This is a genomic window from Paenibacillus sp. P36, assembly GCF_045866505.1.
GTDB lineage: Bacteria > Bacillota > Bacilli > Paenibacillales > NBRC-103111 > Paenibacillus_E > Paenibacillus_E chondroitinus.
In genome coordinates, this window is record NZ_AP038372.1 from 3,543,242 (window position 1) to 3,600,912 (window position 57,671).

56 protein-coding genes and 1 pseudogene (2 of these 57 running past the window's edge) are annotated in these 57,671 nt (G+C 44.9%); 49 read left to right on the top strand and 8 right to left on the bottom strand.

All coding sequences use genetic code 11. From position 1 onward, the window contains the following. Positions 1-4,711, bottom strand: partial view of a DUF5057 domain-containing protein gene (locus ACKTT9_RS15755; RefSeq protein WP_407872293.1) — the 5' portion only. Its footprint begins 866 nt before the window's first position; only the first 4,711 of its 5,577 coding nucleotides appear in the window; the start codon lies at positions 4,709-4,711; its stop codon lies off the left edge, out of view. A gap of 364 nt (positions 4,712-5,075) precedes the next feature. Between ACKTT9_RS15755 and ACKTT9_RS15760 the strand changes: the two genes are divergently transcribed. From ACKTT9_RS15760 to pilO, 8 genes and pseudogenes are all read left to right on the top strand, one after another. After that, the gene (locus ACKTT9_RS15760; RefSeq protein WP_127451699.1) at positions 5,076-6,740 is read left to right on the top strand and encodes a GspE/PulE family protein; all 1,665 of its coding nucleotides are present in this window, start codon (positions 5,076-5,078) and stop codon (positions 6,738-6,740) included. A 20-nt stretch (positions 6,741-6,760) separates the two neighbouring features. Then, positions 6,761-7,813: a type IV pilus twitching motility protein PilT gene (locus ACKTT9_RS15765; protein WP_407872294.1), complete on the top strand. Its 1,053-nt coding sequence runs from the start codon at positions 6,761-6,763 to the stop codon at positions 7,811-7,813. Then, on the top strand, positions 7,813-9,021 hold the full coding sequence (locus ACKTT9_RS15770) for a type II secretion system F family protein (RefSeq protein ID WP_407872295.1): 1,209 nt from the start codon (positions 7,813-7,815) through the stop codon (positions 9,019-9,021). The genes ACKTT9_RS15765 and ACKTT9_RS15770 overlap by 1 nt, the downstream gene beginning before the upstream one ends. Positions 9,022-9,044: 23 nt before the next feature. Next, positions 9,045-9,518 carry a type II secretion system protein gene (locus ACKTT9_RS15775; RefSeq protein ID WP_407872296.1) on the top strand — a complete coding sequence of 158 codons (474 nt, stop codon included), beginning with the start codon at positions 9,045-9,047 and terminating at the stop codon, positions 9,516-9,518. 70 nt (positions 9,519-9,588) lie between these two features. Beyond that, positions 9,589-9,807 (top strand): annotated as a pseudogene (locus tag ACKTT9_RS15780) (prepilin peptidase); the annotation flags it as partial. Positions 9,808-9,840: 33 nt separating this feature from the next. Further along, entirely contained in the window at positions 9,841-10,347 is a 507-nt protein-coding gene (locus tag ACKTT9_RS15785) for a prepilin peptidase (RefSeq protein ID WP_407873049.1), read from the top strand. Between the two features lie 15 nt (positions 10,348-10,362). Beyond that, positions 10,363-11,976 carry a pilus assembly protein PilM gene (gene pilM, locus ACKTT9_RS15790; protein ID WP_407872297.1) on the top strand — a complete coding sequence of 538 codons (1,614 nt, stop codon included), beginning with the start codon at positions 10,363-10,365 and terminating at the stop codon, positions 11,974-11,976. Continuing rightward, positions 11,960-12,565, top strand: a complete 606-nt coding sequence (pilO, locus tag ACKTT9_RS15795) for a type 4a pilus biogenesis protein PilO (protein WP_407872298.1) — start codon at positions 11,960-11,962, stop codon at positions 12,563-12,565. The genes pilM and pilO overlap by 17 nt, the downstream gene beginning before the upstream one ends. 85 nt (positions 12,566-12,650) lie before the next feature. Here pilO and ACKTT9_RS15800 read toward each other — a convergent pair whose 3' ends face one another. After that, entirely contained in the window at positions 12,651-13,253 is a 603-nt protein-coding gene (locus ACKTT9_RS15800; protein ID WP_407872299.1) for a nitroreductase family protein, read from the bottom strand. Between the two features lie 156 nt (positions 13,254-13,409). Here ACKTT9_RS15800 and ACKTT9_RS15805 point away from each other — a divergent pair, with 156 nt between their 5' ends. The 25 genes from ACKTT9_RS15805 (at position 13,410) to ACKTT9_RS15925 (ending at position 41,163) form a co-directional block, all read left to right on the top strand. After that, positions 13,410-13,625: a hypothetical protein gene (locus ACKTT9_RS15805; RefSeq protein ID WP_246068986.1), complete on the top strand. Its 216-nt coding sequence runs from the start codon at positions 13,410-13,412 to the stop codon at positions 13,623-13,625. A 135-nt stretch (positions 13,626-13,760) separates the two neighbouring features. After that, entirely contained in the window at positions 13,761-16,010 is a 2,250-nt protein-coding gene (locus tag ACKTT9_RS15810; RefSeq protein WP_127451715.1) for a DEAD/DEAH box helicase, read from the top strand. Between the two features lie 62 nt (positions 16,011-16,072). Then, complete coding sequence (locus ACKTT9_RS15815; RefSeq protein ID WP_407872300.1) at positions 16,073-17,473, top strand: ribonuclease H-like domain-containing protein; 1,401 nt, start codon at positions 16,073-16,075, stop codon at positions 17,471-17,473. Between the two features lie 72 nt (positions 17,474-17,545). Next, positions 17,546-18,355, top strand: coding sequence for an Fpg/Nei family DNA glycosylase (locus ACKTT9_RS15820; protein ID WP_407872301.1), 810 nt, complete (start codon positions 17,546-17,548; stop codon positions 18,353-18,355). A gap of 15 nt (positions 18,356-18,370) precedes the next feature. Next, the gene (locus ACKTT9_RS15825) at positions 18,371-19,207 is read left to right on the top strand and encodes a deoxyribonuclease IV (protein ID WP_407872302.1); all 837 of its coding nucleotides are present in this window, start codon (positions 18,371-18,373) and stop codon (positions 19,205-19,207) included. Between the two features lie 36 nt (positions 19,208-19,243). Then, the gene (locus tag ACKTT9_RS15830) at positions 19,244-19,597 is read left to right on the top strand and encodes a cyclic-phosphate processing receiver domain-containing protein (protein ID WP_407872303.1); all 354 of its coding nucleotides are present in this window, start codon (positions 19,244-19,246) and stop codon (positions 19,595-19,597) included. A 22-nt stretch (positions 19,598-19,619) separates the two neighbouring features. Next, positions 19,620-20,387, top strand: coding sequence for an ABC transporter ATP-binding protein (locus tag ACKTT9_RS15835; protein ID WP_407872304.1), 768 nt, complete (start codon positions 19,620-19,622; stop codon positions 20,385-20,387). 38 nt (positions 20,388-20,425) lie between these two features. Further along, positions 20,426-21,463, top strand: a complete 1,038-nt coding sequence (locus ACKTT9_RS15840; protein ID WP_407872305.1) for an SAM-dependent methyltransferase — start codon at positions 20,426-20,428, stop codon at positions 21,461-21,463. 136 nt (positions 21,464-21,599) lie between these two features. Beyond that, complete coding sequence (locus ACKTT9_RS15845) at positions 21,600-23,195, top strand: protein kinase domain-containing protein (protein WP_407872306.1); 1,596 nt, start codon at positions 21,600-21,602, stop codon at positions 23,193-23,195. A gap of 87 nt (positions 23,196-23,282) precedes the next feature. Next, complete coding sequence (locus ACKTT9_RS15850; protein ID WP_315949596.1) at positions 23,283-23,795, top strand: acyl-CoA thioesterase; 513 nt, start codon at positions 23,283-23,285, stop codon at positions 23,793-23,795. Between the two features lie 261 nt (positions 23,796-24,056). Continuing rightward, positions 24,057-25,175 (top strand): hypothetical protein, encoded by a 1,119-nt coding sequence (locus tag ACKTT9_RS15855; protein ID WP_407872307.1) that lies wholly within the window; start codon positions 24,057-24,059, stop codon positions 25,173-25,175. Beyond that, positions 25,172-26,434 carry a CpaF family protein gene (locus ACKTT9_RS15860; protein ID WP_407872308.1) on the top strand — a complete coding sequence of 421 codons (1,263 nt, stop codon included), beginning with the start codon at positions 25,172-25,174 and terminating at the stop codon, positions 26,432-26,434. The genes ACKTT9_RS15855 and ACKTT9_RS15860 overlap by 4 nt, the downstream gene beginning before the upstream one ends. Beyond that, positions 26,431-27,321 (top strand): type II secretion system F family protein, encoded by an 891-nt coding sequence (locus ACKTT9_RS15865; protein WP_407872309.1) that lies wholly within the window; start codon positions 26,431-26,433, stop codon positions 27,319-27,321. Before ACKTT9_RS15860 ends, ACKTT9_RS15865 begins: the two co-directional genes overlap by 4 nt. A 49-nt stretch (positions 27,322-27,370) precedes the next feature. Continuing rightward, positions 27,371-28,189: a type II secretion system F family protein gene (locus ACKTT9_RS15870; protein WP_407872310.1), complete on the top strand. Its 819-nt coding sequence runs from the start codon at positions 27,371-27,373 to the stop codon at positions 28,187-28,189. A 15-nt stretch (positions 28,190-28,204) separates the two neighbouring features. Then, complete coding sequence (locus tag ACKTT9_RS15875; RefSeq protein ID WP_157324758.1) at positions 28,205-28,432, top strand: Flp1 family type IVb pilin; 228 nt, start codon at positions 28,205-28,207, stop codon at positions 28,430-28,432. Beyond that, complete coding sequence (locus ACKTT9_RS15880) at positions 28,398-29,435, top strand: TadE/TadG family type IV pilus assembly protein (RefSeq protein ID WP_407872311.1); 1,038 nt, start codon at positions 28,398-28,400, stop codon at positions 29,433-29,435. The genes ACKTT9_RS15875 and ACKTT9_RS15880 overlap by 35 nt, the downstream gene beginning before the upstream one ends. Before the next feature lie 14 nt (positions 29,436-29,449). Beyond that, positions 29,450-31,732: a TadE/TadG family type IV pilus assembly protein gene (locus ACKTT9_RS15885; RefSeq protein ID WP_407872312.1), complete on the top strand. Its 2,283-nt coding sequence runs from the start codon at positions 29,450-29,452 to the stop codon at positions 31,730-31,732. A gap of 17 nt (positions 31,733-31,749) precedes the next feature. Continuing rightward, the gene (locus ACKTT9_RS15890; RefSeq protein WP_407872313.1) at positions 31,750-32,415 is read left to right on the top strand and encodes a TadE/TadG family type IV pilus assembly protein; all 666 of its coding nucleotides are present in this window, start codon (positions 31,750-31,752) and stop codon (positions 32,413-32,415) included. After that, entirely contained in the window at positions 32,400-32,948 is a 549-nt protein-coding gene (locus ACKTT9_RS15895) for a prepilin peptidase (protein ID WP_407872314.1), read from the top strand. The genes ACKTT9_RS15890 and ACKTT9_RS15895 overlap by 16 nt, the downstream gene beginning before the upstream one ends. A 14-nt stretch (positions 32,949-32,962) precedes the next feature. Beyond that, on the top strand, positions 32,963-34,384 hold the full coding sequence (locus tag ACKTT9_RS15900) for a DUF6382 domain-containing protein (RefSeq protein ID WP_407872315.1): 1,422 nt from the start codon (positions 32,963-32,965) through the stop codon (positions 34,382-34,384). Positions 34,385-34,479: 95 nt separating this feature from the next. After that, entirely contained in the window at positions 34,480-36,042 is a 1,563-nt protein-coding gene (gene abc-f, locus ACKTT9_RS15905; RefSeq protein WP_407872316.1) for a ribosomal protection-like ABC-F family protein, read from the top strand. Positions 36,043-36,062: 20 nt separating this feature from the next. Next, a complete protein-coding gene (locus tag ACKTT9_RS15910; RefSeq protein ID WP_127451752.1) occupies positions 36,063-36,353 on the top strand; it encodes a Dabb family protein in 291 nt (96 codons plus the stop codon). A gap of 181 nt (positions 36,354-36,534) precedes the next feature. Beyond that, a complete protein-coding gene (locus tag ACKTT9_RS15915) occupies positions 36,535-37,557 on the top strand; it encodes a M42 family metallopeptidase (RefSeq protein WP_157324879.1) in 1,023 nt (340 codons plus the stop codon). Then, entirely contained in the window at positions 37,554-39,512 is a 1,959-nt protein-coding gene (locus ACKTT9_RS15920) for an ABC-F family ATP-binding cassette domain-containing protein (RefSeq protein WP_407872317.1), read from the top strand. The genes ACKTT9_RS15915 and ACKTT9_RS15920 overlap by 4 nt, the downstream gene beginning before the upstream one ends. A gap of 37 nt (positions 39,513-39,549) precedes the next feature. Then, positions 39,550-41,163 (top strand): ABC-F family ATP-binding cassette domain-containing protein, encoded by a 1,614-nt coding sequence (locus ACKTT9_RS15925; protein WP_407872318.1) that lies wholly within the window; start codon positions 39,550-39,552, stop codon positions 41,161-41,163. A gap of 57 nt (positions 41,164-41,220) precedes the next feature. On the opposite strand, the gene ACKTT9_RS15930 is transcribed toward ACKTT9_RS15925, so the two are convergent. After that, positions 41,221-41,433 carry a hypothetical protein gene (locus tag ACKTT9_RS15930; RefSeq protein ID WP_145655009.1) on the bottom strand — a complete coding sequence of 71 codons (213 nt, stop codon included), beginning with the start codon at positions 41,431-41,433 and terminating at the stop codon, positions 41,221-41,223. Between the two features lie 73 nt (positions 41,434-41,506). Between ACKTT9_RS15930 and ACKTT9_RS15935 the strand changes: the two genes are divergently transcribed. Genes ACKTT9_RS15935 through kapB form a run of 3 tightly spaced genes read left to right on the top strand, consistent with a single transcriptional unit; the run spans position 41,507 to position 42,752 of the window. After that, on the top strand, positions 41,507-42,025 hold the full coding sequence (locus ACKTT9_RS15935) for a hypothetical protein (protein ID WP_407872319.1): 519 nt from the start codon (positions 41,507-41,509) through the stop codon (positions 42,023-42,025). Between the two features lies 1 nt (position 42,026). Next, positions 42,027-42,344, top strand: coding sequence for a thioredoxin family protein (locus ACKTT9_RS15940; RefSeq protein WP_407872320.1), 318 nt, complete (start codon positions 42,027-42,029; stop codon positions 42,342-42,344). A gap of 18 nt (positions 42,345-42,362) precedes the next feature. Beyond that, positions 42,363-42,752, top strand: a complete 390-nt coding sequence (kapB, locus tag ACKTT9_RS15945) for a sporulation phosphorelay system protein KapB (protein ID WP_407872321.1) — start codon at positions 42,363-42,365, stop codon at positions 42,750-42,752. On the opposite strand, the gene ACKTT9_RS15950 is transcribed toward kapB, so the two are convergent. Next, a complete protein-coding gene (locus ACKTT9_RS15950; protein ID WP_127451768.1) occupies positions 42,749-42,970 on the bottom strand; it encodes a hypothetical protein in 222 nt (73 codons plus the stop codon). The genes kapB and ACKTT9_RS15950 overlap by 4 nt on opposite strands. A gap of 291 nt (positions 42,971-43,261) precedes the next feature. Between ACKTT9_RS15950 and ACKTT9_RS15955 the strand changes: the two genes are divergently transcribed. The 12 genes from ACKTT9_RS15955 to ACKTT9_RS16010 all read left to right on the top strand — a co-directional run bounded on the left by ACKTT9_RS15955 (position 43,262) and on the right by ACKTT9_RS16010 (position 52,972). Beyond that, positions 43,262-44,338, top strand: a complete 1,077-nt coding sequence (locus tag ACKTT9_RS15955) for a Gfo/Idh/MocA family protein (RefSeq protein WP_407872322.1) — start codon at positions 43,262-43,264, stop codon at positions 44,336-44,338. A gap of 16 nt (positions 44,339-44,354) precedes the next feature. Then, positions 44,355-44,990, top strand: a complete 636-nt coding sequence (locus ACKTT9_RS15960; protein WP_407872323.1) for a trimeric intracellular cation channel family protein — start codon at positions 44,355-44,357, stop codon at positions 44,988-44,990. A gap of 61 nt (positions 44,991-45,051) precedes the next feature. Next, entirely contained in the window at positions 45,052-45,537 is a 486-nt protein-coding gene (locus ACKTT9_RS15965; protein WP_157324778.1) for a hypothetical protein, read from the top strand. Positions 45,538-45,658: 121 nt separating this feature from the next. Continuing rightward, the gene (locus ACKTT9_RS15970) at positions 45,659-45,817 is read left to right on the top strand and encodes a hypothetical protein (RefSeq protein WP_407872324.1); all 159 of its coding nucleotides are present in this window, start codon (positions 45,659-45,661) and stop codon (positions 45,815-45,817) included. Between the two features lie 22 nt (positions 45,818-45,839). Then, the gene (locus tag ACKTT9_RS15975) at positions 45,840-46,547 is read left to right on the top strand and encodes a hypothetical protein (RefSeq protein WP_157324782.1); all 708 of its coding nucleotides are present in this window, start codon (positions 45,840-45,842) and stop codon (positions 46,545-46,547) included. A 134-nt stretch (positions 46,548-46,681) separates the two neighbouring features. Continuing rightward, positions 46,682-46,924, top strand: a complete 243-nt coding sequence (locus ACKTT9_RS15980) for a hypothetical protein (protein WP_407872325.1) — start codon at positions 46,682-46,684, stop codon at positions 46,922-46,924. Between the two features lie 73 nt (positions 46,925-46,997). Beyond that, entirely contained in the window at positions 46,998-47,879 is an 882-nt protein-coding gene (locus ACKTT9_RS15985) for an ATP-binding protein (RefSeq protein WP_407872326.1), read from the top strand. A gap of 24 nt (positions 47,880-47,903) precedes the next feature. Continuing rightward, complete coding sequence (locus ACKTT9_RS15990; protein ID WP_407872327.1) at positions 47,904-49,799, top strand: cobaltochelatase CobT-related protein; 1,896 nt, start codon at positions 47,904-47,906, stop codon at positions 49,797-49,799. Between the two features lie 152 nt (positions 49,800-49,951). After that, positions 49,952-51,130 (top strand): formate-dependent phosphoribosylglycinamide formyltransferase, encoded by a 1,179-nt coding sequence (gene purT, locus ACKTT9_RS15995; RefSeq protein WP_315949620.1) that lies wholly within the window; start codon positions 49,952-49,954, stop codon positions 51,128-51,130. Between the two features lie 36 nt (positions 51,131-51,166). Beyond that, entirely contained in the window at positions 51,167-51,649 is a 483-nt protein-coding gene (locus ACKTT9_RS16000) for an acyl-CoA thioesterase (RefSeq protein ID WP_157324791.1), read from the top strand. Between the two features lie 172 nt (positions 51,650-51,821). Continuing rightward, the gene (locus ACKTT9_RS16005) at positions 51,822-52,100 is read left to right on the top strand and encodes a hypothetical protein (protein ID WP_407872328.1); all 279 of its coding nucleotides are present in this window, start codon (positions 51,822-51,824) and stop codon (positions 52,098-52,100) included. Positions 52,101-52,177: 77 nt separating this feature from the next. Further along, complete coding sequence (locus ACKTT9_RS16010) at positions 52,178-52,972, top strand: TIGR00266 family protein (protein WP_127456533.1); 795 nt, start codon at positions 52,178-52,180, stop codon at positions 52,970-52,972. Positions 52,973-53,044: 72 nt separating this feature from the next. On the opposite strand, the gene ACKTT9_RS16015 is transcribed toward ACKTT9_RS16010, so the two are convergent. Genes ACKTT9_RS16015 through cysT form a run of 4 tightly spaced genes read right to left on the bottom strand, consistent with a single transcriptional unit; the run spans position 53,045 to position 56,896 of the window. Then, entirely contained in the window at positions 53,045-54,151 is a 1,107-nt protein-coding gene (locus tag ACKTT9_RS16015) for a sulfate ABC transporter substrate-binding protein (protein WP_157324795.1), read from the bottom strand. Positions 54,152-54,187: 36 nt separating this feature from the next. Then, positions 54,188-55,273, bottom strand: a complete 1,086-nt coding sequence (locus tag ACKTT9_RS16020; protein WP_157324797.1) for an ABC transporter ATP-binding protein — start codon at positions 55,271-55,273, stop codon at positions 54,188-54,190. A 13-nt stretch (positions 55,274-55,286) separates the two neighbouring features. Beyond that, positions 55,287-56,093, bottom strand: a complete 807-nt coding sequence (locus ACKTT9_RS16025) for a sulfate ABC transporter permease subunit (protein ID WP_407872329.1) — start codon at positions 56,091-56,093, stop codon at positions 55,287-55,289. Then, positions 56,090-56,896 carry a sulfate ABC transporter permease subunit CysT gene (gene cysT / locus ACKTT9_RS16030; protein WP_407872330.1) on the bottom strand — a complete coding sequence of 269 codons (807 nt, stop codon included), beginning with the start codon at positions 56,894-56,896 and terminating at the stop codon, positions 56,090-56,092. Before cysT ends, ACKTT9_RS16025 begins: the two co-directional genes overlap by 4 nt. Before the next feature lie 415 nt (positions 56,897-57,311). Here cysT and ACKTT9_RS16035 point away from each other — a divergent pair, with 415 nt between their 5' ends. After that, on the top strand, positions 57,312-57,671 hold the beginning of the coding sequence (locus ACKTT9_RS16035) for an ABC transporter permease subunit (RefSeq protein ID WP_407872331.1). Its footprint extends 432 nt past the window's final position; only the first 360 of its 792 coding nucleotides appear in the window; its start codon is at positions 57,312-57,314; its stop codon lies off the right edge, out of view.

Consider the following 57,671-nt stretch of genomic DNA (forward strand, 5'->3'; position numbering starts at 1 on the left):
CAAATTCGACAGTAGGTTGAGCAACAGTTATCGTAGCAGAAGCAATGACACTTTGATCAATTTTCGAAATAATCGTTACTTGTGTCGATCCTTCGGATATAGCTTGATAATTCCCCGAGTTATCTACTTTCAGCACATTCTCATTCGCTGACTTCCAGACAACTTCCGAATTCAATTCTAACGGAGGTGTAATGGATGGTGACAGGCTGCCGCTTTGGCCGACGTCAACGGTTTGATCATTTAGTTGCAGTGAAATGACAGTTACTTTAAAGCTGGCATCGTAGGAACTCCTTTGATCAGTGACCATATGTACGGTTCCGATAATAATCCCAGGCTGCTTTCCGGTAAGAGTTCTCGTTGGACTCCCATCTAAACCGGTGAATTCTGCTTTCAATTTATCCTCATCTGAAACATTCCAAGTCGTATAAGTAGGTGTTTCATTGACTGAACTTAGAAGAGCTTGAAGCGTAATGGGTTGACCGCCAATAAAGAGTTTATCAGGCCCGTTAACAGAAATTGATGGCTGAATGACTGTAATCGTCGCTGTGCCGGATAGATTCGTGCCATCCGTCGTGGTTGCTTTAATTGTAGTTGTACCAACAGCTACCCCTCGAGTATTTCCGTTAGAGTCGACTGTGACCACGTTTGGATTGTTTGATTCCCATGTAAGCACTTTAATACTTGCATTTGTAGGCTCGAAATTTGGTGTTAGAACATAAGATTGATTAACACGAATCGTAGAATTGTCTATTCTTACAGAAGTCACTGGAACCGCTGTAACGTTAACGCTGAAATTTTTGGAATAAGTACTTTCTTTATCTGTTGTAATCGTAACAGAGCCATTCACAGCTCCCGCTTTAACACCAGTTAATACACGCTTGTAATCACCATCTGTTACAAAGCTCGCTTTATCCTGATCGGGTGAGCTCCAAGAAATGGATGCTACAGTTTCATTAATTGTTGAGAAAATAGCTTCTAACGTGATCTTCTCTCCAATATTTACCGATGTTGGTCCATTAACCGTCAAAGAAGGTTTAACTACGGTAACGGTCGCGTTGGCTGTCAGATTGGATCCGTCTGTGGAATTAATGATAACTTTCGCTGTTCCTTCAGCTACGCCTGTAATGTTCCCTGAACTGTCTACGGTAACCAGATCGGACCGGTCTGTGCTCCAGGTCAAGTTGGGATTATCAGCATCGGACGGTGTATAGTTTGAATTTAATTTGATGGTTTCGCCAACGCGAATACTAGCGCTCCCTACATTAATTGATGTTAAAGGTATGAATATTTTTACTGTGTAATCTTTGGAATAAGTATTTCCTTTATCTGTTACAACGGTAGCTGTTACAGTCACGGTGCCTTTTTGTACACCATGTAAGATGCCAGTAAATTTATCGCTTACCGTGAAGTTCGCTTTGCTGGAATTTGAAGAACTCCATCTGACTGAAGTTACGTTCTCATTCACGGTTACCAGTGCTGCTTGCAATGATATATCTGCACCAACAGCCACTTCCGTCGGACCTGTAATATTCAAGCCAGGTTGGATAACAGAAACGACAGAAGTTGCGGTAAGTCCGCTGCCATCTTTCGCGAAAGCCATGATTTTGGCAGTTCCGGCATTGACACCTCGAATTTCACCACTTGCATTAACCGTAACGATGGTTGCCGCATCCGTTGTCCAAGTGAAGTCTTCGTTCTTTTGGTAGGTAGCATCACTAGGCATTATCTTTGGAATCAGTTTGGAAGTATCACCTTTTGCAATCGTAAGGTTATCCAACGTCAAGGATGTTAGTTTCGTGAATGCGGTTATGACTTTGTTCGAAAAGAGCACATTTTGATCTGCTGAAGCAAAATCCTTGTATTTTAGATTGGCATTTGATAAAGAATAGTCTCCGGCTTTCGTTGGTTTAACAACGACGGTGAACGTGGAACTGCTAGCTACAAATTGATTGCCTTCTCTGCGGTATGGAATTTCGCCGATATCACCTTCAAGGGTAAAGCCGCTTGTTAAAGAGCCTGTTTTCGTGAAACCTGTTGGAATGGTTACAAGTTCTAAGTTCACAGGGAATGTTTCTTTATAATGCAAGCCTGTAATTTTTAAATCTTCAAGGTTCGTAGCCGCACTGTAAGGTTTTGCTGTTGGATTAATGATGTAATTTACAGTCACAGGACTGTTCACTTCAATTTTTTCAGCTGATACCGTACGATCTGGCGTTAAACCAGTAGAGGTAATGACTTTGACGGCAACTTCTTTTGTTTCAAGAGCGCCTGCGGCATCTTTGGTTGAGACTGAGATCGTCAAATCTCCGCCGCTTGCAGCTAGTGGATTAGGGAAAGTTTTGGTGATTGTCTCACCTTTATTTGTCTCCGTATCCGCTAGAACTTTGACTGATTGATTATTACCTGAAGCGTCTTTGTAAGTAAAAGTAATGGATGAGGTCACTTTTTTATCATTTAAGTCCAAATCGTCGGGTTTGAAACTGACAGAAATTGAACTATTCGCTGAGATATAATTCTTTAAAGATTCGTTGAACGGTGCTGGAGATATGAGATCTAGAGTAGGCTTATGATTTGAACCGATGAAAGCCCTGTACATCGTGTTTACGAACAGCTTTTGTTCCCAATCTGGAAAAGAGCTGTTTTTGGTTGTGTTTACGAAATTGTGCCCTGTACCTGAATAGGTGACATTCCCTTTGGAGTAGGTGTAATAATGATTCCAGCTATCTTCCACGTCACGAGGACTTCCATTGATGTTGTACCAAGGAATAACCTTGGGATCGTTTAGATCCAGCCTAAAATATTGATCGTGCGTTGTTGCCACGGATGGTGTCATTTCGCTTATAAAGTAAGGGAATTCGGTCAGCAAACCTTCATTTATTTTTACAGTTGACGTTGATGTGTTAGGGGCATTGAGACCCATATTCGTCATTGGACCGACTTGCCCTGTATCCGCTTGGAAATTAGTGATCCATGTTTGATTCCCTTGATAGACGGTATCGTGGGTGAACATAACGCCTTGACCTGTAGCGATAAATGATTTAACTGCAGCAGCAGCTGTTGAAGAAATGTCTGCAGTTCCGTTGTATGAATCGTTAAAACCGAAGATCAACATATCGTATTTGCTATTTAAAGTTTTGTATTCCGTTGAGTTAAACGTATTGAAGTCAATGACTGAGATGCTGATATCATAATCGTCAGAATGTAAATAATTTTGTTTTAAGTTTGACTCTAAAAGTAGGCTGCTGGTCTTACTAGTCGACTGCGAGTTAGGAATAACTTGCAATACCTTAATGGTTGGCGACTGGTCTTTATAACGGAAAACGCCTGCAGCCGAATCTTTCAGCTTGCCAGTGCTGGTTTGATCAACGAGCTCTAGACGCCAGTAGTAAAGCCCTGAGTAACCTTTTGGAAGCGTAAAGCTAATTGTATTATTGGTAAGGGAAGTTACAGGGACCGTCTGTACTAAATTGGAAGCATCGAATTTTAAGACACTGTCGACACCTAAATATAAATTAGCTACCAAATTGCGCTGACTGATGTTTCTAACATTAGAGACATTAAATGTATAAGTCAAAGTGTCGCCAGCTTTATACTTAATGTCACGATTAGAGCTTACTGTGTAGTCAGTCGGTTTGCTTGTCAGATTGAGTTGAGGGCGAACATTGGCATTTACAAGCAAGTTTGTTTTCTCAATAAAGGCAGATGAACTACCAATATCCGTGTCATTTACAAAAATCACATTACTTTTGGGTGTTGTTGTATTGTAGGAATTAAACAAATTGTATAAATTACCATTGGACTTAGTATGGATACCATTGCTGTTTAAGTATCCTTGGTACAAAGCACCACGTTTCTTGGACGAGTCGCTATAGACAATAACGGGTAATCCTTTATTTATGTATTTGTCTGTAATTTCTGTTGCTTTGAGAGATGTAATGTCATTCTCAAGGAAACGAGTATCGTGGTTGCTTCCAGTCTCTGAGGTGGGATTAAATAAACTTTTTCCGAAGTAAATGGCATCGTATTTACCATCTAATTCATCGCGGAGCGCAACGAATTTTTTCATGCTCATTGTTTCTAGCTGAAAATCAGTATTCGTACCTAGTTTATCTTTTAAATCTGAAGTGAGTGTTTTCTCGTTAGAAGACTTCTCCAAATCTTTAATCTCAAGAATTTTCAATGGTTTGGTGAGATCGAAATAGGAAATTTGAAATTTTGTAAGCGTAGACGTGGAATTGCTTTGCTCTGCATTTATTTCGTTACTGCTATCATCTTCTAAACTGACAAAGTAATCTTTAAGGTTACCTACAGGTTTGAATGATACCGTGGAGTCAGAATTTGTTATCATCCTGAACTTCTGATTGTCGGTAATTGTTTGTGATGAAGCTTTTAGCGTATCCGTTCTATTAGACCCAATCGTCACATATTTGGAATTTGCTCTTGATTTTAAAGCGTAAATGCCTTCCCCTTGGTCAACTAAATCAAACAAATCGGATACCCATGGATTCGTCTTATTCGCATAAAGCGAAGAACTGTTACTCGTATCCGTCGTGATGTATTTGCTGTTATTGACAGATTTCAGTGCTACGGTTACCGTGTCTCCGGCAGCTGCTAGAACTGTTTGGCTCGGAAGACCTGTGAACCCGAACCATGATATGACCATGGATGTGATCAGTAAAAAACTGATCTTTTTTTGTATGGCTGAAAACATACATTTCTCTCCTCCCGTAGACTTTCATATAGTAATATTTATATGAGACTATTTTACTACTTTTTGGTCCTAAAAATATACAGTTTGTGTATATGATATCGAAAATATTTTAGGAAAACATAAGAAAATTGATGAAAATTACAAAATTTTAATATTTTTTTTAAAGAGGATTATCCGAGATAGGGAACGAATTGTAATGTTATAGGTAGTTTAGAACTATGAAATTGGGTAATTCGACGCAACTCGATAAGAAAAATATTCTAAAATGTACCCTGATGTTGTATAATGATTTTTAACTTGTTCAAATTAGGTATTTAGTCCTATTATATTCTTGGGCGAAATCAGTAATGGAGTTGATAAGGAAATGGCTCTTGTTAGGAAAAGATTGGGTGATTTGCTAGTAGAGAGCGGGATTATTTCAGAAACTCAGCTCCAAGAGGCACTTAAGGAACAAAGTAAAACAAAACAGAAGCTTGGGGACCTGCTGATTACGCAAGGATATATTACAGAACAGCAATTGATTGAGGTTCTGGAGTTTCAACTCGGCATTCCTCATGTTAGCTTGTTTAAATATCAGATTGATCCTGAAATAACGAAAATCATCCCTGAAAGCATGGCAAGACGCTACCAGGCCATTCCTCTTCATAAAGAGGGCGGGAAGCTTATGGTGGCTATGGCGGATCCGCTGGATTACTTTGCAATAGAAGAGATGAGAATGAGCACAGGGTATCGCATAGAACCGGCAATTACGAGCAGAGATGAGCTGCAGCGTGCCATTGCCCGTCATTATGGACTTCAGGATTCAATGAGTCAAATGATGACAGATATGCCGACAACCGAAGATATCAAGGAAACCGAAATTACGGATGAAGATTCGCCAATCGTCAGGTTGGTCAATCAAATGATACAGCAAGCGGTTCAGTTAAAAGTTTCGGATATTCACGTTGACCCAGGTGAGACGAATCTGGTTATTCGCTACCGGGTTGACGGTCATTTAAGAACTGAACGTGTGATTCCAAAGCAAATGCAAGGTTTTATTACAGCGCGTCTGAAAATTATGGCTAAATTGAACATCGCCGAACGAAGATTACCTCAAGACGGTAGAATCAAAATGCAAGTAGATTATAAGCATGTAGATATTCGTGTTTCCTCTCTTCCTACCATTCATGGTGAGAAAATCGTTTTACGGATTCTAGACTTATCAACCGGCGTTAAGCCTATTGAGCAGTTAGGATTCGGGGAGCGTAACATGGGTGTTTTTCGTGAAATGATTGAGCAGCCTTATGGGATTTTGCTTATCACAGGTCCTACTGGAAGCGGGAAAACAACGACGCTTTATTCCGCATTAAGTCATTTGAATCAAGAGAATGCCAACATTATTACGATTGAAGACCCTGTAGAGTACCAATTGGAAGGTATCAATCAAGTGCATGTGAACCCGACGATTGGCCTCAATTTTGCGGCAGGACTTCGCTCTATTTTACGGCAGGATCCGAATATCGTCATGGTTGGTGAGATCAGGGACTCCGAGACAGCAGAAATTGCAATACGTGCATCATTAACGGGTCACCTTGTCCTGTCAACCCTGCATACCAATGATTCCGTGAGTACGATAACTCGTTTTCGGGATATGGGAATCGAGCCGTATTTGATTGCTTCGTCCCTTATTGGTGTTGTTGCACAAAGGCTTGTTCGTAGAATATGTCATGAATGCAAGGTGGTTTATACACCTACGGAGCAAGAGCGGATCTTCATGAACAACAGAGGGATTCATGCCGAAAAGCTTCACAAAGGCAATGGCTGCGGCAACTGTAATCGCACCGGATATCGCGGGAGGTTAGCCATCCACGAGATTCTCGTCGTGAACGATACAATGCGCCAGTTGATTAGCAACAAAGCATCTGTTCAGGAAATGCGAGATGCTGCACTAGAGCATGGTCTGATTCAACTGATGGATGACGGGATTCAGAAAGTACGACAAGGAATTACGACATTGCAAGAAGTTATTAGAGAGACAGTTGCTTATTAACGAGAAAGGAGGTGTGGGAAATGTCAAATTCGTTAGAGCGGATCGTAAATTTATTGAGGACTGCCCATGAGTCTAAGGCATCTGACTTGCATCTCTCTGTAGGTTCGCCGCCAATCATACGCGTTCACGGCACATTACAGCAAGTTGGGAATGAAACGCTGCATGCTGATGATACTCGTTCCATGGCAGAGGCTCTTTTGAATGCTGACCAGATAGATCGATTTGATCAAGCTGGAGAGCTGGATTTTTCGTATGAGCTTGAAGGATGTTCACGGTACAGGATTAATGCCTATCGTCAAAGAGGTCGCGTCAGCGTCGCAATTCGAACGATTCCAACAAAGATTCCGTCTCTGGAACAGCTCCAGCTGCCTAGTGTGATTAGTTCATTAGCGTTGAAACCACAAGGACTTGTCTTAGTGACAGGACCAACGGGAAGTGGCAAATCTTCCACATTGGCAGCTATGATCGATTACATTAATCGAACCGAGAAGAAGCATATTGTAACGTTGGAAGACCCGATCGAGTTTCTTCATACGCATTCTTCATCGATTATTGACCAAAGAGAAGTAGGCAGTGATACGAAGTCTTTTTCAAATGGCTTAAGAGCGGCTTTGCGCCAGGACCCCGATGTTATTCTTGTTGGCGAGATGCGTGATCTTGAAACGATCTCGGCAGCCGTTACGGCAGCTGAAACGGGACATTTGGTCTTTGCAACCTTACATACAACAGACGCACCACAAACGATTGATCGCATCATCGATGCTTTCCCGGCGCATCAGCAAGGGCAGATTCGTGTGCAGCTGGCAGCAGTTTTGGTCGGAGTCATCTCACAGCGGTTGTTTCCCAAGTCTGGTGGCCAAGGACGAACATGCGCTACGGAAATCATGATCAATACACCGGCAGTAGGCAATCTTATTCGTTCGGAGAAAATTCATCAGATCAAGAGTGTCATGCAAACTGGGCGCAGCTTAGGCATGCATACGCTAGACATGTCGATAAAGGAACAAATGCAGCAAGGACTTATTGATCCCATCGCAGCGAGAGCTTATCTTGCTGAGGGTGGTGTGATGTAATGTCAGAGTTCCTGTATGAAGTAAGAGGCAGCAGCGGTAAACAGGTAAAAGGCAAAATTTCCGCCACTGATAAATCAACTGCGGTCGAGGAGCTTCGCAAAAAGGGATATATCGTTCTCTCCGTAAAAGAAGAACAGTTCAAAGCCCTCAAAACGGAAATCTACATCGGTAATCCGGTAAAAACGATTCACTTTATCGTGTATTGCCGGCAATTTGCGACATTAATCAGGGCAGGGGTCAATATCGTGGAAGCAACGTCGATTTTGGCTTCACAAACTGAGAGCAAGCCGCTTCGCAAGGCACTCTTGCAGGTTGCTTCGAATATTTCGAAGGGGGTTTCATTCTCAAGCTCGATCTCGGAGCATAAAAAGATTTTTCCGCCAATGTTTGTCAACATGGTTCGCGCTGGGGAAGAGACAGGTGACTTGGAAGGCACGTTGGAGCGACTTGCCAAATTTTTTGAGAAGGAGCATGTGACTCGGGAGAAGATAAAGTCGGCGATGACTTATCCGGCAACCGTGGGTGGATTGTCAGTTGTTGCGGTAATTTACCTTTTAAAATCAGTTGTTCCCCAGTTTGTAACCACATTCGAGTCCCTGCATGCTGAACTTCCTTTGATTACTAGAGTTGTACTGAAGCTAAGTAACAGTATTCAGCATCAGTGGTTGTTTTGGTTAGTTGGGGTGCTTGCCTTAATTACTGCTTACCAAGTGGCAAAGAGGTTTGAAGCAGGTGCTTATGGGATTGATTATATAAAGCTCAGAATACCTATTTTTGGTAAGTTGAAGCAAAAAGGTTCTATCGCCTTAATGACTCGAACGTTATCCTCATTGTATTCAAGTGCGGTTCCAGTTCTTCAGTCGCTTGCAATCGTAGAAGAAGTAGTTGGTAACAAGGTTATTGGTAGCTTTATTAAAAAATCGGCGGATTCATTACGACAGGGGAACCCGTTATCTGAACCGCTTAAGCAGTCCTGGGTATTTCCTCCTCTTGTTACACAGATGATTTCTATCGGAGAAGAAACGGGTGCTCTTGATCAGATGCTTGAAAAAGTGGCGGACTTCTATGAGATGGACGTAGAAAACACAGTGGATCGATTGAAGTCATTGTTAGAGCCGCTATTGCTAGTTTTATTATCTGGTTTAGTAGGATCAATTGTTGCTGCAATTATGCTGCCGATGTTTAGTATGTATTCAAATTTAGGTTAAAAAAATTATTGGAGGTAGACATTATGTTATTTAAAATGATGAATCGTCTTAAAAAAGAAGAAAAAGGGTTTACGTTGATTGAGTTGCTAGCTGTAATTGTTATTTTGGCTGTTATTGCGGCTATTGCTGTTCCTTATATTTTGGGTGTGATTAATAAGTCAAAAGCCGATTCAGATATTGCTACTGCCCGCCAAGTTTATGATGCTGCAAGATTATATGTTACATCCGAATTATCTGGGGATCCAAAAAATCAAACTATTGCTGTGAATGAAGATTCAAATACAAAAGGTTTAATTAAACAAGGTTATTTAGATAAGGGATTAGTTCTACCAAGTACAAAGGCTCCAATAAACGGAGGGGAAGTTAAATTCACTTCCACTGGAGAGCTATGGTATGTTTCATTAACTACAACAGCAGGGGGCACCAAGTATCTAAAAGGTACAGATGTTATTGCAAGTACAGGTGCTTTTGTTACGAGTACTCCTGATGCACCATAAGTATGCTCAATCAAAAGGAATCGGTCCATTCCGATTCCTTTTTTAAAATCAAAGAAAGCGACCCAAACATATGACACTCCTCATCGCAATCTACATTTTCATAATCGGTCTTGTACTCGGATCTTTCTTCAACGTAGTTGCGCTGCGAGTGCCGGCCAAACAGTCGGTCATCAACCCGCCATCGGCCTGCCCGAAATGCGGGACAAAGCTGAAATCCAGGGATCTCATTCCGGTGATTAGTTATCTTTTTTCCAGAGGCAAATGCAGACATTGTCAGACGAAAGTTTCCATTCTTTATCCCTTAGGGGAGCTTGCAACTGGGTTGTTATTTTTATGGGTATACATGCACGTCGGTATCACAGGAGAAACGTTGGTCGCTTTAACACTGGTAAGTCTTTTAGTTATCATCACGGTTTCAGATCTATCTTATATGCTTATTCCTAATAAAATATTGATAGTTTTCTTTCCAATTTTCATAGTTTTACGATTCATTTTTCCTGGAGATCAGGCTTGGTGGAGTTACGTACTAGGCGCTGTGATCGGGGGCGGTATTATCGTGTTAATAGCAGTTCTTTCACGCGGCGGTATGGGAATGGGGGATGCCAAACTCCTTATAGTCTGTGGTGCAGTCTTAGGCTTATCTCATATAATGGTTGCATTTGTTTTGGCATGTATGATTGGCAGTCTGATAGGTGGGTTGCTGCTTCTGCTAAAAATCACCAAGAGAAAACAACCGATACCATTTGGCCCGTCATTGGCGTTGGGCATTATGATTTCATACGGTTATGGATCGGATATGATAAAAGCTTACCTAACATTACTCGGATAGCAGGGTGTGATTAATATGTTCGGCTTTGGAACTAAGCGAATCGGGATTACGGCAGATCAAACGGGAGTCCGGTATGTAACTGTCAAAAAGAAAAAGTCGTGGGAAGTTGGATCGAGCGGATTTCTTCCCATCCCGTCAGGGATTATAGTTGAAGATCAAATTGTCAATTCGGAATCTCTAAGTCTTCAGGTTAAACAATGGGTAAAAGCAGAAAAGCTGAGGGGGGCTTCAGCGACCATTGCCATTCCGACATCGCAAATTATCATTCGTAAAATGCGAATTCCAAGCATTAAGCCGCAAGAGCTGCGTCAACTTGTAGAGCTTGAAGTGGAAACTGCGTTACGTCTGCCTTTTGAGGATCCTGTCTACGATTACATTAAGGTAAGCCAAGACGATGAGAGCACGCTGGTTCTCGTGTTTGCAGCTCCAAAAAAGCTGATTATGAGCTATGTAAAAGTGTTCGAGGATGCCGGAGTGCACGTGAAAGCGGCGGAGATTTCTGCCACTGCTTTAGTCAGGGCGATATCGTCGCAGCAGGAGGAGTTTTTTGAGGAATCCATGTTGGTTTCCTTAGATCGTGGCACGCTGGAAGTGTACATGCTGCAAAATGGCAATCCCATTTTTATGCGAACGATTAGTCTTTTTGAACACGATACAGCTGTTGATGATGAATTAACGCCCGATCAGATTGGGGAAATTATTGCTGAAATATCCAGGATGCTGAGTTTTTATCAATACAGTATTCAAGAGGGAAAAAGCCGGATTTCTCATATTATTGTGACGGGTGCGAATCAAAGCAGAGTTCAGCTGCATTTGGAGCTTGAGCAGGCTCTTTCTGAGCTGAAGGTGGAGATGGTCGATTTTGATTTATATGCGAGCCGACTGTCAAAAGATTTTAGTGCTAATGCGTATCGTGTTGCAATCGGGGTCGCTTTATTTTCCAAGCAAAAAACGCAAATCAACTTGCTGCCGCATCGGAAAACGGAGACGAAAATCAAGCTTCTATTAGCCGTTTTGGGCATGATAGTGTGGGTTGCCTGTGCCGTATTGATAGGTACAAATTATTTGGAAAATCAGAAAATATCAGCTCAAAACGCGTCAAGACTAACTGCTCTCAATGCTCAAAAATCAGCTGCGGAGGCAAAATTAACCTCAAAGCCAGCATCTCAGGGGGACCCAGGGGCGTTTATTACAATGACGAGGGCGAACCGAAAAGATGTTGTCGCAATGATCGGAGATATTAAGAAACCGTTGCCGGTAGATGCTCAAATTAGCACCATTTCCTATTCATCGGAATCGCAAATCTCTTTAACTGTTGTTTTCGCGAAGATGGAGGATTCGGCCCGCTATTTATTTGACCTGCGCAAGTTGTCTTTTGGTGAAAATGCCAATCTTCAGTCAATTACCGAGACGACGATTGGTACTACAAATGCAGCGGTGAGTGCTGATACACCAACTCCTACTGACCCAACGAACCCTGTTGCGAATAACCCAATTACCACTACGGCTAAGCAATATACAGTTAATTACTCAATAGCGTTCAAAAAAGCCACAGCTGCAAAAGAAGCGGGAACTAAGGGAGCTGGAGAAGCGAAAGGAGAGGTGGCTACGAATGTCCAACAAAAATAATGCGAAGTCTCTTTTTCTATTTCTCTCGGTCCTGTTGTTTTTAGGTCTTTTTGCTTTCTATTATTTCATACAACTGCCTTCTACCAATAAAATTAAAGCGCAAGAAAACGAAATGGCACTCGTGGAAAAGCAAATACAGATTCTAACGAAGAAGTTAAGTGAGAAGAAAGAGGATGTAGGTCCGTCTTTAAAAGACATTCAAGCCGCTCTTCCATTGTGGGACAATACGGAGCAGCTAACGCTGGATTTAAATCAGATTAAAACGAGCTCAAAAGTTACTTTCAACTCTATTTCCTATGCGGTGAGTGACAAGAGCACGCAAACGCAACAGACAGATGCGAACAGTAAAAATCCGTATCCGAATGTCAGGGAAGTCAGAGTGACGACTTCAGTTAGCGGGAAATTTAATGAAATTACGGATGCCATCACACAACTGCAAGCTTTACCTCGATTAATTCGTGTGGATACGATAAACTTCGGAAATTTGCCTAAGGATACATCGCGAAAACTGACTGTAAATCTAACGTTCACAGCTTATTTTGACCCATCCTACAAATCAAGAGTCGATAAAGTCGAACTTCCTTATTAGTTTGCTCAATATTTTCCAATTAGCAGACCTAGTTCCCTTGAGTGGACCGCCAGGGCACTTCCCTGGCGGTTATTTTTTTTCAAACTTACAGTGTTTGTCCAAAAGTCCCTTCAAATAGCAATTCGTTTACGGGACGACGATTAGAAGGAGCTTCACGCTCTTGAAAGCGTTCAGGCAAAGCTTCAACAGGTCCGCGATAGCCAATCGCAATCACGGCATGCGTTTGATAATCCTCAGGAATTTGAAGCGTTTCACGCGCTTGATTATGATCAAAGCCACCCATAGCATGTGTGATTAATCCTTGATTGTTAGCTTCTAGCGCAAGGTAACCCCATGCTGCACCTGCATCGAAAGCGTGACTCGGGGATGTATTCCCGTTGGATGCCTTGGTATAGGAAATGACTAGAGCAAGAACAGGTGCTTTCTCACACCATTCGCGGTTAGCAGGGGCAATAAAGCTGTGAAACTTGGCTAGCTGCTCTTCCGTACGCGCAACGATGAACCGCCATGGTTGTATATTACTGCCGGACGGTGCCCAGCGTGCCGCTTCAAACAAGCTAAGGAGTACATCTTCGGTAACCTCTTGCTTTGTGAATGAGCGAGGTGACCAACGGGTCAGGAATTGCGGATTGATTTCGTGATCCGGTTGGCGATTGGATTCGACTTCGGCGGGTAAAGATGTTGTCATGATGAATTCCTCCTTATTTATATACTCTTCCTGATTTTACCTGATTTCTTCGTACAATACGAATTTTTGAAAATAACCGTGCTCGGTATGTGTTTACCCTATTATGGAAAAGCTAGAGGTTGTGAAATAAAAGTACCGAGAGAGGTGCGAGGAACCGTGAATTTTACTAGTCATGATGTTGTGATCATTGAAAGAGCTTTGAGAACTGCGATGAAACATGATTTGGAAGAGCACCGTTCTAGAGATTATCAGGAAGTTTTGTTGAAAATGCAAGAAAGTGCTAGCCAAGCCTTTCAAGTTAATGCCCCAGTTGCGAGAGCTGATCACGAAGGGATTCGGTATGATTACGATGATTCATCGGATCTCATGTAGACATACGAGCATAGTCATTGGATTAAAATCAGAGATCGCCTTACGATTCATTAGCCCCAATTCCTGGGGCTTTTTTATTTTGCTGTAGACGTTTATAATAAGGGGAACAGTCGTTCTATAAGGGAGGGGTTAACCTTGCTTCGAAAGAAAAATCTTTCACAACTAATACAAAATTTAAGAGCAAATGAAAATATAATTAATTGGCACGAAGTCGAACCCATAGAAGCGAAGACCCGGCCTATGCCTGAAAGCGTGGACGAACGCATCAAGGGTGCCCTGACGAAAAGGGGAATCGAACAACTATACAGTCACCAAGCAACAGCGTACGAGACTATCAGACAGGGTGAAAATGTAGTAGCTGTAACCCCTACGGCTTCAGGTAAAACGCTTTGTTATAACCTCCCAGTTCTACAGGCTATCGCTGAAGACGACGCCAGCAGGGCGCTTTACCTTTTTCCTACGAAGGCTTTAGCACAAGATCAAAAAAGCGAACTAAACGAAATAATTAACGAAATGGGAATTGATATAAAAAGCTTTACCTACGACGGCGACACGTCCCCGGCTATTCGGCAGATTGTAAAGAACGTAGGCCATATCGTTATTACGAATCCCGACATGCTGCATTCGGCCATCCTGCCTCATCATACGAAATGGGTAAGTCTATTTAGTAATTTAAAATATATCGTTATTGACGAACTACATACATACCGGGGCGTCTTCGGCAGCCATGTAGCCAACGTAATACGCAGGCTACTGCGTATCTGCAAATTTTACGGCAGCAATCCGCTGTTTATCTGTACGTCGGCGACGATAGCAAATCCCAAGGAATTGGCTGAACAGCTTACAGGTAAACCTATGAGGCTAATAAACGACAATGGCGCACCCAGGGGCCGTAAGCATTTCGTATTTTATAACCCGCCTATTGTTAACAAGCCACTGAACCTACGGAAAAGCGCGACGGTAGAAGTAAACCAGCTGGCGAAAGAATTTTTATCGAATAAAGTACAAACGATCGTTTTTGCCCGCAGCCGCGTAAGGGTAGAACTCATATTAAGTCATTTACAAGAACTGGTTAAAAACGAACTAGGGACGAAAACCATAAGGGGATACCGGGGCGGCTATTTGCCAAGCCAGCGTAGGGAAATTGAACGAGGGTTACGTAACGGGGAAATCCTGGGCGTAGTAAGTACCAATGCACTGGAATTAGGCGTAGACATAGGCCAGCTGCAAGTTTGTATTATGTCCGGATATCCCGGAAGCGTCGCCAGCACCTGGCAGCAAGCAGGTCGGGCTGGAAGGCGACACGGTGAAGCCTTGGTTATTATGGTAGCCAGCAATACACCGATTGACCAGTACGTAGTCCAGAACCCAGAATACTTTTTCGAACGTTCCCCAGAGTCTGCCAGAATTAACCCTGAAAATTTGCTGATCCTGGTAGACCATTTACGATGCGCTGCGTATGAACTTCCAGTAAAAATAGGGGAGGAATTCGGGCCGTTAGAGATTACCGATATACTGGAATATTTGGTAGAAGAGAGAGTACTTACCCAGGCTGCCGATTCATTTTATTGGGCTAGTCAATCGTTTCCGGCACACGAAGTAAGCTTACGGTCTGCCGCTCAGGAAAACGTAGTCATTGTTGACCAATCGGACGTAGCGAACGTAAAAATTATCGGTGAGATGGACAGATTTAGCGCTATGACTCTTTTACATGACGAAGCGATTTATTTGCATGAAGGTACACAGTTTCAAGTCGAAAAGCTGGACTGGGAACATAAAAAGGCATATGTACGCGAAGTAGACGTGGAGTATTACACAGATGCGAACTTGGCCGTAAAGCTGAAAGTTTTATCTATTGACCGTATAGCCAAAAGGCAAACAACTTCCATAAATTTCGGAGACACTGCGATAAATGTTATGGCAACCATGTTTAAAAAAATACGGTTAACCAGTTTTGAAAATATTGGATACGGGCCTATCAAACTTCCAGAAGAAGAACTTCATACCAGCGCGACATGGATTGAAATAAAAGAAGTAGACCCCACTGTAGAAACAAAAACGTTGGAACAGATACTAATGGGAATTTCCAACGTGATTAGGCATATCGTACCCATTCACGTAATGTGTGACCGCAGCGACATACACGTAATTTCTCAAATCCGGGCCGAACACTCCCAGCTACCAACAATTTTTATTTACGACCATTACCCAGGCGGGATTGGATTAGCGGAAGACGTATTTCAACGCTTTGATGAGATAAAAGAAGCAGCCAGGAGTCTGATTCGAAAATGTCCATGTGACGATGGCTGCCCGTCATGTATTGGAACTGAAATAGAGGGGATGGATGCAAAGAAAAAATCCCTTCGAATACTGGAGGGATTATAGATGTATGGTTTTGTACCCATGTTCAGTAAAACCCATCTGAAAACGCTGGATGGCGGTGCCCGATGAGCGGGCTCCGCGAAAAGCTCGGCCGCCTGCGGGGATCCGGGGCGGCGCAGGCCGCTCCGCCGTCCGTGCCTGCGGCCGACGACGAATGGGCGCAGATCGGCGCCCATATCGAGACGAGCCAGGCCGGCTCGTTCGTCATGCGGCGCCGGGTGTACGGCACAGACAGCGTGCACGGCAAATATCGGCTGCGGGAGCTGGCCGATTGCGCGCAGCAGCTTGTCTGCTTTCACGACCGCGGCGCTGCCGTCCGGCATGACGCGCTGCTTTTCTTTGACACCGAGACGACGGGGCTCGGTGTCGGGGCGGGCAACGTGCCGTTCATGGTCGGCATCGGCTATTACACCGGTGAGCTGTTCACGGTGGAACAGCTTCTGATCCGCAATCCAGCGGAAGAGCAAGCCATGCTTGTGTATTTGCAAGAGCTGCTCGACCGCTTTACTCATATTGTGTCCTACAATGGCCGGACTTTCGATTGGCCAATCTTGAAGAATCGCTATGTGCTCAATCGGCTTACGCTCGATGATTCGAATCTTCTGCAGCTCGATTTGCTATATCCTTCCAGGAGTTTGTGGCGGAATACGCTGCCCTCCTGCCGTCTGAGCAAGGTTGAAGAGAGCCGTCTAGGGTTTGAGCGTGTGGACGATGTGCCCGGCTCAATAGCGCCTACCCTTTATTTTCAGTATTTGGCAGAGAAGAATCCATCTGTCCTGCAAGGTGTGTTCGTTCATAATGAGCATGATATTGTTACATTGGCAGCGCTGGCCATCCATTTTTCCAAGCTGCTAAGCGGAGAAATAGAACCGGCAGTTCCTTTTACGAACGCTGAGGCTGAGGCTGGGGAGAATACCGCACACTACGCTGATATCGAATTAGAAGAGCTGTTTCGTACGGGTCTTTGGCTGGATAAAATGGATCGTTCAGAACGTGCAGAGACGTTCTTTCAAGATTTATATTCGCGACTAATGAATGACCCGAAACCTGCAAATTCAATCGAACATGAATCGGCGATTCTCCAGCTAGCTGGCTTTTATAAGAAAAAAGGTGAATATTCCCGGGCTGTTGATCTCTGGAAACGTTGGATTCATATCAAGAATGCAAGCCTTGCGCTGCAACTTGAGCCGTATTTGGAGTTAGCCATGTATTATGAGCATCGGGAGCGTAATTTTGCGCAGGCCATTTTTTACGCAGAGGAAGCATGGGCCAAACTATGGCGCAGGCGCTCCCTGCACCGTGGCGATCGGAAGCAAAATGAGATAGAGGAAGCTTTAGAGAAGCGTATCAGCCGTTTGAAAAATAAAGTGAGGAAAACCGAGAACATGGTGCCTCACGAAGGTTCTCACTCGAAACCCAAAACTCGCAAGATGAAGCCGATGTACGCAAGTGAGGGATTAATCTAAGTCTTGCCCGCTGCCGTTTACTTTCCCTATCAATTGGTTATACAAGGTAGAAAAAGGCAAGGAGAATATGTTATGCCTGAGCTACCGGAGATGGAGACATATCGTCAGCAGTTAACGAGACTAATCCAGAACTCGCCAATTACAGGGGCGGAAGTCACACGTCCCAAATCCTTGAATGTGGATCCGGATCGCTTTATCCAGAAGCTAACCGGCAATCGCATTGTTCGAATCGAGCGCAGAGCGAAGCATTTGCTGTTTCTTTTAGGCTCGGGTGAAGTATTACTTCTTCATTTAATGCTCGGAGGCTGGATGTTCTATGGGACGGAAGAGGAGAAACCGGATCGAACATCGCAGGTCGTGATCCATTTTGGCTCGCAGCACTTATACTTCATCGGATTGCGGTTAGGCTATCTACACATGCATACGATACCTGAGGTTGAGAAGGTATTAAGTAAATTAGGTCCTGAACCTTTGGATCCTGGTTTTATATTGACCCGATTTCAAAGTCTGCTCAAAGGGAAAAATGGCAATCTGAAAGTGTCGCTAGTTGATCAATCCTTTTTATCAGGAATCGGGAACTGTTACTCGGATGAGATTTGCTTTATTGCAAGTATTTTGCCTATGCGTAAGCTTTCATCCTTAACGAATGAGGAGCAAAATCGGTTATTTCAAGCGATGCGTACCGTTCTTCTTGAAGCTATTCAGTATGGTGGCTATATTGATGAACCTTTATTTGTTGGAGATCGTTTGACGGGACAATTTGACGCGAAATGCCGTGTATATGACCGTGAAGGCGAGCCCTGCTTACGTTGTGGTCATCCACTATTGAAGACAGAAATTTCTAGTCGCAAATGCTTTTATTGTGCGAACTGTCAATCGTGAAAGGGCTGAAGGGTCATGTACGTTGGTGCCCATGTGAGTACAAGGGGCGGATATAGCGGAGCAGCCAAAACGGCGCTAGCGATGGGGGCAAATGCTTTTCAATATTTCCCGATGAATCCGAGAAGTCTATCAACGAAAATAGTAAATGTGCGGGAAGCTGCATTGTGTGCGGAATTTTGCCGAGAGCATGATATGTTGTCTATTGGGCATGCACCGTACCCGTTGAATCCAGCGGCAGATGCTGCTGAGCGCGATGTAATGGTGAGTTTGATAAAGAACGGGCTTGAGATTACAGAAGCATGCGGATCTGTCGGTCTCGTGGTGCATTTTGGCAAATATGTTGGAAAAGACCCGTTACAAGGTTATAAAAATATAATACAATGTTTGAATAGCGCCACTCAAGGCTATGAGGGGGCGTCTTTCATTTTGCTCGAGAATCAAGCCGGTGAAGGCTCACAGCTTGGTCTTACATTGGAAGAGATGGCTCAGGTACGGAAACTGTGTCAGCGCCCGGAGAAAATTGGCTTTTGTTTGGATACGTGCCATGCTTTTGCCAGCGGTTTATGGACGAGCCATGGATGGGGTGAGCTGGAAGCTAGAGGAGAAATGCTGGATTATTTCCCCCATTTGAAGGCTGTTCATCTGAATGATTCCCTTCATCCTTATGGTTCGCGCAGAGATCGTCATGCGAATATTGGAACGGGATATATCGGTCTTGATAATTTTAGACAGATGCTGTCTTCAGCGTTTTTAAGACATATTCCGGTTGTTCTCGAAACGGGAAAAGGGAGCAATGGCACTCATTCTGAGGAAATTGCTCTCGTGAAAACTTTATTCAGTAACGCTGACTGACGATCCGTAGGAACAGGAAGGGAAGGAAATCCAGCGATGATTCATGTATACTTAGATGATCTGCGTCCTTGTCCTCAAGGGTTTACGCTAGCTAGAAATATACAGGAGTGTTTGCTGCTGCTCGAAGAATGTGACATCGATATTTTATCGCTGGATCATGATATGGGCTGGTCTACCGAGCAGACAGGCATGGATGTTGTGATTTGGCTCGTCCAGAAGCGAAAATTCCCGCGACAAATTTATATTCATACCTCCAGTCAGGCAGCCTGTACGGCCATGTATCAGAAGCTGTATACGGCCAAACCTGATGGAACGAGCATCTATCCTCACCGTGTTCCGGACGATTTGCTGTTGCAAATTGCACAGGGAAAATACAAAAGTGAAGTGTAATAAGAAAGGGATGTAGCCTGATATGATTCATTTATCGCATATTCATTTTATTCGAGGCGAACGACATATTTTAAATGATGTGAATGTACATATTCAACCAGGTGAACACTGGGTATTGTTAGGTCGTAACGGGTCAGGCAAAACAACATTGCTCGAGATGATGAACGGTTACGAATTCCCGAGTCGGGGAACCGTAGACGTGTTAGGAAACCGATATGGCCAATGCGATGTGAGAGAAGTTCGTAAGAGAATTGGTTATATTTCACAGTCGCTTATGGAAAAACTAAATCTAAGCGATCCTGTTATTGAAGTTGTTGCTACCGGAGAGTATGCCTATCTCAGATTTTATCAAGAGATCCCGCAGGAAGTTTTGGATCGTGCCATGGTTATGCTGGAGCGGGTACGAATTCGTCATTTGGCTCATCAAACATTAGGCAGTTTGTCGCAAGGTGAACGGAAGAAAGTGATGCTTGCTAGGTCCTTGATGATGAAGCCTTCCCTTTTGGTTTTGGATGAACCTGCTGCTGGCCTGGATTTATACGAGAGAGAACGCTTTTTAAGAGATGTTAATGAACTTAGCAAGCAGGACATTACGGTCGTCTATGTGACGCATCATATTGAAGAAATTATTCCGTTAATTACGCATGTTGCCATCATCGAACAAGGGGAATTAATTGCTGCTGGGCCTAAGAAAGAGGTGCTGACGCCGGAAAATATCCGCAAAGCTTTCGACGTGGATATTGAATTGGAATGGTTTCAGGATCGACCGTGGATTAAGGTTTTGGATTAAAGAAATTAAAGAAGTTAAAGAAGATAAAGGATGCGGCTATGACACAAATTACGACATACATTGGTTCTTCGAATCACGGGTTTGCACAGTACGCGCAGGATGAAATCCGTAAATTATTTCCGCTGACCAAGTTCACCTTACTTGTGCCAACTGAAGTTTTTTTATTCGAAGTGCCATCAGGTACGGAAGATGCAGTAACACTAATAAAAGAACAAGAACCCATTTTTCTTAGACATATTCAGCCTGTTTTTCAGCAATGGGAGATTACAGGAACTGAAGCGGATCTTGAACATCTCAAAGGATGGTTAAAAAATGCACATGCAGAAGGGCTTGTTCACTCCGGTGAAAAAATAGCCATCCAAGTGCGTAAAGAAGACCGCGCTGATGTTCCCTACGCCCCCTTTGCAGTCAAGGCTGCATTAGATGAAATCCTTGTTTCGGAAGTTCATGCTGAACCGGTAGTTCGCTATGCTGACCAAATTATATCTATCTACATCAATGCGAAGAAACTATTTGTAGGGATATCTAAACCAGCCGATAATTTGTCGGATTGGTCAGGCGGCGCCATTCGTTTTATGAAGGAAGAGGATCAAATTTCACGCGCCAAATTCAAGCTTTTGGAAGCGGAGCAGCGATTTGGCATTGATTTTAGTGTCGCAAGAACGGCACTTGATATCGGGGCTGCTCCAGGTGGTTGGACTTCGTTGTTATTAGAGCGCGGCTTGAAGGTTACGGCCATAGACCCTGCAGCAATGAGTCCAAGACTGCTTGGCAACCCTAATCTCAAGATTTACAAGAAAAATGCAAGCGATGTGAAGCTTCGGGATCAAGAGTTTGACTTGCTTGTTTGTGACATGAGTTGGGATCCCCGCCAAATGGGACGTTTGGTCGCAGATTTGCTATATTCCCTGCAAAGTGGAGGCACGGCGATTATTACAGTCAAGCTGATGCATAAGAAACCGTTCCAAACGGTTCGCGATATTTTACGAATACTAGAGCCATCTCTTTTCCTTCTTAAAGCGAAACAGCTGTTTCACAATCGGGAGGAATTGACGCTTTATTTGCAAAAGATGTAGTTCTTCTGGAAAATAATGTAGATTTTTGTCTAAGCCCCTTTTATAATCAATGTAATTATTACTTGATGAAGGGGGCTTTTTTATCGTAAGCCATAAGAAGAATTGGATTGGAACTTGTATCGGTGGAAGATACCGCATGGAATCTTTGCTAGGGCAAGGAGGGATGAGTCAGGTTTACTTAGCAGAAGATCAAAAGCTCAAAGGAAAGATGTGGGCTGTTAAGGAAGTCCTGCCAATTGAACAAGACGGGGCATCCTTCCTGGAAGAAGCAGAGATGCTCGCAAGGCTTCATCATCCCCAACTGCCGCAGTTGGTTGATTATTTAATAACGGAAGATGGAACAGGTTTTTTGGTTATGGATTATATTCAAGGACCAACGCTTCAAGATTTATTTGATGAAAAAGGGCGACAACTATCTACGGCTAAAGTCGTCCAGATCGCTTTTCAATTATGTGATATCCTGCATTATTTGCATACATTCCAGCCTCGACCGATTATTTACCGGGATCTCAAGCCCTCCAATATTATGTTGAATGAGCAATCGCAAGTCCGGCTAATTGATTTTGGCGTTGCGAGACATTTTACACAAGGCAAACAGACCGATACCATGCAAATGGGGACGATTGGCTTTGCTGCTCCTGAGCAATTTATGGGTTTACAAACCGATGCGCGTTCCGATTTATATTCGCTTGGTGCCATGCTTTACTACTTATTAACGGGTGGTCAGTATGCCTATCTCATCAACAAGTCTTTGGATCAATTAAACCCTGAACTTCCCGAAACACTTACTTCAACAATACGGCTACTCCTGCAAGAGAATCCTCAGCACCGCTGCCAATCCGCCATGGAAGTGAAGATGAGACTTCGTTCCATATCCCCCGATCCCGCACACACGACAGATTATCAAAAACATTCCAATCCAATGCCGCAACAGGATAAATTAATTGTAATCGGAGGTCTTTTTGCAGGTGTAGGATCGACATTTCTGGCAGTTACACTAGCTAGAATTTTAAATGCCCTCCACATTCCTAACGCGCTTGTAGAACAACCGACCATTGAACCTGATTTGTACATGCTTTTATACGGAGATCTGAAAGCCCCTAAGAACTACAATTTTGCCGCTCATTCAATGAGAGTGCAAGATCAGAGTTTAGCTTCTTCTCCGTGGGATAAAGGGTATTCAACATGGTTCCCAGCTCATCCTGACGGATATCATGAAGAATGGCAGCCAGCAGACTCATTTAAGCTTCTACATATGATCAAAAAGCCAATCGTTCTATGGGACATATCGACTCAATGGGAGCATCCTTCCGTTCAGGAACTCTGCCATAGTGCAGATGATATTATCGTAGTTCTCGATGCTTCGCCGGGCAAATGCAATCGGCCTAGCTCACGTGCTAATTTCGAGCGCTTTAATTCCTATCAACTGCGTGGGAAAAAAGTACACTATATTGCTAATGGAAATATGCAAAATCACTTTCAAAAGGAATGGATGGCATCGCTCCCAGCGTCTCCATTGTGCACAATGCCGGAGCTTTCTAGAGGGGAAGTCATGCGTTCGGTATGGAAAGGGGAGTGCATCCAGGATCGCCCTGAAGTGTTAGAACAGTTAATGACGGCGTTGTCACCACTTTTGAAAGAGCTCCTGCCAGAGAGTCGTTTACTTGTTAATGAAGGCAAGAGGGCGAAGAATTCATTATTTTCAAAATTAAAAAAGATTAGCAATCGTTAAGTTATAGCCAATTTTGACCAAACGGATGAGAAATATGCTATGATATTGCATGATTAAACAAGCTTGAATGCAAAGGGGCAGTTAGTTATGGAAAAACGATTTGCCAGAGAATCCAGGTGCTTCAAAACATCACGCATTTTTCCCACAGATGTGAATAATCACAACACGCTGTTTGGCGGAAAGCTGATGTCCTACATTGATGATATTGCTTCGATTGCTGCACATAAACATTGCCGGAGATCCGTTGTAACGGCGTCAACCGATTCGGTTGACTTTTTGTATCCGATTCATACTTCGGATTCTGTCTGCTTGGAGTCATTTGTGACTTGGACAGGGAAAAGCTCAATGGAGGTTTTTGTGAAAGTCGTTACAGAGGATTTGAAAACCGGAGAAAGAAAAATTGCCGCGACTTCCTTCCTAACCTTTGTTGCTTTAGATGACAATAAGGTACCGGTTGAGGTGCCTCATGTCATTCCGGAAACAGAGGAAGAGACGAAGCTACATGAATCGGCGCCGCAGCGGGCAGAGATGAGACGTATTCGCAGAGGTGAAAGTAAAAGGCTTGCTGGATTTTTCACGATGAAATATCCTTGGGAATAAAAGGGATTGATTTTTCGGTAAAATGTGGTACAATTTGGATAAATTGTTGGACGAGCGGAAGCACCGCTGGTTTTGGAGATCATCTCTGAAATCGGCGTGTGCTTTTTTTGTTTTTCCTTCAAGGAGAAGGAGGATGATGCTTTGAAAGCTGCTACTGCGATTCGCCTGGCGATCGTACTTGGGGTGGTTGGTCTTGTATTAATCGGCAGTGGCATATACAGCCAATTCTCTTGATTTTAGAGCATATAGGAGGGCGACTGAGTGAAAAAGTTTCAACTTTATGTATTAGATGATGACGAGGAATATGCGCAGCGACTGGCGTCCTATATACGTGCCTCCGAATTCGGAGAACGCATGCAGGTGAAGCTTTTTTCGAAAGCAGAATTGGTCTTGGAAGTTCTTGAGGCCAAGCAAGCTGTAGGCGTGTTGTTGGTGTCGGAGACATATTATCGTCTTCTTTTAGATCGGAGAACCAACCTCCACAAGATGATTTTAAGCGAAACGATAACGAACTCATTGGATGCAGAAACGAAGGTTCCATTTTTGTACCGGTTTCAATCTTTGCACCATTTGCTTACACGACTTCAGGCTTTCTATGCCGAAAAGCTGAATGAGGAGAGAAGCAGTTACGGGACTAATAAAACCAGTGTCATCTCCGTCTATAGCTCAAGTGGAAATAGTGGTAAGACGTTGACGGCTATTCATCTGGCCAAACAGCTTTCTTTTCGTGGCGAGCGAGTTTTTTATTTAAGCCTGGAGTCCGTTAGTTCAACTTCACTTTGGCTGAAGGGTGAAACAGGGCGTTTTTCACAATTAATATACTACTTGAAAAGTTCGCCTGAATTACTCGGGCCTAAGCTGCAATTACTGAAATCAGTTGACCCGCAATTGCGAATTGACTATTTATCGCCTAATGATCAGATCAGGGAGATGCAAGAAATAAGCGGAGAACAGATTCGAATTCTCATCGACGCTCTTATTTTATTGAATGAATATGAGTACATCATTATTGATCTAGAAGCTTCTGTGCATCCTCGAATCGTAAAAGGACTGGAAGTCAGCGATCATATCATTTGGCTGGTTCGAGATGATCTGAATGATGTTTATAAAACGAAGGTGTTGTATAAGCAAATGGGTGCGATGCACAACGTTCATTTTGTAATGAATAAGTATACTGGCATGCAGACGAACGATTTCTCGGAGCTTGGCCGTGATATTGCTTTTAACCTTCCTTATATCCCGGAGTGGAAAAGTATTAGATCTCCAGAGCAGATGTGGGCATCCAGTTTATTCTCGGAACAGGCCTATGAGATGGCTGCGACTCTTTATATCATCAAAGGAAATCCTGCTTCAAGCGCTGAAGGGGCTGTAGCTTCTTGAAACAAAGTCAATTCGTAACGTTGAAGCAGCAGATTAAAGAAAAGCTTGATCTTTCAAGCACGGTCAGTGATGCCAAGTTGATGGAGCTTATTGAAGAAGCAATTTTTCTTGCATCATCGGAGGGAAAATGGACGTCGAACGAAATACATGCGTCAGTTAAGCGTATGTTTGACTCATTTCGAGGTTTGGACATCTTGCAGCCGCTTATCGATGATCCCTCTGTTACTGAGATTATGGTGAATGGGCATGAACATATATTTTTCGAGCGGAGAGGAGCCGTTGAGCGATATGCATACTCTTTAGAAAGTGCGGAGAAGCTTGAAGATCTCATTCAGATGATTGTGTCTAAAGTGAATAGAATCGTTAATCAATCAACACCAATTGTCGATGCCCGGCTGCAGGATGGATCAAGGGTTAATATTGTGCTTCCGCCAGCCTCATTGAGTGGACCGACGCTGACAATTCGTAAATTTCCTGAGAAACCGCTGCTGATGGAAGATCTGATTCAGATGGGGAGCATTTCTGCGGAGGCTGCAGAAGTACTTCAGGTGCTGGTTGAGTCCGGATATAACATTTTTATCGGAGGTGGTACAGGTTCTGGAAAAACAACTTTTCTTAATGCGTTAAGCAGCTGGATACCTGCTCATGAACGGATTATTACGATTGAAGATTCGGCAGAACTTCAGATACAAACCGTCCCCAACCTGGTCAGAATGGAAACCAGAAACGCCAATACGGAAGGCAAGGGTGAAATTACCATTCGGGAGTTAATTCGCGCCTCGCTCCGGATGCGGCCTAATCGAATTATTGTTGGGGAAGTTCGTGGTGCTGAAGCGTTAGATATGTTAGCTGCGATGAACACTGGGCATGATGGAAGCTTAAGTACAGGGCATAGTAACACCTCAGTAGATATGCTGAGCAGACTTGAAACTATGGTGCTAAGTGGCGCCTCCCTGCCGATTGAGGTTATCCGTAAGCAGATTGCTTCGGCACTCGACGTGATGATTCATATCAGCCGAATTCGTGATCGAACCCGAAAGGTGACAGAAATTCATGAAGTCATTGGAATGAAAGATGGTGAGGTTCATCTCCACCCGTTGTTTTTATTCGAGGAAAGAGGCGAAGTGACAGATTCTAAGGTAACTGGGGAGCTTATGTATACAGGTAACCAACTCCAAAGCATACACAAAATACGTATGGCTGGAAAAAGACTGCCAACTTGGTTTTCACACAGAAAGGAAGAGTGTGGAACTGAATGAAAATTATAATGCTTATAATCCTGACGGGAACAATCAGTTGGATAATTTTGTTATTTTTGGAGAGACGTCGGCAAAGCAGTGATCCTGCTGAGAAGAAGGTTAAAACTCGAAATGTGCACCATCCCCAACGCCATTCTGTCTTCACATTAGTTGATTACAATTGCTATCAAATGACTCCTCGTGAAAAATTAAGCGCCATCCTAATGCTCGCCTTGCCTGCTTTTGTTGTAGGTTATATTTTCTATAAAAGCTTCGTTCTTGCTGCCGCATTTTCAGCAGTCGGACTGATGTTTCCCCGCATTCGCAAACAGCAATTAATCCAGTTACGCAAAAATAAACTGTTTGTTCAATTCAAACAAGCGCTCAGCTGTTTATCCTCTTCCATGGCCGTAGGCAAATCCATTGAAAGTGCTTTTCAAGAGGCACTAGAAGACTTAAAGCTGCTTTATCCTGACCCTGATTGTTTAATTGTTACTGAATTCAGCGTTATATGCCGAAAGGTTGAGAACGGCGAGCCCATAGAGGCAGCGCTGAAGCATTTGGCGGATCGCAGTCATTTAGAAGATGTCATCAGTTTCACGGACGTCTTCCATACCTGTAAGCGTACAGGCGGAAATTTGGTGGAGGTCATGAAGCGTACAGCAACAGTCATTGGAGAAAAACTTGAAATCACTCAGGATATCAACGTCATGATTGCACAGAAGCGGTTTGAGTCGAGGGTGCTACTGTTTGCTCCCATTGTCATTGTTGCCGTACTTGCCTTTTCATCACCGGAGTATATGCAGCCTCTTTATTCAGGGAGCGGGACTCTCATCATGAGTGCGAGCCTGCTTTTGCTGGGCGGATGTTATGTGCTCACTCAAAAAATTATGAATATTAAGGTGTAGCATGTGGATCAATTATTTGCTCATATTCGAAATGCTGGTAATTCTCATTTTGCTGCTGTGGGGGCGCAAACGATATGCAGATATCATTACTGCTCATCCCTATCCCTTTCGGATCAAATTACTATTTCCTTGCAGTTATATAATCGTTGATCAGCTGCGTTTGATGGAAAAGTTGCCGGATTTCACGTCCAAAATCCACCATAATTTAATTAAATTATATGGCAGAAGTTTATCAGCTTATGGGAGTAAATGGTTTTTTGCGGAGATTATTTCGATGAGTTTGCTATGTATTGTGATTGTCACTCTTTTCTCGACGCTTGCAGGGGGCGATGCATCACTCTTGGGTTTTGGTTTCATCGTTGCGATAGTTCTTCCAATGCTCATGGTGCGCGATTTGGATGTGAAAATTAGAAAAAAACAACTTTTAATGATCATGGAATTACCTGAAGTATTAAGCACAATCGTGCTGTTGGTTAATGCAGGTGAAACCGTCAATCGCGCATGGATTCGCTGCGTCGAGGTTAGACCTCATAAAGCGCACTCACCGCTATACATAGAACTTGCGCAAGCTGTTCACGAACTGGAGATGAACGTTTCATTTTCAAAAGTGATGGAAGACTTTAGCAAACGTTGCGCGCTGCATGAGGTATCTTTGTTTACTTCAGCTATGATGCTCAACTATAAACGTGGAGGCAGTGATTTCGTAGCGGCGCTTCATTCGCTATCCCTGGAGCTTTGGCAGCGCAGAAAATCGGTTGCGCGAACGTTAGGAGAGGAAGCCTCCTCTAAGCTTGTTTTTCCCATGGTGCTTATTTTTGTAGTGGTGATGGTAATTGTGGCCATGCCGGCATTACTGATTATGAAATAATGGAGGTAAGAAACGATGAGAAGCATGATGGAAGGGTTGAAATCATTTTGGAAAGAGGAAGATGGACTCGGTACTTTAGAGATTTTATTGATTGTTGCTGTGCTTGTTGCCATAGCAATTATCTTCAGAAAGTGGATAGTCTCGTGGTTTCAAAAGCTGATTGGGGATGCCAATTCTGACCTCAAAGACAATAGTAAGGTGGCTCCTTGTGCGCCAAGTCCAACAACTAGCTGTGCGCCATAGCCGCCATAACCGCAGACAACACTTTAGAGATGGTGAACAGGGAAGCTTTACATTAGAAGCGTCCCTAGTTTTACCACTCATCTTATTTTGTACAATTACTGTCCTTTTCGTTAGCTTATACGCTTATCAAAAAGTGTACCTTCAACAAATCGCTAGAACAGCAGCTGAACGGTTAGCTTTTACTTGGGATAACAGCCACAAAGATTTGGTGACAGGCAACTTTAACCCCTCGGAGACGGATGGTCTTTACTTTCGACTTACACAAAACCACGTATCCGATTTATTTGGAAGACTAGTGTCGAACGAATCATCTGAGATTGCACTTCCATCGGGAGCTGCTGGCGATCTCGTCGAGAGAAAGCTGGCTAAATCGTCTGAATTGCTGCCCAAAGGTGTTACGGGATCAGCTAAGTTTTCTAATTTTATTCTAGACCAACAAGTCGAAGTGAAACTCCAAAAACCATTTCATATCTCGCCTGTTATGAGCAAATGGTTTAGGGCTAATCAAACAGGCGGAACTGCTGTCTCGCACGTGGTAGAGCCGGTTGAGCTTATCCGATTAACGGATATTACACGGACGTATTTTAAAACGATCAAGGACCGGATTTCTCCTCAAAAAGCACGAGAGGCGCTTGCAGAACCTACACAAGGTAATTTGTCAGGTCCGAGTATAACGATTAAGTCGGAACGGCAGGCTGCGGCGTATTTGCGATCTTTGGTTAATGGCACGGAGGTGGTTTTGATGACAGAGTCCGGTAAAAGCAGAACAGTCGACGCGTTGGATGCTCGCGGGATTGGCCATCAAGCCTTTTATAGTTTGACAGAGGCTCAGCTTCGAATGGAGCAGCTTCCTAAGGATCTCGAGCTTATCCAACAAGGCACACAAGTGAAGGGTGTTGTATGGCATTTCTTTAAAAAAGATGCCGGCGGTAAAGGTATGCCCTCCAATGCTTTTCGAAAAGAGCTTGAGCGGAAAGGGATCGTCGTTGTTATTCATAATTAGAATGGGGGGAGTTTTTGAAGAGATTCGTTCGATCAGAAAGAGGGGCCGTTTCCGTCTATCTGATTCTAATCATTGTGCCGGTCTTTTTATTTCAAGCGGTACTCATTGATTTTGCCAGAATTAAATTGGCGGAAAAAGAGACCGAATCAGCGGTCAAGGCCGCTGCGCGCTCAGTGATGTCATCTTTTGATACAAAACTTCAAGCGATGGGCTTATATGGGCTGGGGATCTCACAAGAGCTATCAGAGGAAGTATTTCGAACCGTTTTTGCTAATAATTTATCAAGTCAAGTTTCGACAGGCGCTTTTCATTATGTGGATACTAAACCTATCGATCATGGAGAACGTGTGACACCTGTTTATGCATTAGCCAGCCATGAAATTTTTGAGCGTCAATTGTTGGAGGATATGAAAATCAAGGCCCCAATCGAGTTCATGCTGGAGATTACGGATAAATTTCGCAAAACAGGGACGAAAGCTCCCTTTCAGTTTGGAAGCCAATTCTCTAAGGAGGCTGCTGAGTTAGAGAAGCTTATAGATCAAAGAGAAAAACAGTTGGATGAAGCTTGGCAGAGCAGTGAAGAGCTTTATCGCAAAACGAGCCTAATTCATAGTAACTATCAAACCCGTATCACGGAATTGGACAGTCTAGCCTCCCAAATTGGCATCCATACTGCAGATGAGGTGCGAAATGAAATCGTTCAAGTAGAAAATCAGCTGCAATCTGTCCAGGCATCGATAAGAGACTTGGATATGTCCATTGCCGCGATCAGCCGAGCAGGTTCTGGCGGTTTGGCAGGCATGCAGGCTATTTTGGAATCCCGTCATGCATTAAGTACTCAAGCTCAGCAACTATCTCAAAAGCTGAATGATCTTCAAAATTTGCTGCAATTAATTATTAAATATGTGGCTCTCCTTGCCGCTACAAAGCTCGAGGCTCTGGCAAATACCAAAGAAATTGGGTTGTTGCAGCAGGCGATTGAGCCAGCATTACGTACGGCTAAGCAGCAAAATGATGAAATTCGCACGAAGCTTAATGGGATTACTTCACGACCTAATACAGAGGGGACTAGTGCAAACGAAGTTTTTCAAAGTGTTTCTGTGCTGGGCGATGAATACTTCTATAAGTACCAGACAGCTGTTGCAAGCATTACAGCCTTATTTACAGCTTTTCAAGAGGTAGTTGACTCCGTACAACTTTATACTGCTGAAAATACAAACAAAGCCAATCAGGCTAATGATGCTCACTGGACGGAATCGCAAGAATTTTATAACAAGCAAAGCGTATTAGAGAGAACGAGAATGGAACAAAACAGTGCGGTCTCAGCGAATAAACAGCAGCAAAAAAGTAAGATTCAAACGATTTTGAATCAAGCGAAGCAATCGATCGGCGGATGCAGCTTAGTGAATGCTCAGAGTAGTGACGATGAACTTTATGATCGTCTTCAAGGTACCGGTTCACAATCATCTTCATCAACCAAAGGTTTCTACCAGAAGTATCGGGAGGCTAATGCGCAGGAAGCCACTATCGGCAGTGAAGTTGCTTACGATCTAGAGAAATCTGAGCCGGTTAGCCTTAAAGCAATGGATATGCTTGCAGCCTTCAACAATGCGGCGGAGGTTATGCGTAACGAGCTATATGTGAATGAATATGCGCTTACTAAATTTAATTACCGGACGATTGGTTTGGAAAAAGATCAAACAGGCAGTCCCAAAGTCTTAAGTAATCGAGCAGACCCGAGAAAACACTCGTTAGCAAACCAAGAGGTAGAATACTTACTATATGGATTCTCCTCCTGTTCAGCGAATATCTCATCGGCGTATGCGGAAATGTTTTCTTTTCGCCTGGCAATTCGTACCGTTGAGGCGCTGCTCGATCCGAAAAAAGAGCTGCTTAATATTGGCTCTCCGCTGTTGGTACTTCTGGCAGCAGCAGCAGAAGGGGCCGTTTTGGCTTTCCAAGACATGACAAAGCTGGTGAATGGAGAAGCTGTAGAGCTATCCGCAAAAATAGCAGCCCCAGCCTTAAGTTTGACTTATAAGGATTATTTACGGGTCTTTATGCTCATACATAGCAATAACACGAAGCAAATGGCTAGAATGCAGGCGCTCATAGAGCTTGAAACCGGAAGGGATCTAATGCAAGCTACGACATATTTGCAGGGTAACGCCTCAAGTGATATTAAGCTGTGGTTTATTTCTCAAATCATGAAACTGCTGGATGGGAGCGGGTTATTAGGCTGCAAAGTGATAGGGAATCGATGCCAATTTTCTAGCTCAGCTGCAGTAGCGTATTGAAGGTTGGGAGGGGCTTTATGCTGCACAAGTTTTACAGTGAACAAAAGGGAGGTATCGTATTAGAGGCTGCTTTAATACTGCCTTTTTTCCTTGCCTTTGTTGTTGGCCTTGTCATTTGTATTCAAATCGCATGCCTGGAAATGGCGCTGCAAGCCGGTGTGTCTGAAGCAACGAAATCGATTGCTGGCCAGTTATATCCCGTAAGACTTCTCGTGCAAGAAGCTAAAGTGAAATTTGAGCAGAGTAGACCGGCCGACATCATAAATTCAGTCATCAGCCATGTTCAATCAGCACGAGAACAAGTGTCAAACACGGAAAGTTTAGCAGATGAGTATGCCGCATATATCCCTCAACCGCTGCTCGAATTAGTTAAATGGGAGAAAGAGAAACGGATGCAAGGCGAAGAGTTACTGACAGAGGGGAAAGATGAACTGCTCGAGCAGCAAGTTAACCCCCGCTTACATGCCGCGATTACTCCGATTGTTTACGCATTTTGCGATGATTCAATCGTTCAGAGAAATAACTTTAAAGTTGTTTCTGTGACCCTTCCAAGTTTGTATAACGATGGAGAGGCTTATTTTGGAATTGAGGCGGAGATTTCGTATCGCTTACCGATCCCGTTTTTAAGTCAAACGATTATTTTGAAAAAGAGGGCATTTGAACGAGCATGGGTAGGTGCTTAATCGCCGTCTCTGATAGAGGAGGACTTTGCATTCAATATTTACTATTGGTTTTCATTACGATTGCTTTTGTTACTGATGTACGAAAAGCGGTGATCCCCAACAAATTAACCATTAGCGGAGCGGTTGCTGGAATCATGTTGAACGTGTCTATAAGCGGACTGAACGGACTAACTTTCTCGCTTATAGGGGCAGGGAGTGCACTTTTCGCGATGTTCCTACTCTATCTTATAGGTGCTCTTGGAGCAGGGGATGTGAAGCTCTTTACGGCTATTGGAGCTATGATGGGCTTCAGTTTTGTGTTTCAATTGATGCTGTATTCCATAATCTGCGCAGCATTGATAGGTCTTTTCTTACTACTGATGCACAAGCAAGTGGCGGCCACGGGGCAGAAGATGATGAAATGGTTTTTTTCAATTATCGTGCTGCATGATCTGAACATCGTAAAGGGGATGAAACGTGATGCCAATATCAAGTTTCCGTTTATGTATGCCGTTATGCCAGCCGTGGCAATGACCTGGTATTACTCTATTTAAAATGAGGTGGGCCTGTGACAGAGGAGTTATTTGGACTGCGATATGAATTTGTATATCAACATGGCCATTGTATGCGTCTTTTTAAAGACGGTGGGGAGGGTTTGACCGTTGAAGCTCTTTCAACTTTGCAAATTAAGATGCTTGAGGCTAACACGATACCAAACATGCTTCCGCTTGAAATCCAGGAGATTGATCATCGAGTAAGCCTGCTTTATAGTTTAACAGCTAAAAGAATGCTTGCTCAGGTTCTTAAGGTTGAGGGGCTTTCCAAGTTTCAATTCGCCAAGCTTATGTACGCCATTGTTTGTGCTATAGATGAAAGTAAAAACTATATGCTGCATGAGACCGGATTTGTGTTAAAAGATAATTTCATCTTTATTGGCAGTGACTGGTCCGATGTATTTTTGACATATGTGCCAATGGAACAAGGTATGAAGGAATGCAGTGTCTACAATGCAATTAAGGATTTAATGAGGCAGATTAGTTCGAAGTTGAACGACAAAATAAGGGGAGATATAGACAATTGGTTAGACACTGATGCATTGACATGTACGCCGCAAAGTCTTCAGAATTTGAAAATGAACCTGTTAAAACTTATGGATCCGCAACCTCCGGTTCACGAGGGGCTGCCGAAGCCGGTTTGGCAACAAAACATCAAGCAGATCAACACAACGAATTCGATGGATGAGTCGCCGATGATTACGCCAATAGCGGATGTGCAACAAGATATAAAAAATGGTCAAACAGTCGCTTTTTATCCAATCACACAGAGAACACAATTTCTTGTCCTAATTGGTATCATACTCGTAATGGCTTTTCTCTGGCAGCATTATGTATCTTCTCCCTCAACTAGTTCGCTGCACCTGTCAGCAGGAATAACTATTTTATTAGTAGATGTATGGTTTGTATTTAGATTTCTTGGGCTACCGCGGTACAGAAGTGCTGGTGAAAAGCAGGTGCCGCTTTTTTTTGATAAACCAGAGAAGCATTTTGAAAATAAGAAAGAAGCAGTTACGGTATCTAACGTTGAATCTCAAGATATTCAGAGTCATTATCAAAACTTACATATGCATACGACATTAATTCAAAACAACGCTAGGAATGCAACCGTTTTTCTTGGAAACCTTAAGCCAGAAGGGCCGAGGCTCGAAGTTCAGATGCAAGGTATGCCGAAATCAGTGCCAATTCTCAGCGATCACTTCACGATTGGCCGGGGAGATGCGAATTTAAAAGCGGATTATGTCTTGGAAGAAGCAGGTGTTTCCAGAATCCATGCTGAGATAACAAAATGTGAAAAGGGTTATGCACTGAAGGATTCAGGTTCAACGAATGGAACTTCTCTCAATGGAGAAACGATAGTTACCTACCAATCTTACTTGCTAAAAGATGGCGACGAGATTCAAATTGTGTGCCAAACCTTGATATTTCGATATTGAAAATTTAACTATTTCCTGTCTAGCTCTAGCAGTGGTATAATAAGAAGTCACGAGTATGTGCGATTTTTTAACAGACAGGAGTTTAGATTTTTAAAATGAGTCTTTTGACGATAGAAGATTTGAGCCACAGTTTTGGGGATCGAACGTTATTTAAAAATGTTTCCTTCCGTCTACTGGCAGGCGAGCGCGTCGGCATAGTTGGAGCAAATGGTGTGGGGAAATCCACATTAATGAATATATTGACCGGAAAATTATTGAAAGATACAGGAAAAGTAGAATGGACGCCTCGAATTAAGTATGGGTATTTGGATCAGCATTCGGTATTAGCGGCGGGCAGGACGATTCGCGACATTTTACGCGACGCCTTCTTACCTCTTTTTGAAGAAGAGAAAGCGATGATGGCCATTACAGAAAAGATGGCGGATGCTTCGCCCGAAGAGCTGGAAGTTCTCCTAGAGCAGATGGGCGAAATTCAGGAACGCTTGGAAATCGGCGACTTCTACTTGCTGGACGTCAAAATCGATGAAATGGCGAACGGACTCGGCCTTAACGCAATTGGGTTAGACCGTGATGTGACGTCACTTAGTGGTGGACAACGGACCAAAGTTCTTTTGGCCAAGCTGCTTTTGGAGAAGCCAACCGTACTGCTTTTGGATGAGCCTACGAACTATTTGGACGTGGAACATATTGAGTGGTTAAAAATGTATCTCAGAGATTATCCATATGCGTTTATGCTGATTTCACATGATACGGAATTCATGAATGAAGTCGTTAACGTGATCTATCATTTGGAATTTACGAAGCTGACTCGTTATACAGCGAACTATGAGAAATTCCTGGACATGGCGGAAATGAACAAATCGCAACATATCGATGCGTATGAGAAGCAGCAGGAGTACATTAAAAAGCAGGAAGACTTTATTGCTCGCAATAAAGCCAGGGCTTCGACCTCTACGCGTGCCAAAAGCCGTCAAAAGCAGTTGGAGAAAGTGGATCGAATCGAAAAACCGGAAACTGCGATGAAACCAACGTTCATATTTAAGGAATCTCGTACAAGTGGTAGAATCGTATTTGAGGCGGAAAATTTGGAAATCGGGTATGACCGACCGCTTTTACCGAAAATGAATGTGACGATTGAACGCGGCGAGAAAATTGCGATCGTTGGCTGCAACGGTGTGGGGAAATCTACACTGCTCAAAACGATTCTAGGGAAAATTGAACCTTTCAGCGGCAAAACGTATCAAGGAGATTACTTAAGCCCGGCTTACTTTGAGCAAGAGGTTAAAGCGCCCAATATGACGCCGATTGACGATGTTTGGAATGAGTTTTCTTCCATGAATCAGAATGAAGTCAGAGGCGCTCTGGCAAGATGCGGTTTGAAAAATGAGCACATCACGCGTGCCATGAGCATGCTCAGCGGGGGAGAGCAAGCCAAAGTCAGGCTTTGTAAACTGCTGATGAGGGAAAGCAACTGGCTGTTGTTCGATGAGCCTACCAACCATTTGGACGTTGTGGCCAAAGAAGAACTTCAAAGAGCTTTGATCGCTTATAAAGGAACCGTTTTGCTTGTTTGCCACGAACCGGAATTTTATGAAGGTTGGGTAACCAGAGTTTGGAATGTGGAAGAATGGTCGGCCAAAGCAAAAGTCACGAATTAACCAATTAGGAGGAAATGTCCATGTTAACTCATGTTGTGTTTTTTAAGCTCAAAGATCGTAGCCCTGAAGCGGTGGAAGTAACGAAAGCGGTTCTTACGAACATGGAAGGGAAAATTCCGGTGCTGCGCCATATTGAAGTAGGGACGGATATTCTTCATTTGGAGCGTTCGTATGATATTGCATTGATTACAAAATTCGATTCCGTAGAAGATCTAAAAACATATGACACTCACCCTATTCATGAAGGTGTGAAGGCCCATATGAAGACAGTACTTGATGGGACTTCCATTTGTGTTGATTTTGTAAGCTAATTGGGTTTGAAAAACATAAGGGAACAGTGTAGTATCCTTAGAAGGGGTTAGCATTGCGGCTTATGCCGCTAGCGCAGCTAAAATTCCTAGGCTGCACTGTTTTTTGTGTGTTTACAGGTATCTTCATAATTTATAGAAAAGGGAGGAATCCCGAGTGAAATCCAAATTAAATAAAGCTTATATGACGGAAGTGCTCGAGATGCTGCTGCGTACGCCAAGTCCGACGGGTTACACGCACCACATTATGAAAAAGGTCGAACAAGAAGTGAATAAGCTTGGTTATGAGCTTACATATACGAATAAGGGCTGCGGCATTGTGACGGTTCCGGGTGTCCGCAATGACCGGGTTATTGGTATTTCTGCACATGTGGATACCCTTGGTGCTATGGTACGTTCTATTAAAGAGAACGGCACGCTTAAGATCACTTCATTGGGCGGATTCATGATGGGCGCTATTGAGAATGAATATGTTCAAATTCATACACGTGACGAACGCGTTTATGACGGGACAATTCTCACTTCAAGACCATCAGTACACGTGTATGAAGATGCCAGAGAGTTCAAACGCGATGAAGCTCATATGGAAGTGCGCATTGATGAGCTTGTAAAGTCCAAAAAAGAAGTTCAGGATCTTGGGATCCGGGTTGGAGATTACATTTCTTTCGATCCGCGTGTACAAGTGAAGGAAAATGGCCTCGTGAAATCCCGTCATTTGGATGATAAAGCAAGTGTAGCTTCGTTATTCGGTTTGCTAAGACTTATCAAAGAAGAAGGTCTGCAGCCGCTCTTCACGATAAAACTGTTTTTCTCCAATTATGAAGAGGTTGGGCATGGGTCATCTTTTATTCCGGAAGATATTACGGATTTGATTGCCGTAGATATGGGTGCGCTTGGCGATGACTTGAGCGGTAGCGAACGCGATGTCTCCATTTGCGCAAAGGATTCGTCAGGTCCTTATGACTATCAAATGACTTCCAAAATGATTGAGCTTTCCGAGAAGCTGGAAATCGGCTACGCTGTTGATATTTATCCAAGGTATGGCTCAGACGCTTCGGCCGCGCTCAGAGGCGGACGCGATATTCGCGCCGCGCTGATTGGTCCTGGTGTTCATGCGTCACACAGCATGGAGCGGACGCATATGGATGCTGTAGTTAACACAGCAGCGCTTCTTGCAGCCTATGTCATGGAGCCAGTGGAAGCATGAATATTTTGAGTGCAGTTAATATTACCAAAACCTATGGCGACAAGGTTTTGTTCGATGACATCACGTTTACGGTGAACGAGAAGCAGCGCATCGGACTCATCGGCGTGAACGGCACGGGCAAGTCCACGCTGCTGAAGCTGCTGGCGGGACTGGAAACAGCGGATCGCGGCAAACTCGTGCACGCGAACCATTTCCGAGTGGAATACTTGCCGCAGAACCCGGAGTTCGATCCGAACTCCACCGTGCTTGAGCAAGTATTCCACGGCGACACGCCGCTCATGAAGACGCTGCGCGACTATGAGCTGGCCCTGGCTGAGCTGGAGCTTGATCCCTCCAGCGAGAAAAAGCAGGCGCGGCTGTTCACAGCCCAATCGCGCATGGATGAACAAGGTGCCTGGGAAGCAAGCACCTTAGCCAAAACCGTGCTGATGAAGCTGGGCATCAGCGAGTTCGACAAGCCCGTCGGCCTGCTGTCCGGCGGGCAGCGCAAACGCGTCGCCATGGCGCGCGTTCTGATCCAACCCGCCGATCTGCTCATCCTGGATGAGCCGACGAACCATATCGACAACGAGACCGCAATCTGGCTCGAGGAATTCCTCGGCAAGTGGCGCGGCGCATTGCTGCTCGTTACCCATGACCGGTACTTCCTGGAGCGGGTGACGAACCGCATCCTGGAACTGGACCGGGGCAAGATCTACAGCTACGAGGGCAACTATGAGGCGTTCCTCGAGAAAAAGGCGGAGCGGATGGAGTCCGAAGCCGCCAGCGAAGATAAGCGGCAGAATCTCATGCGCCGCGAGCTGGCTTGGCTCCGTCGCGGCGCGAAAGCGCGCACGACGAAGCAGAAGGCGCGCGTGCAGCGCGCCGAAGAGCTGCGGGACACCAAGGTGGATGGTCCCGCAGACAAGCTGGACATGGCGCTGGCTGGCAGCCGCCTTGGCAAAAAGGTGATGGAGCTGGAAGCCGTCACCAAAGCTTTCTCAGGCGGGAAGACGCTGCTGAGCGGCTTCAGCTACATCGTGATGCCGAAGGATCGCCTCGGCATCATTGGCCCTAACGGCAGCGGCAAATCGACGCTGCTGAATATGCTCGCCGGGCGTATTCAGCCCGACAGCGGGACGATCGAGACTGGCCAAACCGTGAAACTCGCGTATTACACGCAAGAAACGGTCGAGATGGATGAAAAGATGCGCGTCATCGACTACATCAAGGAAGCGGCTGAACTGGTTCGCACGTCGGATGGCGAAACAATTCCCGCATCCCAAATGCTTGAGCGCTTCATGTTCTCTCCCACACTGCAGTGGTCACCTATCGGAAAGCTGTCAGGTGGCGAACGACGCAGACTATATTTGCTGCGTACTCTCATGGGAGAACCGAATGTGCTGCTCCTCGATGAGCCGACGAACGATTTGGACATCCAAACATTGACCATACTGGAAGATTATCTGGATAATTTCCCAGGGGCGGTTATTACTGTCTCCCATGATCGGTATTTTTTGGATCGCACCGTTACGCATCTGTTTGCTTTTGATGGCCAAGGAGGAATCGAGCCTTACATTGGCAACTACTCGGATTATTTGGAGGAGAAGCAAGAGCAAGAAGAAGCGGAGCAGGCACGCAAAGAATTGTTGCGTCAAGCAAGCAGCAATACCGGCTCTAGCAAAACAGCGGCCAATCAATCAGCAGCTTCCAGCGGCTCAGCGAATACAAACCGTCCTAAGAAACTAACTTTCAAAGAACAGAAGGAATGGGATGAAATCGAGGGGACGATTGCGGCTTTGGAAGACAAGGCGGCAAGCTTGAAACAGCAAATTGAAGCGGCTGGCAGCGACTTTGACCGTGTTCGCGATTTGTATGAGCAGGAGCAGCAAACAACGGCCGATTTGGAAGCAGCAATGGAAAGATGGACTTATTTATCCGAGTTGGTAGAAGAAATAGAGCGAAATAAGTTATGATAGAAGAAACTATAATAAAGGCAGGTAAGTATTCCACATGATTAATGTTAATAACGTGACGCTTCGTTACGGCAAAAGAGCCCTTTTCGAAGACGCTAATATTAAATTTACTCCAGGTAACTGTTATGGTCTGATCGGCGCGAACGGTGCAGGGAAATCCACATTTCTAAAAATTCTCTCTGGTGAAATTGAGCCGAACACAGGCGAAGTATCGATCACTCCAGGGGAAAGAATGGCCGTTCTGAAACAAAACCATTACGAGTTTGACGAAATCGAAGTTTTGAAAACCGTTGTGATGGGGCATGCTCGTTTGTTCAAAATCATGGAAGAGAAAGATGCGCTGTACGCGAAAGCCGATTTCTCTGAAGAAGATGGTATGAGAGCTGCTGAGCTCGAAGGCGAGTTCCAGGATCTAGACGGTTGGCAGGCGGAATCTGATGCAGCAGAACTACTAATTGGTCTAGGCATCCCAACTTCCCTGCATGATACGAAGATGAAAGACCTCGACGGCAATGAGAAGGTTCGTGTTCTCTTGGCGCAAGCGTTGTTCGGCAATCCGAACATTTTGCTGCTCGATGAGCCTACCAACCATTTGAACTTAGAGTCGATTAAATGGCTGGAGAACTTCCTAGCACGTTTTGAAGGCACCGTTATCGTTGTATCCCATGATCGTCACTTCCTGAACCAAGTATGTACACACATTGCGGATATTGATTTTGGTAAAATCCAAATGTACGTGGGTAACTATGATTGGTGGTATGAATCCAGCCAATTGGCTCTTAGACTTACAAGAGATGCTAATAAGAAAACAGAAGAAAAACGTAAAGAATTGGAAGCTTTTATCGCTCGATTTAGTGCTAATGCATCCAAATCCAAGCAAGCAACTTCCCGTAAAAAACAACTTGAGAAGCTTACTCTTGAAGATATTCGTCCTTCCAGCCGTAAATATCCGTTCATTCACTTCAAAGGTGAACGTGAAGCTGGGAAGCAGCTGCTAGCTGTTGAAAGTATTTCCAAAACGATTGATGGCGTTAAAGTTTTGGATAATATCACGTTCACGCTTAACAAAGGGGATAAAGTTGCGTTTGTTGGTCCGGATGGTATCGCCAAAACGACGCTTTTCAAAATCCTCATGGGTGAGATGGAAGCAGACTCGGGCACGTACACATGGGGAGTTACAACTTCACAAGCGTATTTCCCAAAAGATAGTCAAGAATATTTCAATTCCGAATTAAACTTGGTGGATTGGCTTCGCCAGTATTCCAAAGACCCAGACGAATCATTCCTTCGTGGTTTCTTAGGACGTATGTTGTTCTCTGGTGAAGAAGCTTTGAAAAAAGCTAACGTTCTTTCCGGGGGAGAAAAAGTACGCTGCATGTTCTCCAAAATGATGCTAAGCGGTGCCAATGTTCTCATTCTTGATGAGCCTACGAACCACTTGGATCTTGAATCCATCACAGCACTTAATAACGGCCTTGTTGATTTCGACGGTACGATGTTGTTCGTTTCCCATGACCATCAGTTCATTCAAACGATTGCAAATCGCGTCATGGAAATTACACCAAAAGGATTCATCGATAAAATGCTTACGTATGATGAATACCTGGAAAGTGATGATGTGAAAAAATTGCGCGAAGCTCAATACGCGTAAGACCAAATGAAAAGCGCCCTGATGTGTGACTCTCAGGGCGCTTTTACCTACATAGCTCTAGCTTCCGCCAGTACGACGGCGTTGATTATTTACTTTTTTCGTCATTTGACTTTTGGCACTTTGGTTCGTATTGCCCGCTTGTTTAGGGTTTGCACGTGCTGCGGCTTGATCCGCTTTCTTCTGAGCTAACTTTTGTTTAATGGCATCGGCTAGGCTTACTTTTTTGGGACCCTGTTGTTCTTCCAGCTGATCTTGTGGCTTGTCTGACATAGAAACACCTTCTTTACCGTGATATGTTAATAGTATAATCGAATCAAACAAAAGATGAAAGAAGGTGTGAACGATGTTTGACCCAACGATCTATGACAACATTAAGGTGGTTCTGGAAGGAGCCGTCTACGACCTGGATTTGGATGGCAAAATTATTATCACACGCCGGGAAGATCTTGTGGATCTGTCTTCCATGTCCCGAACGTATGCGATTGAGTTTGCAAGAAAGATCGATAAGCCGAGCAAAGCGGAAATCAATTTGCATGTTCATTTAAGCGATTTGGCTGCTGAAATTTTAGAGAACCCTACAGCTAAACCGGGATGTACGCTTACGATTAAGCTTTTCACGAAAGTTAAGAATCCCGATATGGAATGTAAGCATATTGAAGAACAGTTAGGCCTAATATGGGAGCATCGTCCACAAATCACACAACTTCTTTCATACAAATATGGTATTTTTCCAGTGGTTTATCATAATCAAATCACACTTTCATTCGGCAGAAAAATTGATGAGAGCCATTTGGATGATTTCCCTCATCTTATTGGGTATGCGGCTGACAGTTTGGCTTGGTTAGATGAACGAGGAGGTTAGCATGAGGGAACTGTCTCAACAGGAATTGTTGGAGATCGTTAACAGGCAGGAGGAGTCCTTTGCTGTATTTTTGTACACGCCGTTTTGTGGAACATGCAAAGTGACTGAACGTATGTTGGAGATCATTATGACCATGCAGCCTTCTTTGCCGCTTTATAAAAGCAATATTAATTTTCTGCCGCAAATTAGCCGTGAATGGCAAGTGACCAGCGTGCCGTGCATCGCTATTTTTGAGCAGGGACATGACAAACAACTGATTTACCGCATGCAGTCGGTGGATGAGCTATATCGCAAACTGCTGCCATTGAGCAGCAAGTAATTATAGGAGATGATAAGAATGAGCAGTTTTCAAATTGGAGATCACGTCATTGCTGAGTATAAGACTGGGGTTTATTATGGGGAAATAGTGGAAATGTCGAGTACGATGAAAGCGGCAGTACGCATCTTGGCTGTAAAAGAACATCCAACACAAGGGGACTTGCATAATCCGATGGACCCAAACGTTGCTTTTTTTCATCAAAGACGGGCGTTATCGTTTCAGGAGATTGCTTTAATGCCAATTTCAACTATACGTTCATATGCGGGTGCAATTCCCGATTATCAAGTATCACTGGAGAGAGCGCTAATGGCTCAAATCTCTAAGCTGTCGGAAATGGAAGCATGGGCTAGGCGCTCTCTTCAGGAGCTTAGTCAACTGCAGAAAGAATATTTCCCAAAGTCGAATTAAGAAACTTCTAAATACAATTTTGTGCCGTCGTTATACTTGAAAATAGCGACATCACCAATGATCTCGATGAGCGAGATCATTTTTAATTTGCGGCGAAATTCGAAATGAAGTTCAAACTCCTTAAGCTTACTGGACAACAATTCCATATGTGAACTGCGATGTGTGAAATTAAGCACGGGAATGGATTTGTTTTTGAATTTAATGGTAACTGCTTGCATGTTAAGCCCTCCTTCACGTCTTCCATCTGGCAAAAGTACCAGCTGGTCTACATATTTAGGATACATTTCAAATGTTAAGTATGTTTGAGACAAACTATTAAAAAAGTTTTAGCATCTTATTATATGTAAAGAATAGCGAGAGAGGGCTAGTTCCCAAAGAATCTTTTGAAATTAATCGGGATACCCGTCTGCATTTGATTCAACGGAGCGATAGATTGGCGGTTGCGGGGAAAGATAAGCACAATTATAATAAGAAAGATTGTAATCAAACATGTTTTTGGGGGGATTTAGATGACAGCAGGAAAACCAATCAGAATCGGGATTATCGGTTCCGGAAACATCGGAAATGTACATATGGAAGTGATGAAAAAAGTGCCGGAGGCAGAAATTGCCGCGGTAACGGATGTGTACTTACCACTGGCAGAGGCTAGAGCCAAGCAATATAACATTGAGCGGGTCTATGAGAGTTCGGACAAGCTGCTCGCTGATCCAAGCATTGATGCCGTTGTTATTGCTGTCTCCAATGAGTGGCATGCGCCTTTAGCCATTCAAGCGTTAGAAGCAGGTAAACATGTCATGCTGGAGAAGCCTATGGCGCTTAATCTCGAATCGGCTAGACAAATTGTAGAAGCAGAGCGCAAGGCAGGCAAAGTGTTGATGATTCCACACCAGCTGCGGTGGGAAGTTCTTTCACAGGCTGTCAAGCAACAGGTTGATAAAGGCGCGCTAGGCCATATTTATCATGCCAAAGCAGGCTGGATGAGACGTAAAGGGATTCCGGGCTGGGGAACCTGGTTTACACAGATGGGAAAATCCGGCGGCGGTCCGTTAATTGATCTAGGTGTACATATGTTAGATCTATCCCTCTATTTAATGGGGAATCCAAAACCGATTTCGGTTTACGGGGCAACCTATGCAGAATTTGGTCCACGCAAAAAAGGGATCGGCTCTTGGGGGACACCGAACTGGGAAGGGCAATATGATGTAGAAGATTTGGCTACAGCGTTGATTAAACTCGATAACGGTGCAACCCTATCGCTTGATGTCAGCTGGGCCGCACTCATCGAAACGGATAGCCAGCCTTATGTGCAGCTGCTTGGTTCCGAAGGAGGTGCTTCGATTCGCGGCAATAAAGGGAAGCTTCTTGCAGAAATGTTTGATCGCGAAGCAGATGTGGATCTGACTGTGCCTGAGCTGGACGAAGGACCTCGTGTGCGTATGCTGAGACACTTCCTATCGTGTATCGAAAGCGGTCAACAACCAATTACCTCTGTGATGACAGGTTATACGAATAATTTAATTCTAGATGCGATTTACCAATCCTCACAAACCGGCAATGAAGTTAAATTGAATTGGGACATCGAGTAGACAGGGGCTGCAGCAAGTGAATTGGGAGTTATTTAGCATCATCGGGACAATCGCTTTCGCAGTCAGTGGAGCGATTGTTGCGATGGAAGAGGAATATGATATTCTAGGGGTCTATGTTCTTGGGCTCGTAACGGCATTCGGCGGCGGTGTCATCCGAAATTTGCTAATTGGCAAACCCGTCGTTTTGCTATGGGAGCAAGGGTTATATTTTCAAATCGCCTTATTTGCTATGACTTTAGTTTTCTTGATGCCTGTCAAATACATTCGGGTGTGGAAGACCTGGGAAGCTTTCTTTGATGCTATCGGATTGGCAGCCTTCTCTATTCAAGGTGCGTTCTATGCAACGAATATGGGGCATCCTTTAAGTGCTGTCATCGTAGCAGCTGTATTAACGGGGATTGGCGGCGGAATGGTTCGAGACGTACTGGCTGGCCGAAAGCCGCTTGTACTGAAGGACGAAATCTATGCCGTATGGGGCATGTTGGCCGGTGCGTTGGTTGGTTTGGGCTGGTCGCAAGGAGCTTGGCAGATATCCGTGCTTTTTGCACTTATCGTCATTTTGAGAATGTTATCCGTATTTTATAAATGGAAGCTGCCTAAACGTTCCTTGCGCAATGCGATCGTGGGATCATCACGTAGATCAGACTCATAGCCTACCGCTAAAGACTTGGATGATTTTTTGAAAATCGAGATGAGGAAAGAGGTGATTTACAATGGAACAGGAAGCATCATTCCTTCACCATCAAAAGATTTCCGCTGAAACGATGGCAGCACGCATTGTTCCTGTAAAAGAATTGCTCCAAACGGAATTGGATCTGTACGAAGTATCCAAAGATTCAGAAACGGGTGAGCATTATCTTCATTATGCTTACATGCACCGCGATTTCACGAATACCGGAGAGCCCGAGTCGTTTCATTATTTGCTGCCGATTGACAGCGATGATGTGCTCGGAATGATTTTTGGAGAGCAGGGTTATGCGTATCCGGAGTTTTGGCGGAAAGCTTTTCTGCGCAACGGCCCGGAAGGTTTCTACATCTGGTTCGACCCCACGCATGAAGCGGAGCAGTCAGAGGATGAAGCTATCGCTGCGGATTTGCTAAACAAGCTGAGAGCTTTTAAAGAAAACGGTTCGGCCGATCCGGATGCGGTTCGTAAACTGCTCGAAGAATTGGATGAAACACGTAAAAAAGAAGACTAGAAAGTTGTAAAGCCTGCTTGCCAATGAATCAATTGGCGGCGGGCTCTTTTTATTATTTAGTAAAAATGGGGATAAATGACCATATTAAAGTTAAACATTATTTTTTAGGAAGGAGGATGAAATGATGAGTATAGAGGCTTATCAGTTCGCTAATTTGGGGGCGCATGAGGATCTGCTGGAAGATCTTCGCAGGCTTGAATCCAGGATGAGGGAACAATTGGGATATGAAATCTCCTTAATTGCTTACACACCGGAAACGAAGGACATCAGCAAGAAATAAAGAAAGAAGGGGGAGCTTTTAGATGAAAAAAACGTTGATCCAACTTACACTTTCGATCGTGTTAGTAAGCACAGCCGCTGGCTGCACCGCCGCAAGTCCGAACAATCATGCAGGAGCAAGTTCCTCAAATCCGAATGCTGGCTCATGGGATACGAGTCTCAGGAACAATGAGAATTCTTCACTAGGCGCTAAAAGTGTTAATCAATCCCCGCTGCCTTCGATGCAGCGATCTACGCTTGATAACGTTAAAGCGCACACAAATACACATTTGACAATGAACCGAGATTTGGCAGATAGCATTATTCAAGCGGCTCACCTCGGGAACACAGCTGTTGCATTTACGGATAACAACATTTATATTGCGGTAGATATGGGCGGGATGCAAGCCATGGGTGCCGATAATGACGGCATGAAAATGCTTAGTAAAACAAACGACCCGGAAACCGGGGCTGGGTTGTTCGGTTCAGGAGCAGGAGCTCAGATGGATTGGCTCTCGGCCAAGCCTTTGCCGGCAGAAAGCGCTAGCGCCATCAGGAGTTTGCTCACACGTATTTATCCGGAAGCGAATATTTTCATTTCTACGAACCCGCATTTCGTGAACCGCATGATGTATTATGATGCTCAGCAGCAAAACAACAAACATATGGATACGTATCTCAACGAATTTAACACTATGATCCAGTATGCTTTCCCAAGCTACTCTACGGGCCAAAGAAACACGCTGCCTTAAAATAAGACCATGTGATGCGAAAGTTTCACTCATCTCCCTCAGCTTCCTGCTGAGGGTTTTGTCATAGTTTCCGGATGGATGGTCCACGAATTAGAGAAAAAGGAGTATGACGATGATTGGGCAGAAGACTGTGATTGATCGGCATGACACGTCAAAATTTAAAAATGAGCAATAAATTTAAAGTTCGAGCTTACTGCAGCTCACGCCAATGTGACTATGTCCATCCCGATGATGTCGTCCAAGCCATTAATGGGGAAACCTCTTATGCATTGGCGCAGCTGTATAATGAGTTGCCATCCAAGCCAATCTGTCCCAAATGTGGAGAAGCGATGGCATTCTACTCATATTCGGTTATCGAACAACCGTGGCTGCCTTGAAAGGCTTGACAACGTTAGCTTTCCTGATAAATAGTAAGAGAACAAAGGAATCAGGAGAGGAACATTAGAGAATATGTTAACAGAAGCTATACCGCAAGAAATCCGTGAGCAGTTGGAACAAAAGAGAGCACAGACGAACGCGACCGCAGAGGATGCGAAATTAATCGGGGCAGCTGCCTTTGAGGCGCCTCGGGAAGACATTTTGATCGATAGTGTTATTGCGCTTTTTTTGGGTAAAAATGTCCTGCTCAAAGGCCCAACAGGTTCGGGGAAAACGAAGCTTGCCGAGCATGTTTCGGCGATTTTTAATCGACCGATGCATGCCGTGAATTGTTCAACGGATTTGGATGCCGAAGCTTTACTCGGGTTCAAAACGTTGTCCCATGACGAGCAAGGCCGTTCAGAGATTGTTTTCATTCCTGGACCGATCATGAAAGCGATGACGAAGGGACATTTTCTATACATAGACGAAATTAATATGGCGAAACCGGAGACCTTGTCACTTATTAACGGTGTTCTGGATTATCGGAGATCGATTACGAATCCATTTACCGGGGAAGTTATCACCGCTCACCCTGATTTCAGAGTGGTTGCTGCGATTAATGAAGGCTATATGGGAACCGTGCCATTGAACGAAGCATTGAAAAACAGGTTTGTGACCGTGGATATTCCCTATTTGCAAGGGGAAGCGTTGTACAAACTTTTGAAAAGTAAGTCTGTTTTGCGTGATGACAAGCAATTGAGAACTTATGTGCAGCTGTCGGCTGATTTGTTAACCTTAATCGAAATGGGACAGCTGCCTGATGAAGCAGGGTCGATTCGAGCATTGCTTGATGCTTGTGATCTTACGGCTTATATTCCTCCGATGCGTGCAGTGGCGAGAGCGATTGCTGATAAATTGGAGGATGAAAGGGAACGTGCGGCTGTGATCAATGCGGCTGAAACGTTATTTTAAGCCATGTTTGTAGGGAAAATAAGTATGCTTGAGGATAAAATCGACGCTAATCTGCAAATGCAGTTGGTCGATTTAGCCCGCATGTTCACAAAACGTAAAGAGCTTGAGGTGGAAGCCGCCTTTCACGCTGATTATGAAGAAAGCTCGGCCCGTATGACCGTTAGCCAGTTCTGGTGGGATTATCCGCCATTGGATAAAGCTGCGGGGATGAAAAGCGATGTGTACCTCCGAGGCATTGGAACAGCATGGTTTACCAGCGCAGAGGCTGTAAAGTCCTACCTTAAGGGTAGTCAACAAGCATCCTTCCCCAAGCTGGCAAACTCGCTTTTTGCCTTGTGTGAGGATATGCGTTTGGAGCGTATTTGCCGTGCGCGCAGACCGGGAACGACGCGAATATTCGCGGTGCGGCATCGAATTTATGGAGCTTATTTCGGTCATAAATTGCGTACGCATTTGAGTAAAGGCGAAATGGCCGATGCCGTCCTTTTATTAATTTACGGCTGGTTTACCGGAGCGGAGTGGAGCGCTGCGGAAAGCGTGGGATTGAAGGCGCGGCTCACACCGTTATATCCGATTCTGGAAGGCATCGAGGAATCTGAACATACGGATCAAGTAGCTGCTGGGTGTGAGGAAATGATGGACGCGCTATCTTATTGGCTGGATAGAGATGCGAGTTCCGCATATTTCTGGATGCAGCCCGGGGGCGGCGTGGCGGAGCCGCTGCCCGCGGGGTATCAAGGCGAGCTGAAGCGCGCTAAGCGGCTCGCCAACGATGATGTGCTCCCCGAGCAGGACGGGGAGCGTCAATTGCCGGGCCAGGAGCGCCTGCCGACCTGGCACCGCGAAAGCAGCGACCGCAGCCCGGGGCTGCTGCGGTTCGAGCTGGAGCGCGGCTCACGCACCGCCGCGCTCGGTTCTGCGCCGCGCGAAGGCGACGCCGCCGATCAGGCGCTCGCCATCGCCCAGGGGCGCTCGCTGCGCGCCCAGCGCACCGGCGCCGCCTCCGGCGAGCGGCGCGGGCAGGCTGCCGTGCCCGCTGCCGCGGGGCACGGAAAGGGCGAAGTCGCCGCGTTCGCGACGGCGACTTGGCTGGCGCCTGAGCGGCCAACTGCTGCGCAGGAGGCCGCCTTCAGGCGCCTGAGCGAGCGCGCAGCGCCGCTCGCGAAGCCCTTGCAGCGTGCGATTCGGCGCACGCTGGAGCAGAAGCGGATCGCCCCGCGCGGCGACCGGCTGTTCGGGCGGCTCGATAAGCGGCTGACGCGAGCCTTCACACAAGAGATGCCGCGCCTCTTCTATAAGAAGCGCGCGCCGGTCCCGCAGCTCGACGCCGCATTCGCGCTGCTTGTTGACTGCTCCGCGTCCATGTATGACAAAATGGACGAAACCAAACTGGGACTCGTGTTATTTCACGAGACCCTCCAGTCCTTGCGAATCCCCCACGAAATCGTGGGATTCTGGGAAGACGCGGACCGCGTAACAGAGCATGAAGCACCCAACCTGTTCCAGGTTGCCGTGGACTTCGGCTCCTCGCTCGCTCCTGGCAGCGGCGCGGCTCTCATGCAGCTCGAGCCGCAGCAGGACAATCGCGACGGCTTCGCGATCCGCTGCATGACAGAGCGCTTGCTGCGGCGTGCTGAGCGGCAGCGCATCCTCTTGGTATTCTCGGATGGGGAGCCGTCCGCAGCGAATTATAACGACATAGGCATTCTGGATACCTACGAGGCTGTAATGAGAGCACGCAGACTGGGGATCGAGGTCATCTCCATCTTTTTAGCGAGCGGTGGAACCGTCCATGAAACCGAACGTGCCGCCATGCGCAACATGTATGGGCGGAGCAGCATAGTTGTGCCTCGGGTGGAGGAGTTGACCGAGCAGCTCGTGCCGATTTTACGCAAACTTTTGCTGAAATCTATCTTTTAATGTCGAAATCCTTTACAATAGATCAGGGTATTTGCTTGGGATAGCTGGCGAATTACCCTGTTTATGCCATTCTTGTTATGTTTACTTACATACATAGCCATTTGTTATAAGTTTACTTCCGTTGGGGAAAACATTAAGGGGGAAATCATTTCATGTACGGTGCACCATTATCAAACAAAGCAAAGAAAATCATGCTGCTGGGATCAGGAGAGCTCGGGAAGGAAGTTGTCATCGAAGCACAGCGCCTGGGAATTGAGACCATTGCCGTGGATCGTTACGCGCATGCTCCGGCTATGCAAGTCGCGCATCGCAGCCATGTGATCAATATGTTAGACGGGGAACAGCTAAGAGCGTTGATCGAGCAAGAACGGCCGGATCTCATCGTACCTGAAATTGAAGCCATTGCCACGCCTGTTCTTGTTGAACTTGAGAAAGAAGGTTACCGAGTAATCCCAACAGCAACAGCCTCTCGATTAACGATGGACCGGGAAGGCATTCGCCGTCTTGCTTCCGAAACGTTGGAATTGAGAACTGCCAAGTATGCTTTTGCCAACAGCCTTGAAGAGCTGCATGCTGCAGTAGCGGAAATCGGTACGCCTTGCGTCATTAAGCCGATCATGAGCTCCTCGGGTAAAGGTCAAAGTGTGTGCCGCACGCCTGAAAATGTGGAACAATCGTGGAACATTGCCATGGAGGGTGGACGTGCAAAAAACGCTCGCGTCATTGTTGAAGAATTCATTCATTTTGAGTCTGAAATCACGCTGCTAACGGTTCGCTCTGTTTCCGGAACGACCTATTGTGAGCCAATCGGCCACATCCAAAAAGACGGGGACTACATCGAATCCTGGCAGCCGCACGCCATGACGGAGCAGCAAATTCTTGATGCGCAGCATATGGCCAAAACGATTACAGACGCACTTGGCGGCTACGGCCTCTATGGCGTTGAGCTATTTTTGACCAAAGATGGCGTGTACTTCAGTGAGGTATCGCCTCGTCCGCATGACACGGGCATGGTTACCATGGCGACACAGGATTTGAGCGAATTTGCTCTGCATGCTAGAGCGATTCTTGGATTGCCGATTACAGGCATTCGCCTATTAACGCCAGGGGCAAGCTACACGCTCAAGGCGGATCGCGAGCAAGTAGAATATACAATCAGCGGGCTAGAAGAAGCGTTGTCCGTTCCGAATACGCAAGTTCGCGTCTTTGGCAAGCCGGAGACGAAAGTCGGCCGCCGTATGGCAGTTGCGCTCAGCAGCGGGGAATCTGTTGAGGAAGCGCGCAGCCTGGCAAAGCAAGCCGCAGGCAAGCTTAAACTAAACTACGAATAAGAAATCATACATGATCAGCCATCAGGAGGAAACGACATGGAAGCTAAACCAGCAAGACTCTCCCGAACCGTGTTGACCGAAATTATTTTGCCTGCTGACACCAATTATCACAATACCGTGTTTGGCGGGCGTGTGATGCAGTACATCGACAAAGTTGCAACAATCGCCTCCATGCGTCATTCGCGCAGGGGGGTTGTCACCGCTTCAAGCGACAGCTTGGACTTTTATGCGCCTGTTAAACTTGGTGAGGCTATTCAACTAGAGGCATTCGTCACCTGGACGCACCGAAGCTCCATGGAAGTATTCGTGAAAATTGAATCGGAAAACCTGTTGACCGGCGAAAAAAAACGCACAGCCAATTCTTATTTAACTTTCGTCGCCTTAGATGAGTATGGCCAGCCTGTTGCGGTTCCGGGCATTATCCCCGAGACGGAAGAGGAGAAACGACTTTTCGAAACGGCTGAGATGCGGTATGCCGCACGCAAGCTGCGGAAAGAGGAGCGAAATTTACAATTGTAGTCGACATTGACATCCAAATCGAGCAGATCCCTTATGGGATCTGCTTTTTTTATTGTAAATAACGGACCATAGTTCCGTTCAACATCCCGCTTCTTCTTGTAAAGTGGTGAATTCATGAAAAAAGGATTATTATGGAAAATATAAGCAATTCTAGACGCGAAAGGAGCTCATAATGAAAAGAAAGATATTTCGATCTTTGATCTTCGCCATTATTTTAGTTATTGTGTACTATGCTTTTCAAATGCTGATGGGTGTCTATCTCACTTGGAAATACGTGCCGGACATTCTTGATTCGTATTCTGCGATTGATACCTTCGGAAGTAATCAAGTTGCTTTTGGGGTTAAAGAAACACCTGTTGAAATGGTGGCTGAAATTATCATCATCATGGTGATTGGTGTCGTTACCTATTTCTCGGGAGGCTACGTAACGAAGAAAATAAGAAACCATTGAAACCTGCCATCTCCAACAGCGTATTAGAAATAAATCGGTTTTATTTTCAACTTATACTATTCGGAGGTAATCTCACAATGAATGCACATGAAATTGATTATCGTATTTTAGGCAATGAAATGCAGTACGTAGAAATTGAGCTCGACCCGGGTGAAAGCGTTGTGGCAGAAGCTGGCAGCATGATGATGATGGATCAGAACATCCAGATGGAGACGATTTTTGGGGACGGCAGCAGCGATAATAAAGGGTTCATGGGCAAGCTTCTGGGAGCAGGCAAACGGTTATTAACCGGCGAAAGCTTATTTATGACCGTTTTCACGAACCAAAGCCGTGGCGGGAAAGAGCAAGTTAGTTTTGCAGCGCCATATCCCGGTAAAATTATTCCGATGGACCTGTCGATGCTGGGGGGACGACTCATCTGTCAAAAAGATTCTTTTCTTTGCGCAGCAAAAGGCGTTTCTGTTGGCATTGCGTTTCAGCGTAAGCTAGGGGCTGGTTTCTTCGGCGGTGAAGGCTTTATTATGCAAAAAATTGAGGGCGATGGCTTGGCCTTCGTACATGCCGGCGGTTCGATTTGCGAGCGTGTGCTTCGTCCAGGTGAAGTCATTCGCGTAGATACGGGCTGCTTGGTTGCCATGACGCAAGATGTGGATTATGACATCGAGATGGTGAAAGGTGTGAAAACAGCGCTATTTGGCGGTGAAGGTTTATTCTTCGCAACGCTTCGCGGTCCTGGGCGTGTATGGATTCAATCCTTGCCATTCAGCAGGCTGGCAGATCGGATGGCAGCGGCATCAAGACCAGGCGGCAGGAAAGAAGAGGGAAGTATTTTAGGCGGTTTAGGTAATTTATTGGATGGGGACGGAAGATAAGTTCATTCGTCCGCACAAAGAAAGCCCGGCAGCGAATCTAACATTCGCTCCGGGATTTTTTGTGTGACCGTCTTACTTGGCTCCGCCTTCTGCGAGGATTGTTTCCCAGATTGCGCCTTTACCATACAATTCTTTATTGACTTTATCCCAACCGCCAAGATATTCGATGTTAAATACGCCGGCAGGCGTTGTGTAGTTTTTCTCATACTGCTTAGCAACTTCAGGAAGTACGGAGCGGAAACCTTTATCTGCAAATACTTTTTGAGCATCAGGGCTCCATAGGTATTCGAGGAATGCCTGAACCGCTTCACGGTTTCCGTGTTTATCTACGTTTTTATCAATGAGTGCAACCGGGTTTTCAATCGTCGTTGTGTATTGCGGGATTACTTCTACATATTTTTTACCGGATTGAATCCGGGAAATGAGCTCATTTTCATAAGTGACGATAGCATCGCCTACGCCTTTGTCGAAGGTCGCAAGGGAATCGGCGCCGCTTTTATCAAGTACTTTGATGTTTTTGTAGACTTTGGCCAAATAATCTTTGGCGAACGCAGGATCTTTTTTGCCAGCCGCTTCGGAAGTTTTCAATCCAGCCCCATAAATGGCGTTAATGTCCCATTTGGCTCCGCCGGACGTGCTTGGATTCGGGATCAACACTTCCACGCCTGGTTTTGTTAAGTCAGTCCAGTCTTTGATGCCTTTTGGATTGCCTTCACGAACTCCGATTGCTGCGATTGAAGCTGTAATGTTGCCTTTATAAGGATTGTTTTTCCAGTCATGCGTGATCAAGCCTTTTTCTACGATTTTTTGGATGTCACCTTCAAGGGAAAGAGGGGCGATATCCGCTTCAAAACCTTGGATAATCGCGGTAGCTTGCGAACCGGATGCCACATAGGATTCTTGGAATTCTACGGTTTGGCCGGTTTTCTTTTTCCACTCTTCTTTGAACTTAGGCAAAATGACGTCAAAAGAATCTTTAAGAATGGAATAAGCGCCAATTGTGATCGTTACTTTTTCAGCTTTAGGTGCAGAGCTTGCCGCTGTTGTAGCTGCAGCTGTTGCCGCGGCAGATGGAGCGGGTGTGCTGGCCGATTTTGTACCTGTGCCGCATGCCGTAAGCGCGATACTTGCTGTGAATAACGCAGCAGTGACAAGACCTAGTGATTTGAATTTTTTCATGGTTTACAACTCCCCTTCATGTGTAAGCTTATTTTTTTATATAAAAACAGGCAGCGGATCTTGTTTAGCCTGATTTTCAATGACGATATTCTCGGTTTTGGTAAAGACGGAAATTTGATGGATCAAAATATTCACGTCATCGCCTGGTTGATAAATTTTTTCTTTTACGGATTGATAAGCGAATAGCTTAATGGCGCCTGTATCGATTTCTAGATACCAGGAATCCCCGCGGAAGTGGACATGCGTCACTTTCCCTTTCTCTCCAGCGGTTGCCAGATGACTCACGTCATGAGGGCGAACCTCAATAGCTTCCGGTCGAATCAACACGTTCACACCCGGCAGCCATTTGCCGTCCTGCTGGATCTCATCTAAGTAAGGGAATCCGACTAGAGGCGTATATTGTGAGATCACATTAGATTCACCGATGAAAGACGCCACGAATGAGGATGCCGGTTTCGTATAAATTTCCCAAGGACTGCCTTGCTGCTCGATTTTCCCGCCTTGGACGAGAATGATTTCATCAGCAACTTCGATGGCTTCATCTTGGTCATGAGTAACGAAGAGGGTCGTGACTTTAAATTCATCGATCAGGTTACGCAGCCAGAGGCGCAGTTCTTTACGAATTTTGGCGTCGATGGCGGCAAAAGGTTCATCCAGCAGTAGCAGTTGAGGTTCTGGAGCCAAGGCTCTGGCGAAAGCCACCCGTTGGCGCTGTCCACCGGAAAGCTGGTGTGGATACTTGCGCTCATTGCCGGCAAGCCCCATTAAATTCAGCAGATAGGTCACTCGGTCATGAATGAATTCCTTCGGCTTTTTGAGAACTTTGAGGCCGTAAGCGACATTGTCAAACACGGTCATATGTTTAAAAAGGGCATAGCTTTGAAAAACGAAGCCAATTCCTCTTTCTTGAACAGGTAGATGTGTAGCAAGCTTCCCGTCGAAATAAATGTCGCCTGTCGTCGGGCTCTCGAGTCCGGACAACATGCGCAGAATGGACGTTTTACCGCCGCCGCTGGGGCCGATCAAACCGACGAGATGCCCTTTCGTGATGCTGAAATTAACATCTTTAATGGCATGAAAGGATCCGAAATTTTTATTTAAATTTTTAACTTCGATATGCATACAGGGTTCCTCCTTAATGACTGCTTACTTTTTCGCTTCTTCTTTTTAACCATTCAAGTGTTAACAAAATAGTAATCGAGATGAGTCCTAGCACAAATGCGACACTGTTCGCTGCAACAAGCTGGAACTGCTCGGCATCCTGATACACGAGTGTGGTAGCTGTCTGCGTTTGGTTGATGATATTGCCTGAGACAACTAAGATAGAGCCGAATTCTCCAAGCGATCTTGCAATGGTTAAAATGAGACCGTAAACGACGCCCCAACGAATACCTGGCCATGTGATTTGAAAGAAGGTACGCCATGCACCAGCACCAAGCGTAGCGGAAGCTTCTTCGGATTGGGTACCGATTTCTTCAAGCAAGGGAACAACTTCACGAACCATAAGAGGAAATGTAATGAACATCGTAGCAAGAATCATACCGGGAATGGCATAAACAATTTTCATATTATGATCTTCAAAGAATGCGCCAAGTGCCGTATTTGGACCAAAGATCAAGATGACCATTAAACCGACGATAACCGGCGATACAGCAAAAGGTAAATCAATCAGAGCATTGATGACTGGTTTCAACCAGCGGGATATCCAGGAACCTCTAACGATTTCAAGAGAAACATAAACACCAACAATTGTATTAAGAAGAGTAACGATAAGGACGATAATGAAAGAGATTTTCAAGGCGTGTAGAGCTTCAGGTCTTACGAGTGCATGGATAAAAGCTTGTGGACCTTCTTCAAAAGCGCCAAAGGTAATGCCCAGGAACGGCAGCATAATTAATAGAAAAATGACAAGAAATGATATGCTGATTAAAATTTTTCTCATGCCAGGCGCCCCTTTCCGCGTGTCAATACATTGATGATCCATAGAATGAGGAGCGACAATGTAAGGAGTACAAGAGAAATAGCGGCTGCGCCTTCGGGATTATAGTTCTGCGTCTCACCATATATATAGACCGAAGCCACCATCGTTTTTCCCGGTAAATTTCCGGAAATCAGTGAAATGGCGCCAAACTCGGCTAGTGATCGAGAAAAGGCAAGCATGCTGCCGGCAAGAATACCCGGTACAATAGCTGGAAAAACAATTCGGCAGAAGGTATAGAACCTGCTGGCGCCGAGTGTGAAGCTGGCTTGTTCTTCAGCGGGATCAATTTGTTCTAGCAAAGGTTGGACGGTTCGAATGACGAATGGGAAGGTAACGAAGACCAAGCCGATCACAATAGCTGTCTGATTGTAGAGCAGCTTAATGCCGGCGTGATCGAGCCAGACGCCCAGCGGACTAGTGGGTCCAAGCAAGGTTAGGAACATGAGACCAGCCACTGAAGTTGGCAAAGAGAAGGGAAGGTCGACCATACTGTTCAGAATGCTCTTGCCTCGGAATGTATATCTTACAAGAACATAAGCAATGATGGTGCCTACTATGGCTTGAATAACTGTTGATACAATACTGAGTTTGACTGTTAGTAGAATGGACTTCCAGGCTAGTGGTCCTGTTACTTCTTGCCAAAAGGGCTCCCAACCTAAGGAAAAGCCTTTGAAATAGATGGAGCCAATCGGGATGAGCAGTAGCACAATCAGATAGCCAATAAGCACAGATCGAACCGTAGCTTTAAACACCTTGTTAATCACATTACACCACCCATTAATATTAATCATAGTGCTTTACTCGGAATATTTAAATTGACTATAACAGCGTGTGGTCGAATTTGTCAATATACCTATTTCCGATATTTATGGATTTATTCAAAAAAATTATAAATGACACAAAGGTACAAAGATCTAAGTTTGACATTAGATGAAAGGATACGGAAATGGATTCATCAGCTGGACTAGCATCTGAAAAAAGCATTGACGAAGCAAATAGGCGATGGTAACATAGGCATCAATCAATATCCGAGTAAAACAATATGAATTATTAGTTATCGGAAAAAGTCGACCAGATGACTGGAGACTCCCGTCCTTGCTTCGTATTTTACAAGCAGGAACAGGGAGTCTTTTTGTTTTCAAACGCCTTTTCACTTTATGAAAAGAAAGAGGGATTCACATGCTAGCGAATCGAACAGCACCACTTGCCCAATCCAAGGTTTGGCAGCCCTGGGTCATACCGATACTCATCTTGCTGCTGTGGCAGGTGCTCGGCTTAACGGGTTGGTTATCGGAACGTATTCTACCGACACCTTGGGAAGTCGTGAAAGCCTTGTACGGTGTAATTAAGGATGGCACTATTTTTGAATATGTAGCAGTCAGCACGAAGCGGGCGTTTCTGGGCTTTCTAATTGGCGGCAGCATTGCTTTTGTCATTGGATTGCTTAACGGGATATTTCCTATCGCGGAAAGATATATTGATTCTTCGGTACAAATGGTTCGAACGATCCCGCATCTTGCGATGATCCCGCTAGTCATT

Coding starts and splice junctions, on each gene's coding strand:
- ACKTT9_RS15760 (WP_127451699.1), top strand. CDS start 5,076: ATGGCTCTTGTTAGGAAAAGATTGGGTGATTTGCTAGTAGAGAGCGGG.
- ACKTT9_RS15765 (WP_407872294.1), top strand. CDS start 6,761: ATGTCAAATTCGTTAGAGCGGATCGTAAATTTATTGAGGACTGCCCAT.
- ACKTT9_RS15770 (WP_407872295.1), top strand. CDS start 7,813: ATGTCAGAGTTCCTGTATGAAGTAAGAGGCAGCAGCGGTAAACAGGTA.
- ACKTT9_RS15775 (WP_407872296.1), top strand. CDS start 9,045: ATGTTATTTAAAATGATGAATCGTCTTAAAAAAGAAGAAAAAGGGTTT.
- pilM (WP_407872297.1), top strand. CDS start 10,363: ATGTTCGGCTTTGGAACTAAGCGAATCGGGATTACGGCAGATCAAACG.
- pilO (WP_407872298.1), top strand. CDS start 11,960: ATGTCCAACAAAAATAATGCGAAGTCTCTTTTTCTATTTCTCTCGGTC.
- ACKTT9_RS15800 (WP_407872299.1), bottom strand. CDS start 13,253: ATGACAACATCTTTACCCGCCGAAGTCGAATCCAATCGCCAACCGGAT.
- ACKTT9_RS15815 (WP_407872300.1), top strand. CDS start 16,073: ATGAGCGGGCTCCGCGAAAAGCTCGGCCGCCTGCGGGGATCCGGGGCG.
- ACKTT9_RS15820 (WP_407872301.1), top strand. CDS start 17,546: ATGCCTGAGCTACCGGAGATGGAGACATATCGTCAGCAGTTAACGAGA.
- ACKTT9_RS15825 (WP_407872302.1), top strand. CDS start 18,371: ATGTACGTTGGTGCCCATGTGAGTACAAGGGGCGGATATAGCGGAGCA.
- ACKTT9_RS15830 (WP_407872303.1), top strand. CDS start 19,244: ATGATTCATGTATACTTAGATGATCTGCGTCCTTGTCCTCAAGGGTTT.
- ACKTT9_RS15835 (WP_407872304.1), top strand. CDS start 19,620: ATGATTCATTTATCGCATATTCATTTTATTCGAGGCGAACGACATATT.
- ACKTT9_RS15840 (WP_407872305.1), top strand. CDS start 20,426: ATGACACAAATTACGACATACATTGGTTCTTCGAATCACGGGTTTGCA.
- ACKTT9_RS15845 (WP_407872306.1), top strand. CDS start 21,600: ATGGAATCTTTGCTAGGGCAAGGAGGGATGAGTCAGGTTTACTTAGCA.
- ACKTT9_RS15850 (WP_315949596.1), top strand. CDS start 23,283: ATGGAAAAACGATTTGCCAGAGAATCCAGGTGCTTCAAAACATCACGC.
- ACKTT9_RS15865 (WP_407872309.1), top strand. CDS start 26,431: ATGAAAATTATAATGCTTATAATCCTGACGGGAACAATCAGTTGGATA.
- ACKTT9_RS15875 (WP_157324758.1), top strand. CDS start 28,205: ATGAGAAGCATGATGGAAGGGTTGAAATCATTTTGGAAAGAGGAAGAT.
- ACKTT9_RS15890 (WP_407872313.1), top strand. CDS start 31,750: ATGCTGCACAAGTTTTACAGTGAACAAAAGGGAGGTATCGTATTAGAG.
- ACKTT9_RS15895 (WP_407872314.1), top strand. CDS start 32,400: ATGGGTAGGTGCTTAATCGCCGTCTCTGATAGAGGAGGACTTTGCATT.
- abc-f (WP_407872316.1), top strand. CDS start 34,480: ATGAGTCTTTTGACGATAGAAGATTTGAGCCACAGTTTTGGGGATCGA.
- ACKTT9_RS15910 (WP_127451752.1), top strand. CDS start 36,063: ATGTTAACTCATGTTGTGTTTTTTAAGCTCAAAGATCGTAGCCCTGAA.
- ACKTT9_RS15915 (WP_157324879.1), top strand. CDS start 36,535: ATGACGGAAGTGCTCGAGATGCTGCTGCGTACGCCAAGTCCGACGGGT.
- ACKTT9_RS15920 (WP_407872317.1), top strand. CDS start 37,554: ATGAATATTTTGAGTGCAGTTAATATTACCAAAACCTATGGCGACAAG.
- ACKTT9_RS15925 (WP_407872318.1), top strand. CDS start 39,550: ATGATTAATGTTAATAACGTGACGCTTCGTTACGGCAAAAGAGCCCTT.
- ACKTT9_RS15930 (WP_145655009.1), bottom strand. CDS start 41,433: ATGTCAGACAAGCCACAAGATCAGCTGGAAGAACAACAGGGTCCCAAA.
- ACKTT9_RS15935 (WP_407872319.1), top strand. CDS start 41,507: ATGTTTGACCCAACGATCTATGACAACATTAAGGTGGTTCTGGAAGGA.
- ACKTT9_RS15940 (WP_407872320.1), top strand. CDS start 42,027: ATGAGGGAACTGTCTCAACAGGAATTGTTGGAGATCGTTAACAGGCAG.
- kapB (WP_407872321.1), top strand. CDS start 42,363: ATGAGCAGTTTTCAAATTGGAGATCACGTCATTGCTGAGTATAAGACT.
- ACKTT9_RS15950 (WP_127451768.1), bottom strand. CDS start 42,970: ATGCAAGCAGTTACCATTAAATTCAAAAACAAATCCATTCCCGTGCTT.
- ACKTT9_RS15955 (WP_407872322.1), top strand. CDS start 43,262: ATGACAGCAGGAAAACCAATCAGAATCGGGATTATCGGTTCCGGAAAC.
- ACKTT9_RS15965 (WP_157324778.1), top strand. CDS start 45,052: ATGGAACAGGAAGCATCATTCCTTCACCATCAAAAGATTTCCGCTGAA.
- ACKTT9_RS15970 (WP_407872324.1), top strand. CDS start 45,659: ATGATGAGTATAGAGGCTTATCAGTTCGCTAATTTGGGGGCGCATGAG.
- ACKTT9_RS15975 (WP_157324782.1), top strand. CDS start 45,840: ATGAAAAAAACGTTGATCCAACTTACACTTTCGATCGTGTTAGTAAGC.
- ACKTT9_RS15985 (WP_407872326.1), top strand. CDS start 46,998: ATGTTAACAGAAGCTATACCGCAAGAAATCCGTGAGCAGTTGGAACAA.
- ACKTT9_RS15990 (WP_407872327.1), top strand. CDS start 47,904: ATGCTTGAGGATAAAATCGACGCTAATCTGCAAATGCAGTTGGTCGAT.
- purT (WP_315949620.1), top strand. CDS start 49,952: ATGTACGGTGCACCATTATCAAACAAAGCAAAGAAAATCATGCTGCTG.
- ACKTT9_RS16000 (WP_157324791.1), top strand. CDS start 51,167: ATGGAAGCTAAACCAGCAAGACTCTCCCGAACCGTGTTGACCGAAATT.
- ACKTT9_RS16005 (WP_407872328.1), top strand. CDS start 51,822: ATGAAAAGAAAGATATTTCGATCTTTGATCTTCGCCATTATTTTAGTT.
- ACKTT9_RS16010 (WP_127456533.1), top strand. CDS start 52,178: ATGAATGCACATGAAATTGATTATCGTATTTTAGGCAATGAAATGCAG.
- ACKTT9_RS16015 (WP_157324795.1), bottom strand. CDS start 54,151: ATGAAAAAATTCAAATCACTAGGTCTTGTCACTGCTGCGTTATTCACA.
- ACKTT9_RS16020 (WP_157324797.1), bottom strand. CDS start 55,273: ATGCATATCGAAGTTAAAAATTTAAATAAAAATTTCGGATCCTTTCAT.
- ACKTT9_RS16025 (WP_407872329.1), bottom strand. CDS start 56,093: ATGAGAAAAATTTTAATCAGCATATCATTTCTTGTCATTTTTCTATTA.